Origin of the sequence: Chryseobacterium sp. MHB01, from assembly GCF_034651565.1 — a bacterium.
GTDB classification, from domain to species: domain Bacteria; phylum Bacteroidota; class Bacteroidia; order Flavobacteriales; family Weeksellaceae; genus Chryseobacterium; species Chryseobacterium nepalense.
On the sequence record NZ_JAYEDA010000002.1, the window covers coordinates 57,672 to 115,342 of the forward strand.

At 37.3% G+C, this 57,671-nt stretch carries 40 protein-coding genes (1 of these 40 only partly in view); 7 read left to right on the top strand and 33 right to left on the bottom strand.

Going from position 1 to position 57,671, the window contains the following annotated elements; genetic code table 11:
- The 16 genes from U9K52_RS03940 to U9K52_RS04015 form a co-directional block, all read right to left on the bottom strand.
- Positions 1–1,537 carry the 5' portion of a PKD domain-containing protein gene (locus tag U9K52_RS03940; protein WP_322925499.1) on the bottom strand. 1,088 nt of this gene lie to the left of the window's left edge, so only the first 1,537 of its 2,625 coding nucleotides appear in the window; it begins with the start codon at positions 1,535–1,537; the stop codon falls past the left edge of the window.
- A gap of 125 nt (positions 1,538–1,662) precedes the next feature.
- Positions 1,663–4,902 (bottom strand): Ig-like domain-containing protein, encoded by a 3,240-nt coding sequence (locus U9K52_RS03945; protein WP_322925500.1) that lies wholly within the window; start codon positions 4,900–4,902, stop codon positions 1,663–1,665.
- Between the two features lie 13 nt (positions 4,903–4,915).
- On the bottom strand, positions 4,916–7,705 hold the full coding sequence (locus U9K52_RS03950; protein WP_263602657.1) for a hypothetical protein: 2,790 nt from the start codon (positions 7,703–7,705) through the stop codon (positions 4,916–4,918).
- A gap of 24 nt (positions 7,706–7,729) precedes the next feature.
- Positions 7,730–10,780: a baseplate J/gp47 family protein gene (locus U9K52_RS03955; RefSeq protein WP_322925501.1), complete on the bottom strand. Its 3,051-nt coding sequence runs from the start codon at positions 10,778–10,780 to the stop codon at positions 7,730–7,732.
- Positions 10,781–10,868: 88 nt separating this feature from the next.
- A complete protein-coding gene (locus U9K52_RS03960; protein ID WP_072884160.1) occupies positions 10,869–11,279 on the bottom strand; it encodes a GPW/gp25 family protein in 411 nt (136 codons plus the stop codon).
- Between the two features lie 150 nt (positions 11,280–11,429).
- Positions 11,430–11,720, bottom strand: coding sequence for a PAAR domain-containing protein (locus tag U9K52_RS03965; protein WP_029297107.1), 291 nt, complete (start codon positions 11,718–11,720; stop codon positions 11,430–11,432).
- Positions 11,721–11,724: 4 nt separating this feature from the next.
- On the bottom strand, positions 11,725–13,470 hold the full coding sequence (vgrG, locus tag U9K52_RS03970) for a type VI secretion system tip protein VgrG (protein ID WP_322925502.1): 1,746 nt from the start codon (positions 13,468–13,470) through the stop codon (positions 11,725–11,727).
- Position 13,471: 1 nt separating this feature from the next.
- Positions 13,472–14,212: a CIS tube protein gene (locus U9K52_RS03975; RefSeq protein WP_248394057.1), complete on the bottom strand. Its 741-nt coding sequence runs from the start codon at positions 14,210–14,212 to the stop codon at positions 13,472–13,474.
- Positions 14,212–14,373, bottom strand: coding sequence for a DUF5908 family protein (locus tag U9K52_RS03980; RefSeq protein WP_248394059.1), 162 nt, complete (start codon positions 14,371–14,373; stop codon positions 14,212–14,214). Before U9K52_RS03980 ends, U9K52_RS03975 begins: the two co-directional genes overlap by 1 nt.
- A 200-nt stretch (positions 14,374–14,573) precedes the next feature.
- A complete protein-coding gene (locus U9K52_RS03985) occupies positions 14,574–15,041 on the bottom strand; it encodes a phage tail protein (RefSeq protein ID WP_248394061.1) in 468 nt (155 codons plus the stop codon).
- 2 nt (positions 15,042–15,043) lie between these two features.
- Positions 15,044–15,475: a phage tail protein gene (locus U9K52_RS03990; protein WP_248394063.1), complete on the bottom strand. Its 432-nt coding sequence runs from the start codon at positions 15,473–15,475 to the stop codon at positions 15,044–15,046.
- Between the two features lie 38 nt (positions 15,476–15,513).
- A complete protein-coding gene (locus U9K52_RS03995) occupies positions 15,514–16,845 on the bottom strand; it encodes a phage tail sheath family protein (protein ID WP_248394065.1) in 1,332 nt (443 codons plus the stop codon).
- A 19-nt stretch (positions 16,846–16,864) separates the two neighbouring features.
- On the bottom strand, positions 16,865–17,302 hold the full coding sequence (locus tag U9K52_RS04000; protein ID WP_248394067.1) for a phage tail protein: 438 nt from the start codon (positions 17,300–17,302) through the stop codon (positions 16,865–16,867).
- Positions 17,303–17,340: 38 nt separating this feature from the next.
- Positions 17,341–19,083, bottom strand: coding sequence for a phage tail sheath family protein (locus tag U9K52_RS04005; protein ID WP_248394068.1), 1,743 nt, complete (start codon positions 19,081–19,083; stop codon positions 17,341–17,343).
- An 85-nt stretch (positions 19,084–19,168) separates the two neighbouring features.
- Complete coding sequence (locus tag U9K52_RS04010) at positions 19,169–20,890, bottom strand: phage tail sheath family protein (RefSeq protein ID WP_322925503.1); 1,722 nt, start codon at positions 20,888–20,890, stop codon at positions 19,169–19,171.
- A 138-nt stretch (positions 20,891–21,028) separates the two neighbouring features.
- Entirely contained in the window at positions 21,029–21,616 is a 588-nt protein-coding gene (locus U9K52_RS04015) for a DUF4255 domain-containing protein (RefSeq protein WP_263602652.1), read from the bottom strand.
- Between the two features lie 436 nt (positions 21,617–22,052).
- On the opposite strand from U9K52_RS04015, the gene U9K52_RS04020 reads away from it, so the two are divergent.
- The 3 genes from U9K52_RS04020 to U9K52_RS04030 all read left to right on the top strand — a co-directional run bounded on the left by U9K52_RS04020 (position 22,053) and on the right by U9K52_RS04030 (position 24,773).
- Positions 22,053–22,373: a hypothetical protein gene (locus U9K52_RS04020; RefSeq protein WP_248394071.1), complete on the top strand. Its 321-nt coding sequence runs from the start codon at positions 22,053–22,055 to the stop codon at positions 22,371–22,373.
- Between the two features lie 41 nt (positions 22,374–22,414).
- The gene (locus U9K52_RS04025; protein ID WP_322925504.1) at positions 22,415–23,890 is read left to right on the top strand and encodes a contractile injection system tape measure protein; all 1,476 of its coding nucleotides are present in this window, start codon (positions 22,415–22,417) and stop codon (positions 23,888–23,890) included.
- Positions 23,891–24,326: 436 nt separating this feature from the next.
- Positions 24,327–24,773, top strand: coding sequence for a hypothetical protein (locus U9K52_RS04030; protein WP_322925505.1), 447 nt, complete (start codon positions 24,327–24,329; stop codon positions 24,771–24,773).
- A 69-nt stretch (positions 24,774–24,842) separates the two neighbouring features.
- Here the strand turns inward: U9K52_RS04030 and U9K52_RS04035 are convergent, their stop codons facing one another.
- Both U9K52_RS04035 and U9K52_RS04040 read right to left on the bottom strand, forming a co-directional pair.
- A complete protein-coding gene (locus U9K52_RS04035) occupies positions 24,843–25,157 on the bottom strand; it encodes a hypothetical protein (RefSeq protein ID WP_248394075.1) in 315 nt (104 codons plus the stop codon).
- Between the two features lie 77 nt (positions 25,158–25,234).
- A complete protein-coding gene (locus tag U9K52_RS04040; protein WP_263602649.1) occupies positions 25,235–26,671 on the bottom strand; it encodes an NADP-dependent isocitrate dehydrogenase in 1,437 nt (478 codons plus the stop codon).
- Between the two features lie 84 nt (positions 26,672–26,755).
- Here U9K52_RS04040 and U9K52_RS04045 point away from each other — a divergent pair, with 84 nt between their 5' ends.
- Entirely contained in the window at positions 26,756–27,673 is a 918-nt protein-coding gene (locus tag U9K52_RS04045; RefSeq protein ID WP_248394078.1) for a LysR family transcriptional regulator, read from the top strand.
- 109 nt (positions 27,674–27,782) lie between these two features.
- On the opposite strand, the gene U9K52_RS04050 is transcribed toward U9K52_RS04045, so the two are convergent.
- The 7 genes from U9K52_RS04050 to U9K52_RS04080 form a co-directional block, all read right to left on the bottom strand.
- Positions 27,783–28,211 (bottom strand): hypothetical protein, encoded by a 429-nt coding sequence (locus U9K52_RS04050; protein WP_322925506.1) that lies wholly within the window; start codon positions 28,209–28,211, stop codon positions 27,783–27,785.
- A 116-nt stretch (positions 28,212–28,327) separates the two neighbouring features.
- Positions 28,328–28,804 (bottom strand): hypothetical protein, encoded by a 477-nt coding sequence (locus U9K52_RS04055; RefSeq protein ID WP_248394082.1) that lies wholly within the window; start codon positions 28,802–28,804, stop codon positions 28,328–28,330.
- A 4-nt stretch (positions 28,805–28,808) separates the two neighbouring features.
- Positions 28,809–39,494 carry a polymorphic toxin-type HINT domain-containing protein gene (locus U9K52_RS04060; RefSeq protein WP_322925507.1) on the bottom strand — a complete coding sequence of 3,562 codons (10,686 nt, stop codon included), beginning with the start codon at positions 39,492–39,494 and terminating at the stop codon, positions 28,809–28,811.
- 10 nt (positions 39,495–39,504) lie between these two features.
- The gene (locus U9K52_RS04065) at positions 39,505–40,884 is read right to left on the bottom strand and encodes a T9SS type A sorting domain-containing protein (protein WP_263602646.1); all 1,380 of its coding nucleotides are present in this window, start codon (positions 40,882–40,884) and stop codon (positions 39,505–39,507) included.
- A 485-nt stretch (positions 40,885–41,369) separates the two neighbouring features.
- A complete protein-coding gene (locus tag U9K52_RS04070; protein ID WP_263602645.1) occupies positions 41,370–42,287 on the bottom strand; it encodes a helix-turn-helix domain-containing protein in 918 nt (305 codons plus the stop codon).
- A 9-nt stretch (positions 42,288–42,296) separates the two neighbouring features.
- Positions 42,297–43,190 (bottom strand): SDR family oxidoreductase, encoded by an 894-nt coding sequence (locus tag U9K52_RS04075; RefSeq protein ID WP_322925508.1) that lies wholly within the window; start codon positions 43,188–43,190, stop codon positions 42,297–42,299.
- A gap of 160 nt (positions 43,191–43,350) precedes the next feature.
- Positions 43,351–44,814 carry an OmpA family protein gene (locus U9K52_RS04080; protein WP_248394088.1) on the bottom strand — a complete coding sequence of 488 codons (1,464 nt, stop codon included), beginning with the start codon at positions 44,812–44,814 and terminating at the stop codon, positions 43,351–43,353.
- Between the two features lie 661 nt (positions 44,815–45,475).
- On the opposite strand from U9K52_RS04080, the gene U9K52_RS04085 reads away from it, so the two are divergent.
- From U9K52_RS04085 to U9K52_RS04095, 3 genes are all read left to right on the top strand, one after another.
- On the top strand, positions 45,476–46,033 hold the full coding sequence (locus U9K52_RS04085; RefSeq protein ID WP_263602642.1) for a hypothetical protein: 558 nt from the start codon (positions 45,476–45,478) through the stop codon (positions 46,031–46,033).
- Between the two features lie 82 nt (positions 46,034–46,115).
- A complete protein-coding gene (locus U9K52_RS04090) occupies positions 46,116–46,838 on the top strand; it encodes an ABC transporter ATP-binding protein (protein ID WP_322925509.1) in 723 nt (240 codons plus the stop codon).
- Positions 46,839–46,886: 48 nt separating this feature from the next.
- Complete coding sequence (locus U9K52_RS04095) at positions 46,887–47,324, top strand: hypothetical protein (protein WP_263602640.1); 438 nt, start codon at positions 46,887–46,889, stop codon at positions 47,322–47,324.
- A gap of 29 nt (positions 47,325–47,353) precedes the next feature.
- Here U9K52_RS04095 and U9K52_RS04100 read toward each other — a convergent pair whose 3' ends face one another.
- The 8 genes from U9K52_RS04100 to U9K52_RS04135 all read right to left on the bottom strand — a co-directional run bounded on the left by U9K52_RS04100 (position 47,354) and on the right by U9K52_RS04135 (position 57,281).
- Positions 47,354–48,151, bottom strand: a complete 798-nt coding sequence (locus U9K52_RS04100) for a patatin-like phospholipase family protein (RefSeq protein ID WP_322925510.1) — start codon at positions 48,149–48,151, stop codon at positions 47,354–47,356.
- 225 nt (positions 48,152–48,376) lie between these two features.
- Complete coding sequence (locus U9K52_RS04105; RefSeq protein WP_312175614.1) at positions 48,377–48,991, bottom strand: PH domain-containing protein; 615 nt, start codon at positions 48,989–48,991, stop codon at positions 48,377–48,379.
- Positions 48,992–49,386: 395 nt separating this feature from the next.
- Complete coding sequence (gene lpdA / locus U9K52_RS04110) at positions 49,387–50,775, bottom strand: dihydrolipoyl dehydrogenase (protein WP_322925511.1); 1,389 nt, start codon at positions 50,773–50,775, stop codon at positions 49,387–49,389.
- Positions 50,776–50,944: 169 nt separating this feature from the next.
- The gene (locus U9K52_RS04115) at positions 50,945–51,217 is read right to left on the bottom strand and encodes a hypothetical protein (protein WP_248394102.1); all 273 of its coding nucleotides are present in this window, start codon (positions 51,215–51,217) and stop codon (positions 50,945–50,947) included.
- A 98-nt stretch (positions 51,218–51,315) separates the two neighbouring features.
- On the bottom strand, positions 51,316–52,629 hold the full coding sequence (locus U9K52_RS04120) for a sorbosone dehydrogenase family protein (protein WP_322925512.1): 1,314 nt from the start codon (positions 52,627–52,629) through the stop codon (positions 51,316–51,318).
- Between the two features lie 335 nt (positions 52,630–52,964).
- Positions 52,965–53,303 (bottom strand): nuclear transport factor 2 family protein, encoded by a 339-nt coding sequence (locus U9K52_RS04125; RefSeq protein WP_322925513.1) that lies wholly within the window; start codon positions 53,301–53,303, stop codon positions 52,965–52,967.
- A 163-nt stretch (positions 53,304–53,466) separates the two neighbouring features.
- On the bottom strand, positions 53,467–54,558 hold the full coding sequence (locus U9K52_RS04130; protein WP_322925514.1) for a DUF5700 domain-containing putative Zn-dependent protease: 1,092 nt from the start codon (positions 54,556–54,558) through the stop codon (positions 53,467–53,469).
- 59 nt (positions 54,559–54,617) lie between these two features.
- Positions 54,618–57,281: a glycoside hydrolase family 3 N-terminal domain-containing protein gene (locus U9K52_RS04135; RefSeq protein WP_322925515.1), complete on the bottom strand. Its 2,664-nt coding sequence runs from the start codon at positions 57,279–57,281 to the stop codon at positions 54,618–54,620.
- Positions 57,282–57,671 lie beyond the last annotated feature (390 nt).

Genomic DNA, 57,671 nt, shown 5'->3' on the forward strand with positions numbered 1-57,671 from the left:
CATCCCTGATCTGGTTTAGCATATTGAAAGCTTTTTCATAATGCATTCCCTGATGTCCTTCTATATTATAAAATGAGTTTTTGTCTATATTAAACAGTAGAGGTTCCTGAATATGCACATCCGTCGACAACCAATTATTGAAGGCTAAATTATCTCTGTATGAACGATTGCCTGTTTTATCATAGTTCCAGGTTTTCAGGAATTCTTCACTGATTGTGTAGTAGAAAGGAACCGCTTTATTACTAAGGGGATTTAATTTTTGCGACGGAGTGATTTTAATCTGCGCACTGCCGTTATCAGCAACCGTAAAGTTTCTGAAATTCTGTACCTGCTGTGTAAAACGGCTGATCAGCAATTGTACTCTTGCAGAGTTTTTTTTATCATCCAAAACGGATGAATTGTAAAACCGGTGTCTTGAAAAATCCAGTTGCTTAACCGGAACCAGTTTTCCCAACATAATGTGTTTGGGAAAAGAATTCAGGTCCGGAAGATTTACCGTAAATGCTTTAGGCAGTAACTTTATAATTTCACTATAAGTATCTGATAAATCTTTGATAACATCATATGCATACTGAAAACCCGCATTTTGACCGAGAAAGCTTTCCAATGTATTTTTAAATCCCTGATAATTAACAGCAGGAAGCCCTATTAACTGAGCAATCGCATTGATTTTTTCGAAAATAACTTTACCATACTGATTGTTCTCCAAAACATCAGCATACAAACCTTTTATATCAGAAGATAAAAAAGATGCATTAACGTCCTGTTCTGCAATAAGTTTTTCTATAATAACACGCTCCTGCTTCCCATATTTAAGGATATCTTCTATAAATAATGGATGTGGCTGGATACGATCCATCGGAGCCGGTACAAGCGCGCCGCTATCCGGATCTTTTACAAGAACATTTTCTCCAAGAATATTGATAATACCTTCAGCGGTAGTAACCAATACTTTGAGATTCCGGATCTGCTGAACGCCGTGATTGTCACAATCTACTCCCCTGCAGGGCTTAATTTCCTTTTCGTAGCTTTCAAGATAAAGAAGGACATATTTATCCTCCAAACCGGCAAGATTACTGATGGGTTGAAAATCCGAATTTGCTTCCTTTGCCGTAGCCAGCTCCCAAAGTTCAATTTGATTGCCAAGTCCGTTATTTTTACGAAATGGCTTATATTTCACTTTGAAATCCTCGTATACTTTAAAATGTGTGAAGTCTTTGTTTTGTATATCAATGGTTTTCAGTTCACTTACATATAAATCTTCACTAATCTCATTGGTATTGCTTAAAGTCAGCAAATCACCATCTGTCGTTACCGCTATTCCTTGCGAAAGGCGTATGCTGCTCAGGAGTTTACCGGCATAAATAAGATCCGGTTTGAAACCGCAAACAATACCCACCCCCTGAAGCATCACTCTGGATAAACGGTCCTGATCTTCAAAAAAGTCTAAAAACTCATTGAATTGGGGATGCTTTACATACTGTCCTTTACTGAATTTACGGTACTGGGTTGATATATTACTTAATTGATTATTCATTATTATTAATTTTTTAATGATTTATGAAAAAGCTTTATAAGCTTCTCAGGCAGAAAATTTTCTGCCCAAGAAGTATATCATCACGATAGAATATGATATTCTGATCATGTGATGTCTTAATCATATTAACCTCCACAACCATTTATAATTGCAGTTTGAATAGCACTTGCATTGTAGCTGGTGTTCCATGAACCTCCGGTTCCGTTGGCAAGCTCTTTCCAGATGTATTTTCCTTCTATCTGCTGCTCTACGCCAGCTCCCAGCACAATCACCTTGATGGACTTGGAAAGGCAAACTGTTTTCAGCCTGTTAATTTCTGTTACATCCAGTCCGTTTGCAGTATCATCATTACCTCCAGGTACAATATCTGTTATAATGATCACATATTTAGCCACACCGGTTCTGAATGCACCGGCGAAATCATGCTCTACCACTCTGCTTAATGCCATATCGGTAGGTTCCGGACCTCCCTCTCCCCATCCGAGGCTAAGGCCTCCGGTAGGATTATTAATTTTACCAAGCTGACTGGTAAATGTGGAAACATTATTTTCTGACATAACCTCCATTGCCGTAATCCACTGGTATTTTGAACCAATTCCCGTATTAACAAATCTCTGGGCTGCCGGCAGGCTTGTGTATGCCGCTGCTGAGCTATAGCCCGAATTTGTTCTGGAATTTGTTTCATCCGCCAGTACGATACCCAATCTGTATGGATTAGGAGACGACTGATTCTGTATTGTTGTTATAATACTACCCGCTCCGGTTTTAGCAGCCTCAATCTGACCTCCCATACTCGCCGTATAATCAAATATGAAAACTACATCCATACCTGAATTACATGGTGGCGGACCAATTCTGACAGTTACTGTTGCTATGTTACTGTCTAATTCGCCATCATTTATATGATAGGTAAAGGAATCTAAAAGAGTGTTTGATCCGTTATGAGTATATCTGATTTTGCCATCAGGTCTCAGTGTTGCTGTTCCGTAAGCCGGCTGAGTGTCTATAATAACGGATAACGGTGTATTTCCTAAATCGTAATCATTATCTTTAACAGCAATGTCCACATGTTCATTATTTGCTACGGAAGCATGGTCGTTTACAGCTACCGGAGGAGATTTAACCGTAATAAATACCGTAGCAATATTACTATCATCTCTGCCGTCATTAACACAATACGTGAATGAGTCTTCAAGATTAGCAGAACCATCATGGGTATATTTGAATGTTCCATTGCTGTTCAATATTACTGATCCATGTGAAGGATTTGATTTTTTAATTACGGTGAGTGCATCATTATCCGCATCATAATCATTATCTAAAACAGGTATTGTTACAGATTGTCCGATCAGGCATGAAGCTTTGTCGTCTTTGGCAATTGGCGGAATATTCGGTTTTTCTTTTGAGCAGCACAGGTAAGGTAAAGAGAAATCTGCCAGAACCTGGTTGTTGGCTTCCGACCAGTACAGCAACACAAATGTACCTCCTCGTTCTACACCAGCAAGATGTTCCAAACCTGATTTTCGGTCTAAGAACTCACTTAAAAGTTCACTTACCACATCATCTTTTTTAGGATCCTGCCTTACTACAGTAACACCTTCTCCTTCTTTGGAAAACTCAGCTTTATTAAGCAGTTTTAATTTTTCATCCAGTTTTGAGATTGTGAGAAGGGTATTTCGCGAATCGCTTTTTTCCCTGCTGATATCGGAGGAAATTGATATTAGATGTTTTCTCAGGTCATCAATAGATACAGTTTCTTTATCCGGCTCAACGGGAGTTTCCCCTTTTTGCAAAAACAACGCGATTACATCAAAAGCCAATCCGTATTTTGTTTTGATATCACTGATGTTCTGCATCGCGGTTCTGTATGGCATTCCAATATGACCTTCGATCCTGTAGAAATCATTATCATCAATATTATAACTTAAAGGATCCTGAATAAAATCATCACCTGCAAGATTTCCCGTGTGGTAACTTAGGTTGTAAGTTTCCCTGTCGGTTTTAGTTTTTTCATAGTTCCATTTATTCAACAACAAGCTGTCGACATTATAATAGTACGGAATAGCTTTATCACCTAATCTGACATACTGATTGGAAGGAGTAATTTTAACCGGTCCGATATAAGACTGGAATCCATTGATTTTCTGTACAAAACGATTGGCAAGCATAACCACTCTTTCATAATTTTCATCCTCTGTTGTGGTTACCGGTGAGTGGTAGAAACTGTGACGGTAAAGGGTATCCTCCCCTAATTCCAGTGATGCTCCTACACGTCCCAGCAAAAGGTGTTTCGGAAATGAATTGATATCCGGGCAGCATTCTGCATCAAGATGCAAAATAAGGCCCTTTATTTCATTGTAAGTATCAATTAAATCTTTGAGCAAATCATAGCGGTACTGATAATCCTCCAGTCTTGGAGTTTCCGCAGGATATAATACGGAAGTCAGTTTATCAATAAGCGCCTGGCCACTGAAATTGAGATTTATATTGAAAACATCAGCAATTTTATTAAAACCGTCACTAAGCTGGGTAACGGTACTGAATGCGTTCTGGAACCTCATTTTAAGATCTGAAGGTCTTACAATGCTTTTATCAAGAATGACTCTTTTAGCCTCTAATTTAGGCAGTGTATCAAAAAGCAACTGATATGTATGATGAGCTTTATAAATAGTATCTTTTGCATCCCCCGAAGAGATCAGATTAAGCACCGCATCAGAGTCTGCCAAAAGCACTTTAAGATTAGAAACCTGCTCGGCACCGTTGTTATCGCAATCTGCGTCCTGACATGGCGTTTCATCATTAGAATAGCTTTCCAGATACAGGATAATAACTTTATTGTAAATGGTGTTGCCTAATTCTTTTACATTTCTGAAACCACCGCCATTAGGAATCAGATTATATTCTTCCTGTGTAATTAATTCTAAAAGAGGGATCTGGTTATTGCCGATACGGAAATGTTTATATTCCACTTCATCCGTATAACTTTTATAATATTTGTAGCTGTTAGCGTCAAAATTTATGGTAACCTCAGAAGAAGTGCTTCCTTTTTTACGCAGTGTAATAATATCCCCGTCTGTGGTAACTCCTGCTCCTTGAGAAATCACAACGCTATCATAATCCACCAGATCCAGTTTCTGCATCTGAGGAAGTTCCTCCATGAGAATTTCAGAACCTGAAAGCGAAAGAGGACTGAGGTAAATAGATTCAAAGCCGCAAGCCAATCCAACTCCGCTCAAACGGGTTCTGGACATCCTGTCCTGATCCTCAAAATAATCTATAAATTCGTTTAGTTGCCCTTCAGTTAACGCCTGATTTTCGTTGAACTTTCTATATTGGGTTGTTACGTTATTTAATTTGGTATTCATTATTTATCAATTTTTATATGTTTGATTGTCCTAATATGATTTTTCCGTCCAGGCTGTCATTATCATCTTTTGCACAGTCCAGAAGTCTTCCCGGTCTGTAAATATTATTCAGATTGGTAAGAGCAATCAATAGCTGATAGATGCTGTTTCCTAAATTCAGCAGATTATTTTTAGATTTATCCGACAGGTACTGTTTAAAAGCAACTTCAAATTCTGAGAGGTCACTTTTAGCGGTCTGCGTTTCTGTGAAGCGGTCTCCCACCCAGCAGATTTTTGCTAAAACATGCGCCGGAATTTCCTGCCTGATAACAGTTTCAGCATAGCGTCTGAAATCAGGATCCTGGAAGCGGTATGCATAGCCTGGAAGAACAATGCTCACACGGTAGGAATAAGGGTCAAAAACATCTGTTTCACAATCTTCTTCACAAGAATGCATGAAGGTTTCCGAATACTGCACAGGATCTGTGGCAGCCACATCTTCAAAGTCATACATTATTTTAAAAGTCTGCTCTATTTCCATGCATCCAATACCACCCATCTGCTTGTAATCTTTAACGGCGGGCTTCAATAACAGATGCTCTACCAGGAAAATACCTTCTTCTGTAAAATCATATTTGAAATACTTTACCGTTTCCCGGATTCCATTTTTCAATGCATTAAGATTCTGGTAAGGATTTGTTCTTTTATGAGTAGCAATCACATTCTTCTCCGGAGAATCATCAATTACATCAAAATAATAGTTACCACCACCGGAAAAGCGGATATTCATGTTTCCGATGAAACAATTATTGTCTTCGCACGGACCTAAATTCTCCAGTGCATTTTCAAGATCTTCTTCATCAATCTGGATAATCTGATAGATGGCTTCGTTCAGGATTTTAGTTGCGGCATATTCAATCTGATAATTTTTTATGGATGATAAAATAATATTGCCTGAAGCATCTTTTATTTTCCATGTAAAGTTGTCCTGGTTTCCATTTTGTGTTTTGGTGATTAACACCGGCGACTGGGATAAATTTCTTTGGCTATAATCCTTAATTCCCAATAAACGGGCGATCCTTTTTTGGGCACCGGAAATATTGTTGGTGTTCCAAAGGTCCGAATCTGCAAAAAGAGTATAGTTGTAGCCCAATCCGCGGTCTTTACTTATCGAAGCATATTCGCTAAGGAAATTTTGCTTGTTATTAAGGACAATTTCGTCTGCAGAGTTTCCATATAATGACTTCATCAGGAACGTATAGTCGCTGAAGGTTTCTGCAAAACGGGAAATCAAATGATCCAGGATTTCATTACGGCGTTCCACGCTGTTATCCAATTCTTCATACAAAGCATCAGTAAGTGCATCATCATTTCCGGTTGGATAATCAGAAACCAATTCGCCGAATCCTTTAATATTTTTCAGGGCCTGTGTGAAATAGGTTCTTTTCAGATTTCCGTTTACACTTAAAATTTCCTTTACTTTTTCAAGATGTTTAAAATAGCCCGCGAGAATCTGATCAAAAAACAACAGATAAGCTTTCATTTGTTTTGCGAGCGCTTCTCTTCGCGGGGTGTGGTTTCCTATAATTCCGGAAATTCCTACGCCGTAGGTATCGGGAAATTCATTGAGAATGGTAGCATATTCCGCTACATTATAGGATGTTCCCTGCGGTAAAGCCAGTTCTTTATTCTGCCTCGCATCCTCTCTCAGCACCTCTTCTTCTTTTTTAAGAGTCTGGAGGTATTCCTGAACTTTTTTATCGTTAATATTTAATGGAAGCGATCCTTTACTGTAGCTGAAAGAGCTCAGTTCGCAAAGCTCCGGTTTTCTGCCTTTTTCTATGCAGATCAGCCACTCGTTATTCTGTTTGATCACGCTATCACAGCCTGCGATAGAAATCTCATGAATTTCTTTTACACCGTCAATTTTCATGATTTCGCTTACGATATCCGAAAGGCGGACTTCTGTTCTCAGCTGGCTGTTTTTCAGTTCTTCAGTATCAATAAAACCATTTTCCAAAAGCGGGCCTTCAAAGATCTGATCCGTTGTTAAACCTTTTTCCAGCATTTGCTTTAACGAGTAAAAATGGATCTCCGGAGACAGGTAATTGTTAATAGCTTTTAATACTTTGGCATGTACGAGTTCTTCATCGGCTTTATTTACCAACCCGATACGCGCGCAGACTGCCACTTTCTGGATTTCAACTTCTTTAATTTCAGCAAGATCTTCACAAAGGCTTCTGTTGGCATGATAACGTTCCAATATCTGAAGGTTGACACCAATTTTTCCGCACCCGCTGTTTTCTTCAGTAACATCATCGGAGTAGTCTACGTAAAGATCATACATCCCTTTTACATCAAAGCTTTGTACTTTATCTCCGATAGGCTTAAAATCCATGTTTCCTGTTTTGCAGTCAACATATAGTTTTTCATTGTGGGGGACCAGCCAGCAGTTTCTTATCGGTCTTTTATGACCTGCCGTAAAGCTGATGTCTATGAAAAGTTTTCTGTAATCGAGCTCCGTTAAAGGTCTTGAAGGCAGAATTTCCGTTGCTTTTAAAAATTGGGCATGGATATTTTTATCTTCATCTTCAGAGGTGAGAAGGTCCTCCATATTGAGGTTCATTCTCATCCCGAGATCTGTTATGGCATAGCTCAGAACTTCCAGCGTGGTAATTCCCGGATCGTGAGAGTTATAATCTGTCCAAAGTTTTCCTCCCAATTTCTCTATGTATTCAATACCGGTTCTGCGCAGAAAGTGAAAATCGGACTGATCCCCGGTTTCTACATTTTTCGGTATGCTAATGTGCTTATTTTCTGACATGGTTATGTTTTATTCTTTTTATTATTAAATACATACTTGTTCTGCGATAGTAATTTGGTGCTGTTTTGCAGATACGAGAATGGATTTCGGATCTACTTCTATTAAAGATTTCTTTTGTATCACATCATTTACCAGTATTTTGATTTCATCAATATAATCTACGTAATACAGCTGCTCCAGGTAGTTGATGAGATGATTAACATTCAGTTCCACATTAAAATCAATGTCTTTAGAATCTGTGAAGGCCCATGGCGAAATGTATTTCTTTATGTCTTCGTCCAATTGTTTCATGTAGAATACTTCATCAAAATTTTCAAAGATCTTTACAGTAGCCTGTATTTTTGCTTCTTTATAATTAGGATTAATTACCTGAGCTTTAACGTGCATTGTATTTAATTCATTTACATATTTCTGAATTTTGTTGAGGCTGGCCCTGCTCACTCTTGGCTGGTAGACGTCGAAAGCATTTTTATTTCTGATATTCGGTACCACCATCAATGTAACATGTCCAGGAGCCATATATGATTTTTCAGAAGTATGGTTTAAACATTTCACTTTGAAAACTTCCGGAAACTCCTGCAATACAAGGTTTTCATAATCCCATTGTGTAATAGCCCTGTGTTTGTGTCTCAGACGCTCGCTTACTCTTCTGTAAAATTCAGAATCGGCTTCTTTGTACTTTCCGTCGAACGAATTGTATGGCTGGCTAACCGATTTTACCTGAGGAACCCTGGTAATTAGTTTCGAAATCGTGTCGGCTGGCAAACCATTGGCCAAATGCGCCACATCGTTACCCTGATCCTGGAATGTTGCTAAAACTGCCTGTGTGTATATTCCCTGAATTTTACAAACAGCATCATAGCTTCTTTTTGATCTAGCCCTGATCCACACCAGTCCGTCAGTAAGCATTGTATGGCTGGTGTTGTTGTCTTTCGGGATCTTAAACTTTACGATACCGGATTCCAGGAATTTTCTTGTTTCGTTTTTCAGCATATTTTGTGAAAGGTCGATCCATGTATTGCCGGACAGAATATGCCATTCGATAAACTCTTTTTCCTCGAAAGTATCCACTAAAGGATTTTCACTCCCTTCCAGCATCTGGATCAACAGGGAAACAGTGGTTTGTTTTGCAGCTTCAAGACCGATGTACAGCTCACCTCCATTTTCATGTACGGGGACGATGCTTTTCGTTTCAGTTTCTTTTTCATATTGCCCGAATACGTCTTCGTGGTACAACTGTACACCTTTGTTTTTGGCAGCTTTTCCGTTGAAATCTTTATCTAGATAAGAATAAGCAATTTCTCTTGCACTGTAATTCAGTTCGATATCTTCCGCAAAAGGAATGTATGGTTCGTTCGGAACAAGCTTATTTTTAGCAGGATCGCTGGATAGTGCCAAAGTATATAATTTAGGGTACACATCCTGTAATGCTGACTGGTTTATCGTTAATCTGATAGCCTCGCTCGTTCCGGGATCGGTATTGGTGTTTTGGATGGAAAATTGTGTTTTATATCCGTTTTCCATTTTCCTGAACAGTTCAATATTATTGCCTTTCTCTCGCCATACTTCTTTTTCAAATAGCGCAGTATCTGCCGTGAAATAAGCATCCGAACGGACAATTGACGGACCTTCTAACGACTCAAACTGTTTTACACTGATATTCTGATTCGGCTGAATTACATACCCGCTGTATAAATTAGTTATTGAATCCGGTGTGTTTTTCCAGTTGATGGTGATGTCTGCTTTTTCCCATTTTTTAGAAAACATTTCAGGACATTTGATGTAAAAATTAGATCCTTTAACAGGTTGTGCAGTGAACGGATAATAAGGTTTTTCAGCGTTCAGTGTATTGCTGTCGTTTTCGATCTGAAGAGATTTTACGCCTTTTACCTCTACCGCTACTTCAACATTTTTCACCAGCTTTTCCGAAAGTGCCTCATAAAGCATATAGTATTTTTCTCCTTCAATCACGAATCTTACCACAGGAAAGTCTGTCTGGAACGTTTGTAGCAAAACATCCTTATTGTATTTTACCACGGCTGGAAAATCTTTGGTTAATGTAAAGGAAAGCACCAGCTGATCTGCACTTTTCCTTACACATTTCAAAGCCATTCCGGAGATCCATTCTTTTTCTCCGCTGCACAATACTTTGATATTATTTTCGATATCTCCGGCTGATAAATCCTGAAACTTCTGAGCAGAATTTTTAGTAAAATCAATTTTCACGGTAATGATTCTCTCGCCTTCTTCCAGATCAAATAATGATGATGCGATTGCAAAACCGAGTTTCGCTTTCGGGAGTTCCTTGTAAATGGATTTTTCGGAAACAGTTTCATCAGCATTATAACCGAAAGGCCACCAGTAATTGCTTTCCTCCGGGAGTTTATCTCCTAAACCATCTACCGAATTGGCAACCGGCGCCATCTTCAGCTCTCTTTTTTTAACATCATTGAGAAAGCTTTTAATCTCCACAACTTTTGCCTGGTTGGCAACAAGCTCTTCGCCTGTTTTGTAAACGCGTTTTTTTCCGTTGGCGTCTTTATCACCATCCAGCAATGTTCCGCCGGGAATCCTTTCCTGGATTGCTTTTTTGGCTAATTCAAAAATCACATAGACTTTATCAGGTCTTGCCTCATTTTTTTCAATCTGAAGAATTTCGTTATAATAGAAATCCAGATGTCTTTTGGTTAAATTATTAAAAGCTTTTTTTGAGAAATCCAATAATTTTAAAAAGCAGACAAACAGGGTGAGGTGGGGAGTCAGGTTGCTGTCCTGTTCAAACTGGGAAATAAGATCTGTAACCTGTTTTTTCATACTTTTATATTCAATGCTTTCCCTTCTCGGTACAGCATTGTCATCATCACCCAGGAAAAAGTTTCCCCAGTTTCCTTTAGGTGTTGTATTATCATCTTTATCGAAATAGTTTACACGCTGAGCAAAATTATTTGCGAATAATAGCCAGTCAAACAAATCGAAATCGTGTAATTCAAGATTGCCCGGATCTAATTCTGCTAAAAAGCGCTGCATTTGTGATTTTCCTTCACGATAATGTGAAAATGTATCTGTTTTTTTCATTTGTTTATATTTATCTTTCTATGTTCAGATGCAATACTTATGTAGTGTTTGGTAGTATTTAAAATGGCTACAGACATCCCGTAATTCATTATATTTCGGTAGCTTCTTCTTTGTAAAAAGGAAAAACCATATTGCTTCTTGTATTCGTATTTCTTACTTCGTAGTTAATTTCTATTAAAATTTCCCCTTCAATTTCGTCCTGAGCATTAATTTCAATACTTAAAATATTGATTCGAGGTTCGTGATATAAAATAGCACGCTCAACGATTCCTTTCATTTGTGTAATGAGCGTTAAGTCCAGTGGCTTAAATAGCATTTCCTGCAGGTCACATCCGTAATTCGGGAACATGACGCGTTCACCGGGACGTGTAGACAGGAGAATCATAAGGCTGTTGTTGATGTCTTCCACATCTGATGTCATTGCCAGCTTTCCTTCAGTCTCATTAAATTCTGGCGGAAAGCTCCAGCCTGTTCCTAAAAAATCTGTATTTATTTTCATACGTTATTTATTATATTAATTGTAGATCTGCATCCGTAACATAGAGCTTTGGTTTTCATAACTGCTTGTTATTGATTTTTACGTTTCTATTGTAAGGAAGATACCATCTAAAAATGCAGTTTGTGATGAAGTGAAAACTGCAAAAAAATATTATCCGCCTATTAAAACAGTAGCTTCACCTGCGGAGATCACTCCTCCGTGTGCCGTAGAATCTCCCATTCTTGCGGCCGGTTTTCCACCGATCATTACGCTTGAAGATCCTGATGCAATGGTATCTAAAGGACCTGTGCATACGGCTTTATCCCCTACTCTTGCGGCCGGTTTCCCGCCGATAAGTACTGTAGGTTCTCCCGCCGGAATGATGGGTCCGCCTACATGCGGAACATTTCCTGTAACCATAGGACAGGTATGCATGTCTGTAATTCTTGCTGCCGGTTTCATACGATTAATTGATTTTAACCTGAGAGCCTTTTACCACAGTTACCGCTCCCGATTTAAGTTCCGAACCAGAGCTTCCTTCCGCTTTTAGCTGCGCACTGGCTTTTACATTGATATTGACTCCTTCCATACTGATGTCACCTTTCGCTTTGATCTTGATATCTTTTGAACTATCCATGCTGATCCCGTCTTTGTTAAGTATAAACGTATTCGCATGTTCGTCTTCAATCTTAATGATATCCGCATCTTCGTCTACGATTATCTTTTTGCCTTTCGGGGTTTCCAGGGTATAGGAAATTTTGTCGTCATTGAAGATCATTTTCATTTCGCTCCGGGTTACAAATCCTTTTTCATGATTGTCATCAGAAGCTACAATAGGAGCCGGTTTTGTACTGCTGTTCAGCATTCCGAGAACTACGGCATCATTAGGATCATCATTAATAAATCCGATAATAACCTCATCGCCGATTTCAGGTCTGAAGAAAGACCCTCTGTTTTCTCCGGCGTCCAGGGTGGCTATTCTTGCCCAGATTCCTTCTTCTTCATTATTAATGATAGGAATCTGTACTAAAATCCGGTCTTCTCCATCCGGGTCAGATTCCAGTTGTGAAACGATTCCTACGTGCAGTCCGCTTATGGCAGGAATAATTCCTGAACCGGGCATTTCGCTTACGTCATAGGTTTCTGAGAACCACGTTGGAGAAAGTCCGAACTGAGCATCTACCAGCCAGTTTCCATCAATAATTTCATGACGGATTCCTGTTACATATATTTTTCCGTTAAACCTGTCTCCAACTCCCTGAAGGGTTAATGTAACACCTGGTTTTACCGATGATATTCCCTGGAATTTTACTCTTCCCCTGGTTTTTGCCAATTGCTGGAAGGTGGCTTTAGCGTCTCCCCATTGCTGTAATTCATCCTGGGTAAGATTGCCGCCATGTTTCAGCTGCAGGTCTTCAATTCCAAAAACTTTGGCCAGATCACCGGAAGAAAGATTTCCGTTAAGACTGATGGCCGGATCCTGAGCTTCCACTTCCGTTAATTCCTGGTCTGTATAGCTCCATGTTTTAGCGGTAATTTTGCTGAACTGATCCCTTGCATCAATTTCACCGTCGAATTCGTGTACGGATGATCCAAAGACAACGGTTTCTACTGCTTCGCCGCTGAAATCAGGCTTGGCAACTTTTACGGTTCCGTCATCAACAAAACACAATTTTCCGTTGGTCTGCGCTCTGGTTAACATAAAATCCCAATCAGATGACTGAAACTGAACCAATTCCTTATGGGTATTTGAAGTAGCTTCCACATCGGCGGTAGTTCCGCTGTTGCCAATCAGTTCCTCGATGATATCACTGTCTTTGCTGTCGTAGAAATATTTGCTTTTTCTTCCCAGTGTCATTTTTACTGCCTTATCCCTGCATTCGATGATGAGATAAGAAGATCCGTTTCTGACTTTAATATTATGCTTTACAACCACTCCCTTAAAAATCGTTTCTTCTTTAGAATGGTATCCGGCAGTGATTTCAATTTCTTTTCCGGGAATCAGTAATTCTTCATTGCTGAGTTTGAAATCCTGTTCCGGTACACTACCATCTAAAATAACAATGCGGGCATAAGGAATTCTGTTGACTTCTTTTTCTACGATAATGCTTTTCACACCATATTTCCCAGGCAATTCGGTACCTCCGGACATTACTTTAAAAGTAGTCAGATCCGGATTTTTTGCTGTTTGTATATATCCGCTATTGTTCATATTATGATCTTTTTTCTATTGGCGGAAAGTAGAGTTCACTCCCTGGTTTTAATTGCCTGAAATTAACGAGGCCATTTGCTTTGGCAACTTCCAGATAGTATTTGGAGTCTCCGTAAATTCTTTCGGTCATTAAAGGAAGGGTATCTCCATCTTGTACTGTTCTTTTGTGGGTGAGATCCGGAGACTGTTTATTTTCTTCTTTCGCAGCAAGTTCTTTGCTGATTGATTCACTGAATTTTGCTTTTCCTATAGCTCTTAATGCTTTTCCTTCATTGGTAAACATTTTATAGTCTATTGTAAATTCTGAGAGTATTCCTTTAAAGTGAAGGTCTCCCCAGGTGATAACGACATTATAGGGCTTGTGAATAGTTCCGTCAAGCTTACCGGTAGCATTATAGAAGTCTGTTATCTGTTGCTCGACAGCTTTCTTTATAAAAGCATCTTTTTTTCCTAATTTTTCAGCAATTGTATTTATTAGTTTATTGCCGGGATTTGCCTGTGTTACCCCTGTACCATCAAAAAGAAATTCCAGCTGCAAGTCTGAAGGAGGTGATGCGATATAACCTAAACTGGCTTTAGAACTGCCTTCTGCCTGATCGGTGTTATGTTTGGTTTTGTAAGTCATTGAGAAGCTTGTAGGATTGATAAAAGCTTCAAAAGCATCAGTATTAATTTTGCTGCTGTTACTATAAGTATCATCCTTATAAGTGTCTATCTTTAATTTTGTAAGTGCTCCTCCCATTATCTTTCTTTTTTACGTTGTTGAATGTTTACTGCCTGCTCTACACTTTCACTCACGGCCCGCATGATCTTTGCCTCATCTACTGATGTAGCAGTGGTCTTAGCTGCTGTTTTCTCGTCCACATTTATTTTAATGTGAAGCTCTTTTATTTCTATTGGCATTTCGTTTGTTTTTAATTGATTTTTAATTTAAATATTTAAAAACCAATGATTTAACCTATATGTTTTAAAAAATCCAAGCACATAAAGAGTGCGTTCAGTCCTGTGATAGACTAATCTGTTGTTGTTTTCTGAAAAATAGTTGTGCTAAAAGTTATCCTTAGGCGAAGACACTTTCAGGTGCTCAGATTTGATTTTAGAAATTACAAGCCTAAGCTTGCTAACGATGAAGGTATCGTGAAATATCTGTATTTCAGTTCTATTGTTTCAATAGCCAATTTGCTTTCTTCCGCATTGAATTCCGAGACTTCCCATCTCACCGGGTAAGCTCCCACTACATTCCAGACCATCAAAGGTGCTGTAGACTGGAGTCCTCCTGAAAGGGTAACGATGAGGTTTCTGGGTTCAAATTCAAAGTTTTCCATCGCATTTCTGCACCAGCTTATCAATCCGGAACTTACCATTAAGCCACGCTTAAGAACTAAATTGGGATATTTTGGCCTTAAAGGAAGCTGATGGATAAATCTGTTTTCGCCTCCTTCGGCATATTCTTCGGCTTGAATGTCTGTGTATAAACCAGATATAGACTGAAATCTGGAGTCAATACCCTCTGTTGTTGAAATCCCGTTAACAATAAAAGAGAAACTGGTTGGAGGATATAAAAGAGCCATGATTAGTTATTTTCAATAGTTAATCCTTCGTGCGCAATTTCAAGGGTTTCGATAGCGACCTCATTCCCATCAGCTTTCAAATCGCTGGAAAGCATTTTTACAGGGAAAGCATTTTTAACCTTCCAGGTTACTGCTGGATTTCCGTTCTCATCTAAAAGAGAAATAGTAATTGATCTTCTCTCAACCGTATTGAGCTGTACAGACCGGAACCACTCGAAAAATTCATTGTCTCCCTGGAAAGTCCCTCTTTTTAGAGTGATATTACTGAACACTTTCAATCCCGGCATCTTTGTTTTACTGAAATCAGGGCTGGCTCCATGTCTGTATTCAACTACAGCCGTTTCTAAATTCATTCCCGATGCTTCAGTAAACCCTAATTTTGTTCCGCCCCAATCTACTTCAAAGGCAAACTTTACTAATGGATATGTACTCATAATTGTATGTATATTTTAATTGTTATTTACTTTAAGTTTTATGCTTCCTGCAGCTTGTGAGAAAAACGAAGCACGATAAATTCTGCAGGACGTACTGCTGCCATACCGATCTCAATATTCATTCTTCCTTCCAGAATATCCTGTGCAGACATGGTTTTATTTAAGCCTACGCTTACATAATAGGCTTCTTCAGGCTTGCTTCCTGCCAAAGCGCCGTCCTGCCACTGCTGGTTCAGGAAATTTTCGATCATCGTCTGTACGCGGATCCATGTATTGGCCGTATTGGCTTCAAAAACGAAACGCTCGGTCGATTTTTTTACAGATTCTTCCACCATATTGAAGAAACGGCGTACTGAGATGTATCTCCATTCGTTGCTGTTGCCGTCTAATGTTCTTGCTCCCCAAACCATAGGTCCTTTGCCTGTAAAGGTTCTGATCGCATTGATGGATTTACCGGATGTAGGATCTACGTTAAGACCTTCCTGATCTTCGTGAGAAATTTTTTGGATTGGAGCCACTACATAGTTCAGTCCCACGTTTGCAGGCGCTTTAAACACTCCTGAAGTACTGTCTACTTTAGCATACACTCCTGCCATTGCTGATGATGGAGCCAATACTACCCTATGAGATTCCATAGCATTTTTTGCAAGGTTGTACAGTTCTGTATCATTTGTTTTCCAATGCTCCAGGGTATTGTTTCCTACAGTAATCGCAGGGTCATAGCTGTACGTAAGAACCGTTTCCAATTTTGGATAATACGCCGCTCCGTATTTTAAACGTTCTCCACTTGGTCCGGATGTTACATTGCTTCTAAAATCAGAAACTGCAGTATTAGAGTCTCCAAGTACATCCATAATAACAAATCTGTCTTTCATAAGCTCTGCCTGATCTAAAGCTTTTTCGAATAAATCGTAAGCTGTGCTTAAATTAGCAGCATCCGGCAAAACGATAAGTGTTGGCTCATCTTCTTTTTCAAGCGTATCAAGCCCTGCAATCATATCATCAAAATCTACAGCAGCCGGAAAGCCTGTTGCCAAATCTCCTACTGAAACAATATAGCAAGGCCCGCCACCATTGGCGAAATACATTTGCATGGCATAATACATTTTGAAAGCACTTGGTGTTAAAGTAGCAGTTACTGTTCTTGGTGTATTTGCTGTTGCAGCGTTTACAACAATTGAGAATTCTTCATTTTTTGCTTTTCCGAAAAGTGTTTCATATTCCAGCAGGGAAGAAATTCTTGTTGGCTGGTTTTTCGGGCCTTTGGCAGTATATCCGATGAACGCCGGGATGGCTGTTTCTACTTGTGCTACAGACGGCGGGAATTTTGCAATTTCCTCTACGTAGACTCCTGGTGTTTTGTAATTCATTTTTTTTTAATTTTTAAAGTTAATATTCGTTATTTTCAATAGTTAATCCTTCGTGCGCAATTTCAAGGGTCTCGATAGCTACCTCATTCCCATCTGCTTTCAAATCGCTGGAAAGCATTTTTACAGGGAAAGCATTTTTAACCTTCCAGGTTACTGCTGGATTTCCGTTCTCATCTAAAAGAGAAATAGTAATTGATCTTCTCTCAACCGTATTGAGCTGTACAGACCGGAACCACTCGAAAAATTCATTGTCTCCCTGGAAAGTCCCTCTTTTTAAAGTGATATTACTGAACACTTTCAATCCCGGCATCTTTGTTTTACTGAAATCAGGGCTGGCTCCATGTCTGTATTCAACTACAGCCGTTTCTAAATTCATTCCCGATGCTTCAGTAAACCCTAATTTTGTTCCGCCCCAATCTACTTCAAAGGCAAACTTTACTAATGGATATGTACTCATAATTGTATGTATATTTTAATTGTTATTTACTTTAAGTTTTATGCTTCCTGCAGCTTGTGAGAAAAACGAAGCACGATAAATTCTGCAGGACGTACTGCTGCCATACCGATCTCAATATTCATTCTTCCTTCCAGAATATCCTGTGCAGACATGGTTTTATTTAAGCCTACGCTTACATAATAGGCTTCTTCAGGCTTGCTTCCTGCCAAAGCGCCGTCCTGCCACTGCTGGTTCAGGAAATTTTCGATCATCGTCTGTACGCGGATCCATGTATTGGCCGTATTGGCTTCAAAAACGAAACGCTCGGTCGATTTTTTTACAGATTCTTCCACCATATTGAAGAAACGGCGTACTGAGATGTATCTCCATTCGTTGCTGTTGCCGTCTAATGTTCTTGCTCCCCAAACCATAGGTCCTTTGCCTGTAAAGGTTCTGATCGCATTGATGGATTTACCGGATGTAGGATCTACGTTAAGACCTTCCTGCTGTCTATCAGAAATTTTTTCTGTTGGTGCTTCCACGAAATTCAAACCTACATTAGCCGGGGATTTCCATACTCCGGAAACGCTGTCTACTTTAGCATACACTCCCGCCATTGCTGATGATGGAGCCAATACAACCTGCTTAGATTCGATGGCTTTTTTAGCCTGATTATAGAAATCTGAGTTCGTTCCTTTTAATTGTTCTAAACTTGCAATCCCGAATGTACCTGTAACTAAAACATCAGCCTCATTATAATCGTAGCTTAATATTGTTTTCAGTTTTGGATGATAAGCAGCTCCGTATTTTAAACGTTCTCCACTTGGTCCTGATGTTACATTGCTTCTAAAATCGGAAACTGCAGTATCAGAGCCTCCAAGTACATCCATGATGACAAATCTGTCTTTCATAAGCTCTGCCTGATCTAAAGCACTGTTGTATACCGAGTAAGCAGCAGTAATATCCGCTGAATCTACACCTGCCAATTCAAGAGCATAAGCTTCTGCGTTCTGGGCAACAGTTGTAGCAGTAGTAAAGAAAGTATTATAAATACTTGCAGCAGCTTGCGCGGCCGTCTTCGCTCCTGCAGCATTAGCAGCATTCTGAACAGCTTTAGCAACAGCTTTCGCAGCCTCATTTTCGGTAATCTGACTAAGAGTACTTGAGCCAGAAACTGGATAAGTGGCAACTTTGGCATTGGCAGCTGTAATCGCAGCCTGAAGGTCTCCTCCACCATCAACCGCTGTAACAACAACGGCAACAACAGCACTGGCGGCAGCTTTGGCTTTCGAGGCTAATAACTCATTATCTTCTGCAACCTGAGCAGCAGCCTCAGCGGCATCAACTTCAGCAGCTACAGGAACCAAGCTTTGAATATCCGGGAATATGATAAGTGTTGGTTCGTCTTCTTTTTTAAGCAGTTCAAGACCGTATAATAAAGTTCCTGCGGCTGTAGAACTTCCAACGGTTACCTGATTTGTATAATCTCCTACGGAAACGATATAACAAGGCCCGCCGCCATTTGCGAAATACATCTGCATGGCATAATACATTTTAAAATTGCTTACTTTAGTCTGTGTTGCAGATGCAACGCCATCCTCAAAAGCTACTGCAAACGCTTCCGGATTTGCTTTTCCGAAAAGCTGCTCATACTCCAACATAGAGGTAATTCTTGTTGGCTTATTCTTCTGGCCTTCCGCAGTATATCCTATAAAAGCGGGAATAGCCGTTTCAACTTGCGCTACGGAAGGCGGAAATTTTTCATGCTCCTCCACGTAAACTCCAGGGGTTTTGTAATTCATTTGTTAAAAATTTTTAAATTAAGATTAATATACCTCGAAGTAAACTTCGAATGTTTTTATTGTGACTGATTCTATTTCAGATTTGTTATAATTGGTGTGAGAAATTCAATACGATAAATTCCGCAGGACGTACCAATGCTATTTTTACGGTTATATTCATTGTTCCTGCTTTAACGATATCACCTGAAACTTCAACATGATATGCTTCTTTTGCGGTACTTCCGGCTAATGCTCCATCCATCCATTGCTGGTTAAGGAAATTTTCGATCATTGTTTCAGCATGCAACCAGGTTTGGGAAATATTAGGTTCATTAATGAATTTTCCGTCTGTTAATGCTCTGTCTATTGAGAGTTTAATCATATCATAATAGCGACGTACGTTGATATATTTCCAGATATTTTCTTGGTCGTCTTCGGTTTTTTCTTTTGCATCCATCGTTCTTGCTCCCCAAACCAATGTTCCTTTTCCTGTGAAAGCTCTGATAGCATTTACTGATCCTGCATCATTGACATTCATATCTGATTGTTCATGATCCGAAACTTTTTCCGTGGGCCCCAGAATATAATTAAGGCTCACATTGGCCGGTGCCTTCCAGACCCCTCTGGTTGCGTCTATTCTGCCATAGACACCTGCCATTGCTGCGGACGGAGGCAGAACAACCTTTAACGATGAGATTTCTTTTTTAATCTGATGATAAAGTACCGAATTGGACGATTCTAAGTTTTTCAGGGTTTTCCCGTTTGCAGCGCCTACCTCATCTTTTACGGCAAGAATCGCGTCTATTAATGCATCAAACTCTCCACTGAAAACAGGAGTACCTGCTTCCAGATCATCCGGGATCACAAAATCATCTATTGTTCCGTCATAGATAGCTTCCAGAACGGCTTTTGCTTCTTCAATAGCTTCTATTAAATCTGCTTTTGCATCTAAAGGCTGGCCGGAAGTTTCATCTGCAGTTTCATTAATTTCCTCTGCGATAGCGATAGCCTGGCTTAATAAATCAGCCAATACTAAAGCGTCAACCGATACGCTTTCTATTTCTTCGCTTGCCATGGCTTTTAATTCCTCTAAAGCTGCGATTTCACCGGCATAAAAAACGGCACTGGCCTGTCCTTCACTTTGTAAACCCGTATGCACAATAGGCGTATCGGTTTCATCAAAAGTATAATTTAAAATCGTGGTTAAATGAGGGAAATAAGCTGCAGCATGAGTTGTAAGTACTATATTATTTCTAAGATTAGCAATGGTATTACGATTATTGGATTGAGTTACAGAATTTCCGTAGTAGGTATCTATTATGACAAACCAGTTTTTTGCAGTGGATGTAATTTTGGCAATCGTCTGATTATAGATCGTATAAAAATCGGCTTCGGGTAATGATACGGCATCAGGGAAAACAATAAGTCTGGGTTCGTCTGAATGATTAACCCTATTCAGGCCTGCAATCAAATCAGCAAGCTCAACTGTTCCGGATGTATAATTTCCTGCTGAAAGAATCTCACAAGGCCCGCCTCCGTTGGCAAAATACATCTGAAGGGAATAATACATTAAAAACTGTGCATCCGGTGTTATGATTTCTACACCTTTATCTTCTGTATCTCTAAGGAGGATACTTTCCTTTTTTGCTTTTCCAAAATGTTTTTCATATTCCAAAAGAGAACTGATATTCCTGGGACCGGTATGCTCTTCAGGAATCATTTCGGTATATCCAATAAATACCGGAATCGCTGTATCTATTAATGAAACCGAATTGGGAAGCCTGGTAATTTCTTCAACTGAAATACCTGGTGTGGTTGGATTTTGCATGTTTAAAAATTTAAGTTAAAGGTTATTAGTTTTTGGTTAGTTTTTTTTGCTGTGTTTATCGGTCATTATCCATATTATTTAGTTTAACATAGGTCACGCAATTTTTTTTAATTATAAACATTCCGGACAACCTATTGATTATTCTACTTTAATGCTTTTGATATTTACTTCGTCAATTAAATTAACATTCGTTTCTCCAATTGCTTCAATTTTTACAACGCTTACCTTGTACAATGCAGAGGGCATTACTTTTCCTCCCAGCAATCCCCAAATATAACTCAGCTGTTCAAAAGGAATAGAGTGCAGTTCAATTCTGAACCTGAAATTTTTATTCACATTGGAATCCGTATATTCCAGCACATTATTGGTTTGAAATATTTCGATAACTTTTGAGATATCCGATAAAGATTTGTCATAAGCATTACGGTTGGCGGCAACCATAAGATACAGGTTCAGATAAGCCGGCGGGTTTTGCTTTTTCATATCATACAAAAGAGGATCTTCACTTACAGTAGTTCTCGTATACCATGATCTGTTTTTCAATGTTGATTCTTCTTCAACATTCAGGAGTGTGATCACTACTTTATCATCAAGACCCGAGGTATCATCTTCATGTTTTGCTATATCATCTACTATGGCAATATCTCCGCTGTTCTGACCGTCTTTTAAACCATTTACCGGATCATTGAGCTTATTTTTTAAAATTGTCAATACTTCTTTAATCATAATTTTGCTCTTTATTATTACGCTGCAAACATACAATCCCACTCTGTTAAAAGACAAATATTTTGAGGGGTCAAACCTGTCTTTGCAGTAAATATTTTTTTGATTTTTTCATTATTTTTTTTAAAATAACAAATATAAAATATTAAAAATCAATATATTAAATATTTAAACTTAAAATAAAAAATGAAATAACAGATTGTCTAAATCCAGTTGCAGTGAAATTTTTTGATTTGATTTTCATCATTTCTTTGAAAGCAGAGTACACGAATTTCTATTAATCTTCTTTTAACGCAGAATACACGAAGTTTTTTTAAAAGAATATTTGTTTTTCAAGCTTTCCTTTTTACTGCAAAGACAGAACAGAGAGGTCCCAGAATTCGAAAAATGGGATTTCTTCTTCTAATTTTGACCCCAATAATCTAAAAACTTAAATCATATGAATATCAGAAAAATCTTTGGCAAGCGCAATGAAATCATTGGCGGCCATTTTAATGAATTGCGTGCAAAAATAGGCATGGCGAATCAGGATGAGGAAGCAATTTTTTCTTTACGGGAAGAAATATGCAATGCCTGCCCCTTAAAAAACGGCAACAACTGCAATGCCATGAAATGGATGAATCCAGAAACCCTTGAAGTTGCAGATGCTCCGAAAGACCATTTCATAAGAGGCTGCGGATGCAGGCTGAGCGCAAAACAAAGATCAAAGCTGAGCCTTTGCCCGGCAGGCTTCTGGGGTGGAGAATTTGACAGGAAATAAAGCGTTGAAAATTAAAACATGGCCTAATTAAATCTATCGAAGTGAATCATAATCATATTATTCAGAAAGTTTTTATTGAAATTACCGTGAGCAATAAAGAAAAAGCACATCATATAAAAGATGATATCAACAGCTTTTTGTCTATTGATGTTTTCCCGGAAATAGAAAAATACATCAATAATTTAGAGGCTCAACTGCACGGTCATACAGTGCAGATTCCCCGGCTGAAACTGGATCTTGATGTAAAAAACAGTTCGCTTGATTCTGAATTAAAGAATAAAATTACAGAACTTTTTAAAGAGCAACTTTCAGAAATAATTCGGCCAGGTGATGTATCTGATGAAAAAACAGAACATCAGTCCAAGCCATATTGGGTTAATAATGAAGGTAAAATGCTGCAAACTTTTATCTATTTTTTAGAGAATGGATTGATGCCATGGTGGAATTCTGGGAAAGAAGGTATGGACTTACTGGAAACAACTGTTTTTGCCGATCTTATTGCTACTCCGGGTTTTCAAAAAAATATAATTTCCGTTTTGCCTAAACAATATGTACAGGAACGGATCATCAATCAGCTTTCGGATGAACAGATTGCTCAATTATGTTTAACCATTTTAGAAAACAAAGATTTACAGATTAATCTAGATGTTGTGAAGAGCCATTATCTATCAAGTCTGAATCCCGCTGAAAGAACTTTTATATGGCGCCTGGTTTTCCTTGCATTGATAAAATATCTGCACTCCTCAGAGGCTTATCTCCGGGAATATCTTTCAGAGCATGTTTCAAAAGAAAATCCGGAATTGTTCAGGAAAAAAATAAGCCATAAGACCCGTAAAACTTTAGCCCAAATCTTTCTTTTTATCGAAGAAAATAAAATTTTTGAAGGGGGTCAAAATCAGGAAGACAACAAAAACACTGAAATTATTTCAAATATCCTTAAAGATGATGAGGAAAATATCTTAAAAACACCCAGAACAAAAGATCAGAAGCCTAAAGAAATTGGTAATGACGGAATTCCAGATGACGGACAGTATGTGCAGAATGCAGGACTTGTCCTGATACACCCTTTCATTAAAACTTTCTTTGAACATTGTGATCTTCTGAACAAAGAAACCCAGGAACTCACTGATCCTGAACTGTGTGCACATTTGCTTCATTATGTTGCTACCGGAAATATCAACGCTCCTGAATACGAAATGATATTTGAAAAATTTTTATGCAATATACCGATGCATCAAAGTATCAACAGGCATATCAAACTTTCCAGGAAGCATAAAAATGAGGCCAGAAATGTTATAGAAAGTGTGCTTCACAACTGGAGTCCGATGAAAAAATCATCCCCGGCACTATTACAAAATGAGTTTTTTCAACGGCCGGGCAAAATTGTTGTTACCGACTATGATTATACGCTTACGGTAGAACGAAAAACTCAGGATATTTTGATGGACAAACTTAGCTGGGGAATTGGTTTTGTAAAATTAACGTGGAAGGAAAAATTTATGCTGGTAAATTGGTAATTTTTAAGTTCAAAAAGCTTTGACCTTTGGAGTTAAATTTTCCCACGGATCGCAAGGATCTTCACAGGGAAAATAACACATGAGTCACAGAGAATTTTTTGATAATCTTGAAAATATTTCAGAACATATTAGAAAAATCAAAGATTTTAAACTTTGTATACTTTTTTTAATATCAACCATTTAAGACCTTTACACAGCATAAATGTCTTTTGCTGCTTTTGTGGTTAAAAAATTAAACCACGGATTGACGCAGATTTTCACAGAAACGTTAACATATGAGTTACAGAGATTTTTTTTGATAATCTTCTGTGGCTCATGTGTTCAAAACTTTGACCTTTTTGCGGTTACATCCAAATTGGCCGAATAAACTTTTATATAAAACAGAATAGATTAAAAGAAAATAGCGAATATTCCGTTTAATTCTTAAATTAGTCTCATGAAAAGGAATCTTTATCTCATCATCATATCATTTTCTCTTGTCAGCTGCTATACCTATCAGGTAAAAAAACAACCTGATCCGATGGCAGCAAGTAAAGATGCGTCTAAAAACAACGGAAAGCAGGGAAACATGCCTCCTCAGAATATGACCTCGCAGCAACCGGTACCTCCGGCACCTGTAAATGTTCAGGAGAAACTGGCAGCCGGCAAAAATGTAAAAATAGATGTTGACGGCAAAAAATACAAAGTAATTGTGGACAAATGGGAAAGAGACAGTCTTGTCGCGCATCCTGTTCATAATGCAAAAAAGACACTGAAATTCCATAAGAATCAGATCAACGCAGAAAAGATTGCAGAAAAACGTTTTTCACAACCGATCGCGGATATCATTACCGTAGTTGCTTATGCCGGAATTGGAGTTGCAATCTACTCTCTTCTGCAATAATGCAAAATATAATAATAACAACAGACCCATATTTTAATGGGTCTGTGTTGTTTTAAGGCTTATATAAAATTATGTTTTTTCGCAGAATGATATTGTGATCTCTGCATTGATACGAATCTTTCGGTTTTTGGCTTTACCTGCATCAATTAATTCTTCAATTTTTGCTTTGTCATTTTTTAATTTCGGGATTCGTTTCTGAGAATTTTCATCATCGACTCCAAATCTTTCCAAAGAACGCCAGTTGTTTAAATTGTGGTAATTTATTTTGAAACTGTAAATCTTGGAAAGTATTTCTTTAGCATCTTCTGGAGAAAATACGCCCTTGATCAGAAAAAATGTATTGTCTGTTTTGATGTTTGTATTTTTAATCGTGTTTGTTTTCATCTTATTTAGAAATGAAATTGTAATAAAAATTTTTAAATCAACAATAAAATCCTCAACTATCTCTGAGATGTTCTATATTACTGCCCCTGCGCTAAAGAATAAGCCACTTTCCCGTCAAAAGAATATAGATTTTCGGTTTTTATGACATCAATATCTTCCTCTATAGCTCTGGTGAGTAACGTGGCAATATCAATTTTACTGATTTCCAGGCTTTGCTGAGGCCTGAATCTGCAGCGCCAGTGATCGGTACAGAAAGTCTCTTTGAAACCATCCGGCCAGACTTTGATTCCCCTGTTAGTAATTACATTAAGTTTTATGCCTCCTATTTCCAGGCGCTGTAATTTACCGGCCAGCTCATTGGCATCCGTACCGTTCCAGTGTACAAAAAGATCCACTCCGTCCAGTACTTTTTTAGCTTTGGCTCTGCGTCTGTACTTCGGAAGGTTAAGGGTATAATTATTCAGGTGCTGAACGGATTTTAACACTGATGGTTTTTTACCAAGATTAAGCACAACCGCTTGTGCAAACTCCTGTGTTCCTACTTTTTTTATACTTATCCCTTCTTTAAATATATCAGCGGTATGAATTCCGTCTTCCAATGTTTTCAGCCATGCGTTATGCACTTTTTCAGCCACCTGGTTTTGTCCGATGTGATTCAGCATCATAATCGCTGCCTGAATAAGTCCGGAAGGATTCGCTACATTCTGTCCGGCTATAGCAGGAGCAGACCCGTGAATCGCTTCAAACATGGCACATTCTTCTCCTATATTTGCTGAGCCTGCAAGACCGACTGAACCTGTAAGCTGTGCTGCAATATCACTTAAAACATCACCATACAGATTAGGCATTACCACCACATCAAACAGTTCCGGTGTATCTGCCATTTTCGCAGCTCCGATATCAATAATCCAATGTTCATTTTCTATTTCAGGGTATTCAGCCGCGATTTCATTAAAAACCTGGTGGAACAATCCGTCGGTCTGCTTCATAATATTATCTTTGGTGAAGCATGTTACTTTTTTTCTGTTCTGCTGTTTGGCATATTCAAAAGCATAACGGATGATTTTTTCGCATCCCGGTCTGCTTATCAGTTTTAAACATTGTACTACCTCATCCGTCTGCTGATGCTCAATTCCTGCATATAAATCTTCTTCGTTCTCTCTTACGATCACAATATCCATTACGGGATGTTTGGTTTGTATAAAGGGATAAAAGCTTGCACAAGGCCTTACATTGGCATACAAGCCCAGAAATTTTCTGGTGCTGACGTTAAGGCTCTTGTATCCGCCACCCTGAGGGGTTGTGATGGGTGCTTTCAGGAATATTTTATTACGCCTGATTATTTCCCAGGATTCATCGCTGATACCTGATGTGTGTCCTTCAAGGTAAATTTTTTCTCCGATTTCAATTTCATTAATTTCAATTCTCGCACCTGCTGCTAAAATGATCTTTAGCGTTGCATTCATAATTTCGGGACCGATGCCGTCACCTTTGGCTACTGTAATTGTTGTCATAATACTTTTTTTACATGACAAAGTTGTGCATTTTAATTCATTTATTTTTATTTATATTTGTAATTGATAACATAAAATAATTTTATGAATTATACGCTTAATCAGCTTCAGATTTTTTTAAAAGTTGTACAAACAGGAAGCGTAACCAAAGCGGCGGAAGCGTTATTTCTGACACAGCCTGCAGTTTCAATCCAGCTGAAAAATTTCCAGGATCAGTTTAATATTCCCTTAACGGAAGTTGTCGGCAGAAAGCTTTATGTAACCGACTTCGGTAAAGAGATTGCGCATGCAGCGGAAGAAATTGTGAACCAGATTCATTCCATCAACTATAAAACGTTGGCATATCAGGGACAGGTAACCGGAAGGCTGAAAATTTCGGTTGTTTCCACCGGAAAATATGTAATGCCTTATTTTCTTTCGGGTTTTATTCGTCAGCATCCCGGAATTGAACTTGTAATGGATGTTACCAATAAGGAAAAAGTGATTGAGAGCCTGGAAAACAATGAGGTAGATTTTGCCCTTGTATCAATCTTGCCAAGTGCATTAAATATTGAACGGATGGATCTCCTTCAGAATAAACTTTACCTTGTAGGGAATTCCCAAAACAGCGAGCAAACCATCACGCTGGAAGATTTTGAGAGCATTCCTTTAATTTTCAGGGAAAAAGGATCCGGAACGCGAACAACTATGGAAGGCTTTATCAAACATAAAAACATCTCTGTTTTAAAAAAAATGGAACTCACATCCAACGAGGCCGTAAAACAGGCATTACTTGCAGGATTGGGCTATTCTATCATGCCGCTTATCGGAATCAGAAATGAACTGTACAATCAGGAGCTGAAAATCATTCCCATCAAGGGACTTCCCATAAAGACCATGTGGAGTCTGATCTGGATGCGTGGTAAAAAACATTCCCCGGTTTCTGAACTGTATTTACAGTATCTTCAAAAAGCCAAGGCAGAGATTATTGAGGAAAGGTTTAGCTGGTGTGAGCAGTATTAGGATGTTTGCAAGTTTCTTGAAAAAATACAAATCGGGCTGCCTTGAAAAGGCAGCCCGATTGTTTAATGTTGAATTGGTGTAACCTTTTCAGTATTACGATAATTTATTATTAATTCATTTCCTGAACATAAAAACTAATTGTATCCAGTTTAATATTAAATGCTCTTGATTCACCGGTTGTTGTAACAGCATTTTTTGCATTTGGAAAATATATACTGTCGTTTTTAATGATAAAAACTCGTTGGAGAATTTCCCATGAAATTTCAGATTCTTTTCCGCAAGAGGTTATTACAAAATACGGATTCGTTATTACACCACCTTTTGATTCTACATTGCATTTACAATCTTTTTTCAAATTATAGCATTCTGCAAGAGGTGGTGAATACCAGTCAACAGTATCACCTTCTGCATTTACAACAGGTGGTGTTTTATAATGGTAAACATTCTCGAATTTATTTCTAACATCTAACGGAAGATCTTTATAGGTTATTCCTTTTTTTTCGGCTGCGAGCAGCTGTAAAGAAAAAATAGCAAACATATTGTGAATAGTGGCTTCATACTTCTGTAAGTTTTTTTAACAATCAATGCTATATAAAAACTCCCTTACAAATGCAAGGGAGAAATATTTAATAAAAATTATTTTTAATATAATTTCTATTTGTTAACTTTTTTCGTTGCTTGTATAGCATCTCTTTCAAGTTCTTTTTTGTAAATAAATTTTTGAGAAAAATCATCTTTCATAACAAGATAATGTGACTGGAGTTCCCAAATATCTATTTCATTTTTATAGAAATCAAGGCTTTCAATATAAAAGTTATGCTCCGAATCAATTTTAAACCATTCAGTTACTGTTTTATCAGAATCATCATAGATATATAAAATATCAGAATTATTTTTAGAATTATTCCAAAATTTAATTATTCTTCGATAAATACTTTTGTCACTTTCTATAGTAAGCATAATCTTTTCTATTAATAATTTATCAAGATTAAGATATTCGTATGGATGTATATATCTTGGTGTAGATCCAAATAAGAAATCTTCATTATCATCAAAATAAAAATCGGGATCAAGTTCTACTGTAAAGGTAGTAGAATCACCATATAATGTATATTCTATATTAATTCGCATATCTCTATTGTTTTTTACCTAAATTTCCTCCAGTAGATCTGGTTTCAAATGCTTTATTAAATGATTTCATGAATTTTTGGGCAGTTGCTTTATTCACTGTACCTTTTTCAACTAATCCTCCCAAATGTTCAGTTAATTCACCTTTATTCCACGAAGGTAATGAACTTAGGTCAATTCCAGGAATTTTAGCATTAGCTAAGCCTGGATTTTTTGTAATATTTGATACAGGATTTCCAATCTTTTTTAATTGTGCAGAAAAAGTTTCTATATCATTTATATTATTAGCAAATAATTTTCTAATGAAATCACAATTATTATGTACTAAAACAGCCTGATCTGAAACAAAATAGTTATGATTATCTTTTACCTCAAAATTATACACTTCTTCATCCCTTACATATAATTCTGTTGATAGTATCTTTAATTTAGAACCATCTTTTAAAAATAAATGATCACCCTTTTTTATTTTGCTTGCTGCCACCCAATTTTTATTAATATAAAATGGATGAGTAGGTGTACATTCAATAATTACTCCATCTGCAGTAATCTTGATTATTTCAGATGTGTTATTATTAAATAGTGTTACAACTTCTTTTAGTTCATTTAATTGTTTAGTTTCATTATATGACCATACCCTATCTCCAACAACTACTTCTTCAATTGGTTTAAATCCTTTCTCAGTAGATATTAATGTACCTTTAACAAAACAAAAACTCTCTAAAGTTTTCATGCCCTTTACAATGCTTGAATAGTTAGTTCCTATTTTTGGAACAATTTCTTCTTCCATTTTTGATGCCATTTTCATTTCTCCTTGAGGTGCATGTATCGCAGCAACCGGATCCCATATCATAGATTGGTCAAATATAAAGAACTCTATATTTCCTAAAAATTTGTCCGAAGCTTTACCATTATTTAGAACTCTTGCGCCCATGGTGTAAGGAGCAGCTTTACGGGTAACATTATCGACAGCAATCAATACTTTTGCAAATTGCATTGCTAATTTTTCTTTATAGCTACTTTGGCTTCCCTTACTTTGTTTACCATTTGGATCTATATAAACGATAGGGTTTTGATACGTATAAATATAAGGATTCAAATTTCCCAAGTAGAAAACTCCACCGTTATGCTGACCATCTCCATAAAATTCACTTTCCATAGAAGGATTATAAACAGCCAAAGGATCAACACCATACCAAACACTTACTCTTGGATTATAATATCTTGCACCATAATAATAAAGTCCAGTTTCTGAATCTAATTCTTTAGCATTGAATTTATATGGATTATCATATACGCCGGACTGCTGCTCCATCATAGTCTCTCCGAATGGCAAATTCAGGAAAAATTGTGTTGTTTCAGAGTTATCATCTGTAACAAAGCTTGCTGTCCCCAAATGATCGGTATGAAGATAATATAATCCCGGCTGTCCTCCCATTCCTGGAGGCGCCTTTGCAGTTCCTAATTCGGACGAAACCGCTCCATCAATTTCCATTTTCTGTAAATAATTCCTGAAATCTTTCGCAGGATCAATTTCCTTCACATCTTTATTCGGAGCCTTTATGGTTGTTGGAATAAAGATATCATTATGAGGTTCGATACGGCTTGCAAAACGGGTTGTACCTTCAAAATAATTTTTGGTGTACTGTCCATCGGAAGTTACCACTACATAAGGGTTGGGATACAATTTGTAATGATCAATACCTATACTTCCCGGATCTACCAAGGCTCCGTTCTGATACAATTGTGAACCTCCGGTTAGACTGTATTTAATCGTTCTTTCCCCTTTATCGTCATACATATAATACTGGTAAAGCCCATTATCTGGATCTGATAAAGCTTTCAATCGGTCCTGCTCATCCCATGACATTTCATGTATTCTGTACTCATCCTTATGCATGATGGTATTTCCATTACTATCATACTTAAAATCCTGTGTATTGCCAAAATAGCTGTCACCGATCTTTTGAATCATGTGAGTACCATCAATATACTTATATTGGTTATAGTATGTATTTCTCTGGTTTACTACCTGGTCCACTGAATGTTCCTGGTTCTTTTCCAAAATACCTCCGGCATCATTATACTCCATATGCAGTTTGAATCCTGAATTACTTTGTGCATATGGTGAAGTACCTGGTGTGATTGGGTTTCCTGCCTTATCGACCAATCTGGAACTTCCTTCTGTCCCAATAAGCCGGTTTAAGGTATCATAATTATAATTGAATACATACTGTCCTCCCATTCCGTTTGGCGAAACGTCTGAATGATTTTCCAGCTTGGCAATATTACCTCTGTAATCATATCGGTAGCTATTGGACAAAAATCCAATTCCCGAAGCATTTGCAAGAGTAGAAAAATTTAATCTTCTGTTTGTAGGTACGTATCCAAATCTGTTCACCACTCCATTTCCGTACGTCACTTTTGTTTTCTGCTCATACAAATCGTAGGTGATTTCTTTAATATAATCCTGATAATCATTTCTGACAGATTTTAAATTTCCTCCCATGTTATATCCATAGTATACATTTTCACCATCAGGATACGTAATTTGTTTAATACGGTTCCAGCTGTCATAATTAAAGAATGTCTGGAAGTTCATCGTTGGGATATTATACCCAAAAACAGTCCTATTTTCAGAAACGATCTCACCCATCTTTCCATAGCTATAAACGGTATATCCTGTACCATCACTCTTTGTATACATTCTTCCTGAGTTGTTTCCATAACCTCCATTTAAATATCCGTAATGAACATTATTTGGATTTGCAGAACCGTCAGGAAGATTTGGTAATTCAATATCCGTAATTCTGTTGTAATCATATACATAATGAATATAATGCGTACTGATATTAGGATCATTGGAAAGGTTAGGCGTTGAAAGTATGATAAGGTTACCAGCCTGATCATATTGATATTCGGTTTGCCCTTTATCTGGGTGATTCATTCCAATTCTTCTCCCTGCCATATCATAATCATAATAGGTAGATATATCTTGCGGATCTGTTACCGTTACAAGCTCTCCTGAAGGGCTGTACTTGTATGATGTAGTTAGTGGAACATTACCCAAATAATCTATTTTATTAATAATTTGTCCTTCAATATTAGCAAGGGTTTCAGACTTCATTGTATCAAATTCTTCTATCGTTCTAAAGAAGCTTCCATATATTTGATAGCTTGTATATTGAACCTGATTATCTTCATCAATTACCTGAATTACTCTATCCTGATTATCATAAACACTCGTAGAAGAATACATTGCCAATGATAAATTGATATTGTTGTTGGTAGAACTGATGTTTTCCACAACAGGCTGGTATTGCCTGATCGTTCTTCCGAATTTGTCAAAAATAGGGCGTCCTGATACCGACCTCATTTCAACTCCATCTATTTCCACATCCTTTTTAACCTGAATAATTCTTCCCAACATATCTGCATAGGTTTCCGTTTTAATAGGATTGGTTGGTGTTTCTGCTACATAATGAGAAGTAGATGCTCTAAAAATCTTAACATTAGTATTGGTATTCGGAATACCAAAATTTTCATAATAATAATTGTAGTTAATCGTCGCATGATTTGTCCCATAATCGTACGGACTGGTCACACTGATTGCTCGTCCACAGCCATCATAAGCATAAGTCATTGTATTACCCGTCATATCAATGCTCTTTTTAACAACATCAAACTGTGGAATGTATTCTGCAGTAGAAGTCAATCCAAAATTATTGGTAACGCTTGTTACATATTTTGCTGTCGCACTATAGTCATACTGATAATTTAAAGTGTATCGTTGTCCAAATTCATTGGGAGGGTATTGTACACTCAAGATATTTCCGTAAGAATCATACGCATAATCCGTCTGAATGTCATTCGTTCCGTCAAAAACAGAAACCGTACCTATCTTACCCGTATTAGCATTGATGTTTGAAGTCTTTCTTTGTCTTAATAAAGTGGAATTTCCTGTTCCTTCATAAACTAAAATTTCCTTAGGTATTTTCATAAGATTATTATTCAGCCCACTCCAATAATCTATTACAGAATTATACGCTCTTGTAGGGCTCGTGTACTGAAACTTCTTAAGATGCCCTTTTGTACTGTAGAACATTTCTTCAGTAGTCTGAATACTACCTCCTGTTTCGTATGCTATTTTATCTTTTTTAGCAAGAAGTACGGTTGCCATTCTTCTTCCTTCTTTTCCGCCCGTATCATACACGCTTGGATTCAAAATCGCATTATTAATATCAATCTCCGAAACACCGTTGATAAACTTGTAAAGCTTGTATGTATTGAAATGTTCAGAAAGTAAATTTCCTGATCCATCAAACTTTTGACTGCTTCTTAACAAACCGTTGAAAAAATAGCTGCTGTTGTAATACGTATCCACAGTTTTTCTGTACGCATTATTGGCATCAAGCATTTCTTCGGAAATTACCGTCTCAAACCCAAAATTATCTCTTTCACGTCTGTCATATCTGGAATTCTCAAAGGTGTACCTTGTCACCATGTCTTTAGATGCATCTGTATTGGTATAATTGGTGTCAAAAAGATCCGGATTCAGCACTTTTACCTCTTTTACTACCAGTTTTGCACGAGAATCCTGGTAATTCGGTGCGGTAAACTGATAATCTATTGTGTATTTTCCCTGCGTAATTTTGCTGGTTACCTGCTTCAGTTTATTGGTTCTTCCAATTCTTGAATAGTTTACCGTGAAAGCATTTCCGCCATTATCCATTACCAGATCGGCATAGCCGTCACCGTTCATATCTTTGAAGATCTTTTTCACCTCGGAAACATTGATCCCGAAATTGGCATTGGCCCCCGCTCCTGCTTTGATGTACAAGATCAGGATCGGAAGGATCGGAACAATGGTAATCGGCCCGATATTCACCATCAGATTCCCTCCGAAAGACAATGATCCGTTGTAAGACTGGTTCTCTTCTGTAAAGTCTATTGCGGAATTGGATCTTAACAAAGGTCTCGCAATATCAAATTTATTTCCTAAGTTATAACGTACTGCAGTCGTTTTATTTGTACTGTTAATTTCCAGGATATCAATAAGGCCGTCGCCGTTGATATCTTCATACAATACATCAGAAGATCCTTTCGATGCAGATGCTCCCGCACTTGCACTGATCCCGAATCCAAAACTTGACAAAGATTGCAGATTGGCAGAAAGTCCTCCTCCAATGGATACATTGACTCCACCTATAGGGTGAGATCTGTAAGAAATAAGATTTTCGAATTTATCATTTCCGGAGAAATTTTTACCTAAGTTCAGACTGTAAGTTATCCCGGAAGTCCCCCCGTTTCTTACTCTGTCCGGCAATCCGTCACCGTTGATATCCAGATAATATTCCTTGGCATAATCCGTAGAATTAAAATATTTATTAACTCCGGCACTTACTGAAATCCCCGCAGACCATGTCAATGACATATCCGGTTTCGCAGATGAGGTTGATGGTCCGAAAGCATCGATTCTTCCACCTACGGAATAGGCATTATAAGAGAATCCTACGGAATTCATTTCCTGTAAGCTGTAAGAATCTGTCGGATATCCGAAAACAGGGTTGCTTTCCGTATCTTTCAGTCCTCCCGTACTGTTGGTCATCTGTCTTGATTCCGCGTACACCATATCGGGATATCCATCACCATTCATATCCATAAAGTCCTGTGTAACCACACTTCCCGGATAAAGAAGCTCCGTGATAGAGTTCGCTGCATTTGTATTGATTTGAGAAATAGCAACTCCGTCCGTAGTATTTCTTGACGTACTGCGTGTTTTCTTATCAATCGCCTTCATCGTAGTGTCCACAGAAATCTGTGCCGAACCCATTGATTGAATTGGCGCAGGTGAAGGATCCGGGTTAGGATTATTAAAATAAGCAGGCTGTGTATCGTCATCTCTAAAAGACGTTTTACTGGCAAGCTGGTTTGGCCCCGTACCGATCCATTTGTATAGAAAACTGTTTCTCTGTCTTGTCACAGATGGCTTCATCGGGGAAATAACTACTGCTGTAGCATTTCCGTTACTTGGATTCTGCATGCTATTCGCAATACACTCTGCCAAAAGCTGCTGTTGATTCTGATTCGGATACTGCTGTGAGCAGGTACTGTATAAAGGCTGCAAAGGCGGATTATCCGAAAGTGCTTCCGGAGTAATCATAGCACCGTAGTTATCTATTGTTCCCTGGATGGCAGGATAAGCCTGATCCTGATTGTATAAAAACTGGCCCCAGTTATTGAAAAATTTAACTTTCGAGCTGTACATCGCCGTGTTGATTGATGTATGCGGCGTATCGGTAAGTAAAATATCATTATCATAATAGATATTAAACGGTTTATTCTGGAAATAAGCCGAATATTTCTTATATAATGCATATTCAGCATCCGTCTTACAATATACCTGAATCGTAACTAACCATGGGCTTAAAAATGTACTTGTTGTGCTTCCCGTATAGAACGTTGCCGGGGAAATTCCTGAAATAGGCTGATTTAAGATCATATCCTGCTCTTCAACAGAATTATTGGTATTGTCTACAATAACCTTTCTTTTGGCAACTATCGTATTTCCTCTTTTAATAATGTAATAAAAAGAACCTACTCCTAACGTAGAAAAATTGGTAATGTTCTTTTTAATCTGTGCCTTATAATCATGAATTCCGCTGAGGGCTATGTAATTCTTTACATTGAATTTCTCAGAAAACTGAGTAATTGCATAAGAAGGATATTGAGGTACTGTCAAAAATTCTACAAATGTTGTCGCCAAAGGATTGGCTGCTGTAGGTGTATTTGCTGTGTACGTAACCCCAATTTTACCTTGCCAGTTGCTGCTGACGTTTCCTATATAAGAATCTGATTCTACAACGAATCTTAGATATACAGGCTCACCGGCATTTACTGTGAGAGATTGTGATATTGCACTCGTAACGAGACCGACATCACTTTGGTTGTAAGATGCAGAATAAATTTCATCCGTAGTATTGGCATTAATATTATCCTTATAGATTTTAAATTTAAAATCACTTACAGTATAAGGGAAACTCACAGATGCCACATCAATTTGAGCTGTACCCGGTGTATCCAGGTAAATCGGTGCTGTTTCGTTATTAAGTAAAAAGTTGTCAGAATAGCTTCCGTTATTTAAATAGAACAAATCCTGGGCAAGTTCAAAGGCATTAGGCACCTCATTTCCATTGGTATCTACATATGTAATCTTCGGATTTGAAGTAACTTCTGCATTAAAATCCTTATTTTTATGAAGCCTTACATATACTTTTTCGCCACTTTTTACATACAGACGGTTCGGATTATTGATTCCAAAGTGATCTGCATTGTTAGGCAGCATGCCCTGGATTTGGGAATAGTAATCATTATACCTTTCAATACTAACTGTTGCAGTAGAAGGGCCATTCGGATCCAGCTCTGTCATATAGATTCTTCCGTGTTTTGTCACACCTGTAACATATGGATTAAGAATCTCAACAGAATATAATGTTTTAAATGGTGTTCCCAATGGGACTAATCCCAAACCTATCTGATCGGTAAATTTAATATATCCGTCTTTAGGTGCCACCCATACTTTTACTAAATCCACAACAGGGGTCATTGGTTCCTGTAACGGTGGATCGGTTTTAGGATTAAACGGAGGATCAATGGCTTTCGCCTTTACGATCATGTTTTCCGTGTACTCACTATGCTTGGTCATTTCCGGTTTCCCCGTAGACGTATTAAACTTGTTAAACCAGACTTCACCGTTGTGAACAATATCCATCAAACCATCAGAATTTCCATCTGTAAGGTAAGTAGATGTTGTACTGGAAGCCTTAGAGGTGATCATACTTCTGCTCTTGATAAAAAGTCCCATGTCCCATCCGGAACTGCTTGTTTTACTTTTTGTAAAAGAGAAGTTGCTGTTGAAGTTCAATAACTCTGTAGGCTGTCCGAAAGATAATGCACCGTTGGAAAGTGATCCCTGGCTGAAATACAGTCCGGAATTGTTCTTATAGATCATATCCTGGATTCCGTCGCCATTGAAATCAATCAGCTGCTGCATGGTTTTAGCTTCCGTATCTGAAAATCCGAAAGGAAGACCGAACATGATATGTCCGTAAGCATCATTGGAAGGATAATATAAATTTAATCCCGCCGCAGCCCTGAAATTGAATCCTGTTTCCGTTGCACTGTTTCCACTGATTCTTGAAGGGGTTAATAATCCCTGAACCAAACCACCAAAAACATTGATTGAATTGTTAACAGGTACCGTTACGTTTCCTCCGAAGATAGAACCGTCTGCAACATCGTCATAATACTGGAAATCGTAATCTCCTAAAAGACTGTATTTACCCGGCGAATCTCCCCCGTCAAGATATAATCTTTTCAACCTTGTTTTAGAAAACTGTCCGGTTTCGTATTCCATACCATAAGTACGGATTAGCTGTCCCTGATAATTTACAGTAATATTTCTTAATAAATAAGGTTCTACTCTTTTTACGCCCTGCTTTGCATTGATGTTCAGATCAGTTCTGCTAAGTCCCGTTTCCGCATTAAAATTAACGGTATAGTCACCATTCTTCCCATAAGAAATCTGTCTGATATGAAAATAAACACCTCCATTCAGGTTACTGTTATTATTATTGGTTCCGAAATTTACCTGAGAATAATAATAGGTGAAATTCATAGAATTCCCATGAACATCTTCAATTCTTCTCAAAGCCCAATGCACAATCTGATTGGCAGAGTTTTTAATCACGAACTGATCTCCACCTCCGTAATAGCTCTTCGTACCATCTGTTGAGGTAACTTTCCATGAATAATTGGTAGGATTATCTCCTATTCTTTCTATGATAGAAAAGTCATGGTTTTTTCTTAAGTAAAACTTCTTTACACCTGTAGTTCCCGGCGTTGCATAAGAAGTTCTCGGCTGTTTATCTGTTGTAAAAGCCGTATTGGTTTCGCTTACATCATTATGCCTGTGAGGAAGATAATTGTTAGGATACACCAACATTTCGCCATCCATTGAGTACAGTTCGGTTTCGGTAGTGCCGTCAAACTGCGGAGCTCCCCATCTTGTATCAATGCTGATGGCAGAAAGTCCCTGCACATCCCATCCTTCACCCATCCAGCCATTGCTGCCTCCACTGCTGTAACCAATCGACAAAGAGGGCTGGAGACCGCCCAATCCTGATGGTACCGTGATCGGATAGTTCATATTGGCATCTCCTTTCTGACTAGCTGTCGGAGGACTCATCAGCTGAATGGCAGCCATAGGATCTCCTGCCTTTAGCCCGCTGATACTTGTTGGAGTAAAAGCATTCAGCTGCGGGGATTCCGGAGTGGAAATAACCCCGTTGATATAATCCGTATCTCCGTCCCCTTCTACGGTAACCGTTTTGGCTTTGGTATCCACCACCGCAGATTTGTCCATCGCCCATTGCTTTTTAGCATAATCGAAATGGAAAATTTTGATGTCTTTCGGTGAGATCAGTCCTAAACGTTTTTCGTCGTAAGGAATCGTAATCTTTATTTTTTTGTTTAATTTCCCTGAGATTAAAGATATTCTGTACGCAGAATTATTTGCCGTAACATTTTTCAGTCCCTGTGAAGTTGAAGGAAAATCTTTAGCTCTCAGTTTTAAAACCTCAAAATAGGCTGATTCCGAAGTTTCTTTTTCAATCTTGATATTGATTCCCTCATAATCTACACTAAATTCCTGATCTTTTGAAACAGAAATTCCTTTGGCATTATAATAGGAATTATTTACTATTCTGAAAGATGTAGTTTCTGCAGGAATTTTATAACTTCCGGTAGTTCCGTTTGCCGTAATTAAAAAGCTTCCTTTTGCTTTATCAGTTTCTGTTAGCTGAATTACTTTTTCAAATTCTCCGTTTTTAACAGAAACAGATTCATTATTAATCGTGGCAGATGCTCCGGTAACGTTATTTCCTTTTACATATAATTTATCTCCTGAAAGAACAGAACTTACCACCACATGGTCATAAGATCTCTTTTCTTTATCGAAAACGATTTTCAGGTTTTTAATTTTATATTTCACTCCGTCAGACGGCGAAGTAAATAAAATCGTATTCTGTCCGTTTTTAATAAGCGCAGCGCTCAGTACTTCTTTTTGATGGCTCCATTTTGCACTTGGCACAACAATGTCTCCCCCTATGGCTACGTTATTATTAATTGATCTTGATACAGACTGATGAGAAGCAAGTCCGAAAAGATCATATTCCAGATAAGCAATCGCACTTTTGCTGTTGCCGGCAGGCACATCAATGGTGAAAAAGTTGTCTGAAATCCGGTCTTCCTCTTCTTCAGAAAAAGTACCGATGGTTCCTTCCCTTTCTTTTGAAGGATAAGAAATGACATCAGCCGAAACATTATTCATTTCAGATAATTCAGCATCTCTTGTTCCTGTAGTGAAAGGATTATTTTTTGATAAAATATCCGGAGAAATATTCTTCTCACGGTTTGTGGCTAAAGATTTTTCCGAAGATTTCTCACTGGAACCTTCTTTGAGTGAATCGACGTCTTTTTTATCGGTCAGCTTACTCATCAAATCTTTTTTAAACGCCCGCACCTTCTGCCTGTCTTCCCTTGTAAAGCTTGCAAAAACAAACATACAAGCAAAAAAGAACACCAGAAGGCATGACTTCTTCGTAAGAGGAAGCCGTTTCATGTCTATTTTCATGGGTGTGGTTTTAATCGACGATTAGTTTAAAAGTTTTAATAATTTTTCCGTTCTGTGTAAGATTGATCAGATATGAACTCTGAACAGGCAGGTGATTGACATAAGATTTTGCCTTTTCATCTACTTTATCTAACGTTACCAATCTGCCGCCGCCGTCATAAATAGAGATGATAAGATTCTCCATAGGCGGGAAGACAATGGTAAAGTTTTGATCTTTTTTCACCGGATTAGGGTACAATGAAATCTTTGTAAGGTCCAGAGAAATATCTTTTTCACTGATTGTATTTGATCTCGGGTCCTGATTTCCGGTTTCAGGTTTCGTATTCTTCAAAGGGCTTACGGCAAACGTGAAATGCGTGGTATTTCCCGTATCGAAAGGATCGATGAAATCAACTTTACTGAAAGTAACATAATTTCCGTTTTCAACCCCTGCAATCTTTTGAATTTCCCCGTTGTCTTTTTTCAGAAGCATCCAGTAAGAAAGCGGTAAAGCCTTTGGATTCACAGTTTCTTTAATAATTCTCACTTGGTAACCGGTCTTAGGAATTTTATTTCCGATAAAACCAATTTCCCAGTTTCTATCAAGCACATCCAGAATTCTGTCATTTTTTAAAGACATATCTTTGTTGTCATCAGACCACATGACAAAATTATTATTGTCCAGAACGGTTGCATTTTCAGAATTTGTTCTGAAGATATTGTTCATTCCGATAGCTAAAAAAGGATCTGCCTGGTTGGAAGACTGTTTCTGATACAGTTCATTTCCATCATCTCTTCCCAGACCCGTTGGCCTGTAACTGTAATCTTTGTGTTGTTCAGGATCCCAGATTACTTTTCCGTCGCTTCCGTAATATTTACCTTTTTCTAAAGATATTCCGTATTTAATAGAAAGATAGGAATGAATTTTATTAAGATCCGTTGTTTTTGCTTTTCTCGGCAGGAAAATCATTTCATAAAGATTCTGATCTTCAAATCTGATCTTTAAGCTGTCAGTTTTCTGCTTGTCCGGATCTGCAGTTCCGGTAAAGGAAAAAATACTCGGCTTTTTACCGATTTCTTTTGCCTCTTTACCTTTGTTATAGACTGTATTTCCTAAAGAAACTTCTTTGTCCGGATTCATCCAGATCATTTCATCTTCTTTTGAAGCATGAACCAGACTGAGCGTATGGCTCTTGTTTTTACTGTACTTGATGTACTTTTTGAGAGACTTGTCCTTGATACCGCAATGGAAATTCAGCAGATTTTCATCCCGGCACCTGGTCGCTTCCCGCAGAGTAGGATTGGTTTTTTCCCAAAGCTGGACATCGGAGCCTACCAATTGGGCATAAGCCGAGAATGAGCACGACAGCATAAGCATCGTAACAATCCTCGATTGTCGAAGGTGTAGCATAAGTGGATTTTGTTTGTGAAAATTGAAAGTGTGTTATTAGTTTTTACCCTAAATTCGGTTGACGTATTTTAGATAAAATTGTATGTATAGTATTTCTGATGTTTCAAAAAAATTGAAAACGTATGAGTTGTCATGGTCATTAGTTTTTATAATTCACAAAACTAAGAAAAATATCATATCAATTATTAAATTTTCTAAACTTTAACATTTAAATGAAAATTTGTAACTTAATTTTAATATTAGACGAATAAATTATATAAATCACAATATCTTTCTTTAATCTGTGCAGCAAAGATCACACGGAGAAACGACAAAACATGACGTTTGAAAAAATAATTTTTAATGAATTATCTTGAAGTAAATAAAAACCGGTTTTAAAGGCATCAATTTTTTCAGTTTTAATTATAACAAAATTGTTCCCGAAGCCTAATTCCGGGAACAATTGTCATGTTTATATTAACTAATAATTTAAATTGCCTGTCAAACTAATCAAAAGAAGCACGAAATTCCAGAGGCGAAAGATCAGTCTTTGTTTTGAACAGTTTGCTGAAAGACTGCGAATGTTCGAAACCCAGCTCGTAAGCAATTTCACTTATCGAAAGATTGGTAGTTGATAATTTTTCTTTGGCTTTTTCAATTAATTTCCCGTGAATATGTTGCTGTGTCCCCTGCCCGGTTAATGTTTTAAGCAAACCGCTGAGATACTTGGGAGAAATATTTAAAGCATCTGCAACGTATTGTACGGTAGGCAGTTTTTTGGAGATTAAATCATCTGCAAAATATTCATTAAGCAAATTTTCCACCTTATCCAGAATCTGGTGATTCGCTTTTTCCCGGGTTATGAACTGGCGGCTGTAAAATCTCTCAGCATAACTTAGTAACGTTTCGATATGAGAAATGATGATTTTCCTGCTGTATTTATCAATGTTTGAATGATACTCTTCCCGGATGTTTTCCACTATTTCGTTAAGTATGTTTTCTTCTTTTTCAGAAAGAAATAAGGCTTCATTTACCGAATAATCAAAATATTCATAACGGCTGATGGTTTTTGCAAGTGATGTATTCCAGAAAAAATCTGGATGTATAAGCAACATCCATCCTGAACGCTCCATCTTTGAATGATGATTGACGCGTATATTAAAAATCTGGTTCGGAGCAATAAAAAACATCACCCCATCATCAAAATCATAGTCCAGCTGTCCGTACTTAAATTTTCCATCAATTCCTTTTTTAACGGAAATCTGATAAAAATCAAACATCCAGCTTGTTTCTTCCATTTCAGGCTGGTGTTTTATAGAAGCATAATCTACAATACTAATGAGCGGATGTGCAGGTTTTGGCAAACCTCTGAACTGATGAAATTCGCTGATTGATTTTATCCTGATTATTTTTTTCTGCTCCATTAGACAAATTTAAAAATAATTCTTTTCAATATCTTTCAATAAGCTGATATGCATTGGCTCCCAGTCTAATTGTCTTTTTGTTTTAAGATTACTTACGGGACAATCCATAGTAATAAAGTGGGCCAGCCATTCAAAATGTTTGTTTAAGTCTTCTCCGGACACAGCTTTCAGAGGGACATGTAATTTCTCACCGATCAGTGCTGCCAATTCTTTCAGTTCAATACTTTCATCCTCCACACCGTTATATAAAGCACCGCGCGCACCTTTTTCCAACGCGAGACGGAATAATCGTGCGGCATCCAGTCGGTGTATTCCTGTCCATCGGTTATTTCCATTTCCGGGATATGCAGAAACACCATTTTCCTTTGCCTGCGAGATCATAAAGGGGACAAAACCATAATCACCCACGTCGTGAACAGAAGGGGCTAACCTGATTACCGAAGTATTGATCCCTCTTTCTGCAAGCTTCAGTGCTGTTGTTTCAGAAGCCCGTAAAGAATTTTCGGCAACACTTTCTTCCGTTATCTTTCCGTTAATAAGGGGTAAACCCAGAAGTCCGGCAGTGACAATAAGTGGTTTATCAGTAGCTATTAACACTTCACCCATTGTTTCAATAGCTATACGATCCATTTCTGCTGCTTTAGGAAACTGCGAAATATCCTTTGAAATCATAAAGTCATGAGAAAAGGCCGTGTGAATAATACCATCTGCATACAAAGCATGTTGTTTCAATATTTCCAGATCCGCAAGACTGCCTTCCACAGCTTCTGCCCCTGCCTGCCTGATTTTTTCTGCTGATTTTTCCGAACGTGCCAAACCGGTCACCTGGTGTCCCGCATCAATTAATTCTCTTACAATTGCGGAACCTATAAATCCTGAAGCTCCTGTTACAAATACTTTCATTATCTTTTATTTTGTTGATACAAAGTTGCGTACATTCGGAAATATTAATGTATCCTAAAGTAAGATTATTGTAGCCAAAAAGAACCGAAAATATTTGTGCTGTCAACTAAAAAAAGGCTGCCGTTACAACGGCAGCCCTCCAATTAGAAGTTATTATAATTTATTTTGCTTTAAAATACACTCTTCTATTCGCTCTGTTTTTCCATTCAGGACATTTTGAAGCAGGATCACATTCAGGATATTTCAGGTCTGTTTTACCATTTCCCTGAGCATCAAGTTTTCCTGACTGCACACCATTCTGCATCAAATAATTTTTTACATTATTAGCTCTTCTTTCAGACAACATTTTGTTGTAAGCTTCAGTTCCTCTTGTATCAGTAGCCCCAACAACAGTATATGAACCGTCTGATGAATTGATATAGCTTACTGCGTTATTTAAGATCGGCGTGTTTGAAGGTAAGATTCTGTCTGAATTAAGGTCAAATTCAATACCTTCAAGTTTTGTTTCTGTTTCAGCAACAGCACCCTGTCCCTGAGTCTGATCTGGACACCCGTTATTTTCCACACTTCCCGGAACGGTTACACATTTGTCGTACAGGTCGATTACTCCGTCAAGATCTACGTCTAAAGCAACTCCTGATCCGTCTACTCTTGCACCTGCAGGAGTATCAAGTTGTCTGTCCCAATCGTCACAAACACCGTCATTATCAGCATCTCCATTTTTACAAACTACTAAATCTGTAACTTTAGATTCCAAAACGCTAATTTTGTAATAAGCTTCCTGCAAAGGATCATGCCACATCAGGTGAGATTCATGCTTTCCTAAATTAACAGTAAGCCCTAAAGTTGTGTTGATGAAATTATCAGAACTTTTATTATTTCTTCTGTTGATTGCACTGTACTGCTGGCCCCCACCATCAAATGCATCATCTGTCGTTACAACATACATTACTCTTCCTTCCAGATCAAGGCGGTTACTGATTTTATATTTCAAACCGGCACCAGCCTGTCCAAAAAATGAATCAAATCTAAATGGTTTGATCTCAGTCATTAACCTTTGTCCTGTTTCATCTTTTAGGTAAGCTCTGTATGCTAAAGTACCAATACCTGCATAACCGTGTAATGCCCATCTGAATGGTGATTTGTTATCAACTCTTCTTAAAAGATTAGAGAAATTAATATCTCCTAAAATAGAGATCGCATCATATTGTGTTCTTGCTCCATACTGATTATTAGCAGCAGCGTTTGCAGGTGCAGCATCTTTGGTATTAAAATACCCCTGTCTTGTTTCACCTCGGTCATATTGTAGTTTTAATCCGAAAGCATGTGTAATGGCTTTATCTACACTCACATATGCAGAATAACCAAATAAATCTTTTCCGTAACCGTCTTTTGTTTTATAAGATACAAGATCAGCACTTTGTAGCCAAGGCACACCAGCACCAAAAGAGATTGACCAGTCATTGAATCTCTTTGCAGAGTTTGTAAATGGTTGTACATCTGCAGATCCTGAAGAGAAAGTATTCGGATACTGTGTGTTATTCATAACCTGTAATGAATCCTGAGCAAAAAGGCATGTGGGTAATGCTATTGCCAACGATAAGATTGATAGTTTTGATTTCATATGATTTTTTTTAATGTTTATTAACAAATAACCTGTCCTGTTTTTAAAAACAGAACAAATTAAAATCAGAGGTTTCAGCTCGTGCTCTTCATTATTCAATTATTATACCATTTACACCAATAAAATGTTTGACAACGCGCTTCAGAAACAATAATTTAAAAATATGTGGTACCTAAACAAAGTTGCTTATCAGCTATTTAAGGTGTTTTATATGCATAGCATATATGTTTTTTATACGCTTTAATTTTTATAAAATTTAACATTAAAATTTAACTATGTCATACTTTATTTTAAAATTATTATCAACCAAAAAAACATTTATGAATTAAAAAATTACTTATCAGATAAGTAGTTTTTAGGGATAAACAGCAACTTATTACGCCGACGTTTTTTTTCCAATATAATATTGATTCTTATTATAAAAATTTACAGTTTCCTGAAATTCAATATCAAACATTGAAGAATTAAACTTCATATCTGAATTTTTATATTAACTATATCTTAAATTTAATTGCAATAACACAGATACAGCATGTATTGCCATTTTTACCGAGAAGCCGATATGGATTTTTTTTTTTACATTTGCTTATATAATATCAAACTGCTTCTGCATTCGATATTTAAATAATACCAAGTTTATAAAGCATTAAAAAATCAAGTAATGAGAAAAATTATTCTACTATTTGCATGTTTGTTAGGTTTTTCGGCTTTCTCACAAATCAAAGTGCTGAAAAATGAAACTGTGGTAGAAATCGGTAAAGATAATTCTGTTGGTTTATATAAAAAGGACAATAAATTTACCATAAATTATCAGGATCTGAATACTGCTAACCTAAATACATTCCGCTCTTTTTCCTTTGAAAATCTCAATAAAGATGTTTCAGGTTTATATGAGCTTATCAGCAATGGATTTATTGATATACCTGTTAGCAACATTGTCCTGGAACTTCCTAATGATATCATTGAACTTCATTTTGAGAAGAATTTCGGGCAGCCTACGGTTCAGTTTATTCAGTATATTAATAAAAACAGAAAGTACGTAGGAAAATCGCAATTTCTGAACAAAAAACAGATTGATAAAATTTTCGGAAGACAAAACGGAAAATCTTCTCTTTATGAAAAGCCGGCTGCGGCTGCAATAGGAAATACCGGAAACAGGCCTGCGAATAATGTTACAGCATCAGAATCCGGAAATAAAGATAAGAAAACTAAGAAATAATCAATTATAGAAAATATTAACCAGGCTCATTCACCGGAATGAGCTTTTTTATTTTTATTTTTGCAAAAAGATCATTACGAATATGTCTCTTCAGATAAATAATTTAACTAAGAAATTCGGTGAACAAACTGCACTGAACAACATCAATATTTCCATAGACAAAAATGAGATTATAGGGCTTTTAGGACCAAACGGCGCAGGGAAATCCACGTTAATGAAATCTATTGTAGGAGCTTTAAAAATTGATGAAGGAGAAATCATTTTCAAGGGTAAAAATATTACCGAAAATGAGATAGAAAGCAAAAAAAAGATTGGCTTCCTTCCTGAAAACAATCCGCTTTATCTTGAAATGTTTGTAAAAGAATACCTTCAGTTTGTAGCTAATATTCACCACATCCCCTCTTCCAGAGTAGATGAGGTTATAGAACTTGTAGGGATTACTCCTGAAAAGACAAAGAAAATCGGGCAACTTTCCAAAGGATATAAACAGAGGGTAGGTCTTGCCCAGGCCATTATCCATCAGCCGGATCTTTTAATCCTGGACGAGCCGACTAACGGACTTGATCCAAACCAGATTATTGAAATCAGAAACGTGGTGAAAGAAATCGGACAGCAAAAGACTGTATTGCTTTCCACCCACATCATGCAGGAAGTGGAAGCGCTATGTTCCCGCGTAATTCTTATTCATAAAGGTAATATTCTTCAGGATTGTCCTATTAATGAATTTAAAGGTAAATTCGGAAGTCTGGAGGAGGCTTTTGCAAGTTATACCCAGGCATCCGTTGTCTCTGAAATGAATCCTTAATTGGCTTTAAATTTGATAATTTTAAGACACTGACAAAATATTAAAATTATGATTAAATCAATTGTATGGGGAGCATTATGCATGATGAACATTAGCATATTTTCAGCTAAAGATCTGCAACAGCCTGTAATTCCGCAAAATGTTACGAAGCAGGTTTCACAGAAAATTCCAAAATCCGTGATCCTAAAAACGAAAAAATTTAAAATTAAAATTGATCAGCAGCCGGATGGAAAATATCTTTACCAATCATGGCCTGCCAATGGAAAAATCACTTCCAAGCCGAGCATGATTATCAGTGGCGGAGAATTGATTCCTGACGGAACCGGAGGAAATTATTATTTTGAATTTGGTAATGAAGGATACACCTATCAGGTTTGGAGGAACTACCTCACCGATTCTCCTAAAAAAGCTCCTTATACACTCACCGTAGAAGATCAGGACGGAAAGACGATTGTAAAGCAGGATGCAGTAGTTGTAAAAAATTAAGAAAAAAAGCTCGCTTCAGTGAGCTTTTTTTATGTTCCGGCTTTTTTTAACAGATAAAAATTACTTTCATTAAAGCTTTCCTTTGCGGCCTGGTACCCAATTTGAAATATTTTTTCGAGGCGGTCTTTTCTTCTTTCAAAAGTTCCGTATGTTGAGAGTTCCTGTGAGGAAATAAACCAGTCGCAATAATCAAATTTTATTTTCTCGATTCTGTAAGATAGAAGATCGTATGATCTTGAGACAATTGCTTTGATTGATTTAAGATCATTAATTTTAATATCATGAGGCGGGGAAACAAAAACCCCGATCAGTTTATCACATTCACCTCTGATGATATCTGCAGGGAAATTATTCAGCACTCCTCCATCGCAGTACATTTCTTCGTTAATAATGTAAGGCGTTGTAATCCCCGGTATGGAACATGAAGCGATAATGGCGTCCACAACTTTAAAATTTTCATCAAAAATTTTTTCCGTTCCGCTTACCAGTTCTGTAGCTACAATTTTCACCTCTTTTCCGAGATCTTTCAGTTTCATATCTCCGAAAATAGGGTTCAGATAATTCCTGAAAATCACCGAAGAGACCAACCCCGGCTGATTGAATGCAAAATGTTTCCAGTTGAAAAAATATACCGAATTAAAGAATTCCAGAATTTCTTCCGGACTTTTTCCTACGGCATACATACATCCTACAATAGAGCCTGCACTACAGCAAGACAGAACATGAATATCAATATCTTTTTCTCTCAGGAATTTTAAAACTCCTGCGTGTGCAATTCCTTTTGTACCGCCGCCTGATAAAACAAGACCTACTTTTTCAATATTCATTGAATAAATGTAAGAAAATACCACAAAATAGAATGTCTGTTTTTACTAATTTTTTGTTAAATAGTAGTAGATAACATAGATGACCGGTGGGTAACAATTGATAAATACTTTTAATATTTCTCAATAACAGATTATCTCTATAAAACTTTAATTTAAATATATAATTACTAAAAAAAGTGTCATTTAAAAAAACCCGACATTACGGGCTTTTAAAGTTTTATCGTATTAATTATTAATATATTTTTCGAAGATCTTTGAAAAGTCTTTCTGATTATACTTATCAAAGCTGGTAGTATTCCAGGCAAAAATGTATTCGTTAATAGTTCTTAATTCCTGACTTTTCGATACATTTTCCTGTTTTCCTGATGCTACGGTAGTGATCGCTTTTTGCAGACTGTCATTCGAAAAATTAAGCAATGACTGATTATGATGCACTGCCTGCTGAATCGCCAGAAGCGCTTTATAAAGATCTTTTAACTGATCAATCTGACTTTTTGTGACACTGATCATAAACGGAACATTCCCGATATTAAATGAAATTTCAACATCCAGGTCGATGGTTCCTGCCGTCTGCAAAGCAATATTTGAGAAAGGAAACTGATAATATTCATATCTTCTCAATACTCTTTTTTTATCCAGGGCACTTGCGCCGTCAATATGGATCAATGCTCTGTTGGTAAAGCAATATTCATCTCTTTTGGATTTGATGAGGAAGAAAATCTTTTCATTATCTTCCGATAAAATGTAATCATCAGAATCTACTTTATCATAATCGTGAGAAGGAATAATTTTACCAATATCTCCAAGTCCTAATGCTTCTGCAGCTAATTTTTTGAACATAATTTATTTTAATTTGTATTTTGTTTAGTGAATAAAATTAAGAAAATAACTGAGATAAAATCAAAAAAAATTATCCTAAAGCTCGTTTAAATTTGATTAATTATTCAAAAATTTCATTCATTTTTTGACGCAAAGATCTAATTTAAAGACTTAGTTATTTAAGTAAGCAAAGCAGAATCAACAAGTTGATTTGATAAAGCTATTTCTTCAAGCTTTGTGAAGCAAATTTTATTTGCCTTTGCTTTCTAAAAGTAATGTGTAAAGTTGAATTAAATCTTCGCGTTTAAAAATAATAGAATTTAAAAACTTTAAATGTCAATTTAAACAGGCTCTTTCAAAAAGAAAAACCACAGACAAAATCTGTGGTTTACTATATTTATAATTTAATTATCAAATTAAATATGGATCACTTCTCCATAAGCAGCAGCAGCAGCTTCCATAATCGCTTCGGATACTGTTGGATGCGGATGGATCGATTTGATGATCTCATGACCGGTAGTTTCCAGTTTTCTGGCAACAACCGCTTCTGCAACCATATCCGTAACACCTTCTCCGATCATGTGACAACCTAGCCATTCCCCATATTTAGCATCGAAAATCACTTTGATGAAACCATCCGTATTTCCATTGGCAGTTGCTTTTCCACTTGCAGAAAGAGGGAATTTTCCAACTTTAATTTCATATCCTTTCTCTTTAGCCTGCTTTTCGGTAAGCCCCACAGAAGCAACTTCAGGATGGCAGTATGTACAACCTGGAATATTGCCGTAATCGATTTTCTCTACGTGCATTCCTTTGATTTTTTCAACGCAGGTAATTCCTTCCGCAGAAGCAACGTGTGCTAAAGCCTGAGTTGGAATGATATCACCAATCGCATAATATCCCGGAACTGAAGTTTCGTACCATTCGTTTACCAGCACTCTTCCTTTATCTGTCTGGATTCCTACTTCTTCAAGTCCGATATTTTCAATATTGGCAGCAATACCAACAGCAGACAATAAAATATCAGCTTCAAGCGTGATATTTCCCTTTGCTGTTTTTACATTAGCTTTTACACCTTCTCCGGTGGTGTCTACACTTTCAACAGAAGCGTTGGTCATGATCTCAATCCCTGATTTTTTCAAAGATTTTTCTAAGTGTTTAGAGATTTCTTCGTCCTCTACAGGAACGATATTCGGCATAAATTCTACAACCGTTACTTTGGTTCCCATGGTATTATAGAAGTCGGCAAATTCTACCCCGATCGCTCCTGAACCTACTACGATCATCGATTTCGGCTGCTCAAGAAGAGACAATGCCTGTCTGTATCCGATTACTTTTTTACCATCCTGCGGCAGGTTTGGCAATTCTCTTGAACGAGCACCTGTGGCGATGATGATATGTGTTCCTGTATATTCAGTTGATTTTCCGTCTTTATCAGTAACGGAAACTTTTTTACCTTTCTGAATTTTGGCAGTTCCCAGAATAACATCGATCTTGTTCTTTTTCATTAAGAATTCGATTCCTTTGCTCATTTTATTGGCAACACCGCGGCTTCTCTGAATTACGTTCGGAAATTCAAAACTACCTTCCACTTTATTCAAGCCATAATCTTCAGCGTGATTGATATAATGAAAAACCTGAGCAGATTTAAGCAAAGCTTTCGTAGGAATACATCCCCAGTTAAGGCAGATACCTCCTAAGCTTTCTTTCTCGATAATTGCAGTTTTGAAACCCAATTGTGCCGCTCTGATTGCAGTAACATATCCACCGGGACCACTTCCGATGACAATAATATCGTAATTCATTAGTTTAAAATTTTATGCGAATTTAAGGAAAAATATTGGATGTTCAGTGTTTCTTGCTTTAACATAGAGGGGAATAAAACAGATTATTTGTCAATTAAAAACATAAAAAGGAAAACACTCAAGTGTTCTCCTTTTTTGATCCGGAAGGTAATTCCTTATTGTATTTAATTTATCTGGTAGCCCTTAACAGTCGTTTTTCATTTTGATATCGCAGATTCAGGGCTTTCAGCTGATCGCTTTTCATTTTTTTGGTAGCAAGCGGATGATTGAGAATCAATCTTTTTTCGGTATTGTATTTTTTATCCAGCTCTCTCGCCTTATTGTTGTACATCTCACTTCTTGAAGGGTGAGGCGGCGCAGGAGGACGTGGCGGATGTTTCTGTGCAAAAGCTTCTGCAGATAAACCCAAAAACAAAAGTGTGGTAATTAAAAACTTTTTCATGACTTTTTATTTTTGAATGATTGAACTTTAGCTCGCATATCATTCTGGTTTATCAAATATTTGCATATATCATACCACAATTAAATAGCAATTCCAAATTACTTTTTATTGTAAGAAACTCTCCATACAATTCCGCTTACATCATCGGCAACAAGTAAGGAACCATCGGCAATCTGCAGTACGCCTACCGGTCTTCCGTATACATCGCCTTTGGCTTCATTGGCAATAAATCCGGTAAGAAATGGCTGATACGGAGCTGAAGCTTTACCATTAGCAAAAGGAACGAATGCCACCTGATAACCTACAAGTGAAGACCGGTTCCATGATCCGTGCTGCCCGATAAAAGCTCCGTTTTTATATTTCTCCGGAAACTGATTTGCTGTATAGAACGTAAGACCCAACGATGCAGTATGACTTCCCAGCGGAACTTCCGGAACAATAGTTTTTGCAACCAGATCAGGCTTTTCTCTTTTTCTCCTCGGGTCTTCATTTTTACCGAAATAAGCATAAGGCCAACCATAAAAGGCATTCTGCTTTACACTGGTAAGATAATCCGGAACCAACTCGTCCCCAAGCTCATCTCTTTCATTCACCACCGTCCATAGTTCACCTGTTACAGGATTCCAGCTCATGCCTACAGGATTTCTTAAACCCGCAGCATAAATCTTTTCCCCCGTTCCATCAGGATTTACTTCAAGAATGTTGGCTCTCCGTACTTCATTTTCCATTCCGTTTTCGCCGACGTTACTTCCTGAACCTACGCTGATGTAAATTTTAGACTGATCTTTATTGGCAATTAAATTCCTGGTCCAGTGATTATTGTATCCTCCTGCAGGAAGGTTGACGATCTTTTTCCCGGGCTCAGTAATTTTTGTCTGCCCTGCTTTATAAGGATATACCCAAAGTCCGTCGGTATTGGCTACGTAAAATTTATCTTTTATGATGAGCATTCCGTAGGGTTGATTGAGCTTATCGAGAAATACGGAAGACGATTCGGGAATGCCATCCTTATTGGCATCACGATACAGGATGATCCTGTTGGCCGATTTGCCTCCTACCTCAGCATCACTTTTCCCGCTGATATCATTTTTAATTTTTTCCGTTGTGGAACGTTCTGAATTGGAAAGGACAACAAAAATATCCCCGTTTTCAGCCTGAATCATATTTCTTGGGCTTTTTATATTATCAGCAAAACGCGTCACAGTAAATCCTTCCGGTGCAACAGGAGTTTTTCCCTGCGGCCACCCAATGACATTGCTGAATTTATTTTTGGAGTTTTTCTCGTCGGGAGCGGGTAACTTCAATGTATCTGTTTCCGTGACAACCTCTTTTCCGGTTGTTGTGCTCTCCTTTTTATTTTCTTTGCAGCTGAAAAAGATCAGCGCAAAAGCTGGTAGAAGATAATTTTTCATAGATTTTAGTGATTATGGTTGGTAACAGACTTGCAAAAACTATTCCTTAAGAATCTGCAGTGTTTCTGACGTTTAAGAATTTATTTTATAAAATGTTTAGACTTATAATGTATTTTTAACATTAAAGCTGTTTAAACTATTTTAAATTTAACCACAAAAGAAGCAAAAGGCTATTTTAAATTTGTTATCAGAGAAACAAAGTTCTCAAAAGAATAAAATCAAAGATTTTTAAAAACTATTGCATTCTTCATGTTTATTAACTTTAATTAAAGTATCTAAATCTTTTGCTTCTTTTGCGGTTAACAGAAAGTTTAAACAAGTAAATTAAGTTAAATTCAGCTGACTACAAAAGCCTTCAATTCAGCTAACTTTCCGTCTTCAAATCTCCAGACGTCACAGTATTCATAATCGACCCATTCCCAATTCTCGTTTAGTAAACTGATGGTTCCTATAGCGGTCAGATAATTACCTTCTTCAATCATTAATGCAACTTCAAATTTTGGAGGTTCCTTGTATGCTTCATGCATATAGGCTCTTACCTCATCAATTCCTTTAAGCGTACGGTCACCAATAAAAGTCCAATAAGTATCTTTTGTACAAAATTTTAAAAATCCTTCGTGGTCGCCTGCTGCAATACAGGCATTAGCTTCCTTTAATATCGACTTTAAATTCATAATGTTTATTTTTCATGTAAAGTTGATTCTACTGCTGCTAAAAATGTGCCGACGTATGTGATGTCTGCGATACACTTATGGCTTTAATTATCCGGAAATAACTCCACCTCAATATACTTATTAAAAATATTTTGAAGCTTGGGAAATTAAAATTGCTTATATTCTACTGATGTCGCACAATATGCGATTTAGGCCTGTATTTTTTATCAAGATCTTCTATTACCGTAATAGTCTGGTCAGAAATTACATAGGCATCTTTAGTCCTCTTTGCTGACTTATTATACAGATATACAAAATTAAACGGATCCTCAATATGTTTGATCAATTGTTTCTTATACCCTGCCTTTTCAATAATATTAGCCATATAATATCCCGGGATGTGCCCGCTTGTATTCCATCCTTTAAACAGCTTATTTAATTTTAACTGTGATTTCTCCAAAGGTTTTACAGAAAGTAAAGAATCAATATTTTTTAACGTTTTGTAACCGTCAGATAGAAAACTCTCGGGATATCCGCGCTGAAATTCCAGCAAATTTTTAGCATCCTCTCCCTGATACCTTTTGTCTATAAGGTCAGCCGAACCTTCATTCAGAATTCTTTGCAGCATACTTACGATGACAAGATCATTTTGGTCAACATCAAAATCCATTCTTGGCCGCAACACATGCTGAAACTCATGGCCACCCAATACCCCCATTTTATTATAGTCATTGAAATAAGCAGCCAGTAAAGTGTAAATCATCCAGCCATTTTCAACATGCGCATCATTATGAATAGGGATAATCGTAATTTTATATTCCGGAGCTTTTTTATGATCTTTTTTAGGCAGCATCTGATAACTGTACTGATAAGAAAGATCAAGATATTTTTCCGGCTGTTGTTCAATGTTCTTAAGATAAGCTTTCATCTTATCTTCATTAACCTTGTATTCGTTGATGATATAGGTCCACCAGTTGTTATAGGGATCTTTGAGCCTTTGTTGGAGTTTTGCTTCATTTTTTGGCATGTAGACTGTTTCCATGATTTTCCTGTAATTATCGATATAAATACTGTCTACTCCCTGATCTTTAAGGTAAACCTGTATGGCTTCATTTTTCATGAGATGCTTCCATTCCAAAGGATCAACCGGCTGGTCTTTTTTTAATTTATCCGTAATCCTGAAATACTCCCAACATGCAGAATCATCAAATTTTTGTGAATATAAGAATTGAGATGCCTGTAAAATACAAATTATTAAAAGTAATCGTTTTATCATTATTTATAACCCTTATTAATGCAGCAAATATAATTAAATAAGCAAATACAATCATATTATTACTCCACCTCGATATTCTGTTTCAGCGGAAGGTTTTTTGAAGAATTCCCGACAAAAATCCGGTAGGTTCCCTTTTCAACAATCCAGTTCATTTTCTCGTCTAAAAACTGTAATTCTTTCACCGGAACTTCAATCGAAACTTGTTTTGATTCTCCAGGTTTTAAATATATTTTTTGAAATCCTTTCAGTTCAATAATCGGTCTTGAAACCGAGGCTAGTAAATCTTTCACATAAAGCTGTATAACCTCACTGCCCGCTTTTGAACCTGTATTCTTTACATTGACTGTAGCAGTAATCGTATCTTTTGTTGTAAACTGTAGTTTATTTAACTGTAAATCCGAAATTTCAAAAGTCGTATAGCTTAATCCGAAACCAAAAGGATACAGCGGTTCGCCACTCAGATCATAATAGTCATTTCCCCTTCCTGTAGGATGATGATTGTAAGACAACGGGAGTTGCCCCTCTTCTACCGGAAAAGTAATTGGTAATTTCCCGGAAGGATTTTCTGCCCCGAAAAGAACCTTGGCCACAGCATTTCCACCTTCTTCTCCCGGATACCAGATATCTAAAATAGCACCTACTTTATCTTTCCAATCCGTAGTTTTTATCGCAGAACCACCCACCAGCACAACCGTTACCGGTTTATTTAATTTTGAAATTTCATGAATAAATGATTCCTGGTTTCCGGGAAGACTGAGCGAAGACCGGTCCTGAAATTCCCCTTCGTGAATTCCTGCAGTTACGATAATATAATCTGCCTTTTGAGCTTCCTTTACAGCTTCATTAAAATCCTTTTGGTAGTCTGGCAAACCATAATTCCAGATCAGCTCAATATTCGCTTCTCCTCTGTTTTCATGAAATTCCACGACAATGTCATATTGTTTTTCTTTCACCAAATCGAGCTCAACCGTTTTGGTTGAATAGCTCAACTTTTCCCAATTGTCGATAAGCAGTTTTCCATTTAAAAATAATCTGAAACCATCATTTCCACGCAGTCCCAATTGGTATTTCCCTGAATTGGGTGCTTTCAGTTTTCCTGTCCAGCGCACGCTGTAGTTATCAGGCTGCAACTTTTCAGGATTTGGGGAATACAGGGTCCATTTAAAATTCAACTCTTCGTCTTGTTTTTCAAAAGCGGGAGTCCCTTTTAAATCGGAATTGGAAAAATACATTCCTTTTAATCCTTTTTGATTTTCAAAAGATAAAAAATCAGCAGGAACGGTGACAAACTTCTTCAGATTCCAGTCGATTCCTTTAGAATAATTAACTTCGATATTTTTATTTTTAACGAAATATTTAATTCCTTCTACAATACTGACCTTCTTATTTCCGGGACCTGAATATCCGCCCAATCTTGCATCAACAGCATCGGTTCCCACCACTAAAATCTTTTTAACATTTTCCGGAACGGGAAGTGTTTTATTATTGTTCTGAAGCAAAACAAACGATTCAAGAGCTGCTTTCTCGGCTAAAGGTTTATGGTTAATTTTCTTTAATTCTTCAATATCTTTACCGGAAACATAAGGATGTTCAAATAGACCTAACTCAAACTTCGCCCGTAAAATCCTTGCCACAGCATCATCAATTCTCTCTTTTGAAATTCTTCCATCCAGAAACGGTGGAATGAAAAGTTTGTAATGCTTATATTCAGTCTGAAAGATAACATCTAAGCCTGCATTCATCGCCTGTGCAGAAGCGTCATCATAATCTTTTGCCGTAAAATGCAGTACGTTCGCTCCTCCGACCGCACTGGCGTCGCTGATGACGAAGCCCGTAAAATTCCATTCTTTTTTTAATTTTTCTGTCAACAACCAGTGATTGGCTGTCGAAGGTCTTCCATCCAGTAAATTGTAAGAAGTCATTACCGACCGGCTTTTTCCCTGATGAAAAGCTTTTTCAAATGGAATTAAATGAGTTTCCTCCAGATATCTTTTGTTCCAGTGGATCGGATACGAATCTCTTCCTCCTTCTCCTACATTGGCCAGAAAATGTTTGGGAGTCGTAATAATTCCGTTGTTTTCAAAAGAGCTGACAAAATTGACACCCATCACAGAAGTCAGAAAAGGATCTTCGCCGTAGGTTTCCTCGGTTCTTCCCCAACGGACATCGCTTGCCAGGTTCACAACCGGTGTTAAAATCTGGCGGATTCCTCTCAATTTTGATTCTTTGGCAATCGCCGTGGAAACATCTTTCATCAGTTCCGGATTAAATGTGGCCGATAAACCGATCGCTTGTGGAAAAGCCGTAGCACCTTCCCGCATCAATCCGTGCAAAGCTTCATCAAAAGGGATGATCGGGATTCCCAATCTTGATTCTTGAACAAAATATTTCTGGATAGCATTGATTTTCCTGGCCAGTTTTTCTGCATCTTCATTGGCATTATACGTTAACAACTGACCTGCCGCTCCGCCTCCCTGATTTCCCGCGCTGACCTGCAGCCCAAAAATTCCGTGTGCATATTGATCTTTAGGAACATGATCCAAATCTCCGGGAATCATAAAGCACTGCCAGAATTTTTCTTCGGGTGTCATTCTTTTTAATAAGTCCTGTACCCTCGCTTCAACAGGTTGTTTTGGGTCTTTGTATAATGGTTTTTGAGCAAAAGTAATTACAGTACCCAATAAGAATATTCCTATAATTTTAAAACGAAGTTTACAACGCATCACGAAAATAATTTAGTTTAAATAAGTTCTTTTGTTTTAAGACAAAAGAACCAAAAGTTCAAGACCTGGAACTCTTCGCTAAAAATAAATCTGTTCTCTAAAAATTCTAAAACTCGCGCGAATTTAATATTTGTTCTTCGGTTCAATATTATTAACGCGTTCAAACAGTAGAATTTTCTTAACGTTCACATATTTCATTTTCTTAAAGCTCCGATTTCCTAGGTCGTTTTAATAACAATAAACTTGTTTAAACTAATTTCAGAATTAACCGCAAAAGTCACAAAAGATAATCTTAACGTATTGATTAGAATATTCAAAGTTCTCAAAAGAATAAAAATCGAAGATTTTTAAAGCTATTGTGATCCTTCATTTGTAGTTATTAACTTTGAA

What these genes read in the sequence shown, in the direction of transcription:
- U9K52_RS03945 (WP_322925500.1), bottom strand. Translation starts at nt 4,902, where the DNA reads ATGAATACCAAATTAAATAACGTAACAACCCAATATAGAAAGTTCAAC.
- U9K52_RS03950 (WP_263602657.1), bottom strand. Translation starts at nt 7,705, where the DNA reads ATGTCAGAAAATAAGCACATTAGCATACCGAAAAATGTAGAAACCGGG.
- U9K52_RS03955 (WP_322925501.1), bottom strand. Translation starts at nt 10,780, where the DNA reads ATGAAAAAAACAGATACATTTTCACATTATCGTGAAGGAAAATCACAA.
- U9K52_RS03960 (WP_072884160.1), bottom strand. Translation starts at nt 11,279, where the DNA reads ATGAAAATAAATACAGATTTTTTAGGAACAGGCTGGAGCTTTCCGCCA.
- U9K52_RS03965 (WP_029297107.1), bottom strand. Translation starts at nt 11,720, where the DNA reads ATGAAACCGGCAGCAAGAATTACAGACATGCATACCTGTCCTATGGTT.
- vgrG (WP_322925502.1), bottom strand. Translation starts at nt 13,470, where the DNA reads ATGAACAATAGCGGATATATACAAACAGCAAAAAATCCGGATCTGACT.
- U9K52_RS03975 (WP_248394057.1), bottom strand. Translation starts at nt 14,212, where the DNA reads ATGGGAGGAGCACTTACAAAATTAAAGATAGACACTTATAAGGATGAT.
- U9K52_RS03980 (WP_248394059.1), bottom strand. Translation starts at nt 14,373, where the DNA reads ATGCCAATAGAAATAAAAGAGCTTCACATTAAAATAAATGTGGACGAG.
- U9K52_RS03985 (WP_248394061.1), bottom strand. Translation starts at nt 15,041, where the DNA reads ATGGCTCTTTTATATCCTCCAACCAGTTTCTCTTTTATTGTTAACGGG.
- U9K52_RS03990 (WP_248394063.1), bottom strand. Translation starts at nt 15,475, where the DNA reads ATGAGTACATATCCATTAGTAAAGTTTGCCTTTGAAGTAGATTGGGGC.
- U9K52_RS03995 (WP_248394065.1), bottom strand. Translation starts at nt 16,845, where the DNA reads ATGAATTACAAAACACCAGGAGTCTACGTAGAGGAAATTGCAAAATTC.
- U9K52_RS04000 (WP_248394067.1), bottom strand. Translation starts at nt 17,302, where the DNA reads ATGAGTACATATCCATTAGTAAAGTTTGCCTTTGAAGTAGATTGGGGC.
- U9K52_RS04005 (WP_248394068.1), bottom strand. Translation starts at nt 19,083, where the DNA reads ATGAATTACAAAACCCCTGGAGTTTACGTGGAGGAGCATGAAAAATTT.
- U9K52_RS04010 (WP_322925503.1), bottom strand. Translation starts at nt 20,890, where the DNA reads ATGCAAAATCCAACCACACCAGGTATTTCAGTTGAAGAAATTACCAGG.
- U9K52_RS04015 (WP_263602652.1), bottom strand. Translation starts at nt 21,616, where the DNA reads ATGATTAAAGAAGTATTGACAATTTTAAAAAATAAGCTCAATGATCCG.
- U9K52_RS04020 (WP_248394071.1), top strand. Translation starts at nt 22,053, where the DNA reads ATGAATATCAGAAAAATCTTTGGCAAGCGCAATGAAATCATTGGCGGC.
- U9K52_RS04030 (WP_322925505.1), top strand. Translation starts at nt 24,327, where the DNA reads ATGAAAAGGAATCTTTATCTCATCATCATATCATTTTCTCTTGTCAGC.
- U9K52_RS04035 (WP_248394075.1), bottom strand. Translation starts at nt 25,157, where the DNA reads ATGAAAACAAACACGATTAAAAATACAAACATCAAAACAGACAATACA.
- U9K52_RS04040 (WP_263602649.1), bottom strand. Translation starts at nt 26,671, where the DNA reads ATGACAACAATTACAGTAGCCAAAGGTGACGGCATCGGTCCCGAAATT.
- U9K52_RS04045 (WP_248394078.1), top strand. Translation starts at nt 26,756, where the DNA reads ATGAATTATACGCTTAATCAGCTTCAGATTTTTTTAAAAGTTGTACAA.
- U9K52_RS04050 (WP_322925506.1), bottom strand. Translation starts at nt 28,211, where the DNA reads ATGTTTGCTATTTTTTCTTTACAGCTGCTCGCAGCCGAAAAAAAAGGA.
- U9K52_RS04055 (WP_248394082.1), bottom strand. Translation starts at nt 28,804, where the DNA reads ATGCGAATTAATATAGAATATACATTATATGGTGATTCTACTACCTTT.
- U9K52_RS04060 (WP_322925507.1), bottom strand. Translation starts at nt 39,494, where the DNA reads ATGAAAATAGACATGAAACGGCTTCCTCTTACGAAGAAGTCATGCCTT.
- U9K52_RS04065 (WP_263602646.1), bottom strand. Translation starts at nt 40,884, where the DNA reads ATGCTACACCTTCGACAATCGAGGATTGTTACGATGCTTATGCTGTCG.
- U9K52_RS04070 (WP_263602645.1), bottom strand. Translation starts at nt 42,287, where the DNA reads ATGGAGCAGAAAAAAATAATCAGGATAAAATCAATCAGCGAATTTCAT.
- U9K52_RS04075 (WP_322925508.1), bottom strand. Translation starts at nt 43,190, where the DNA reads ATGAAAGTATTTGTAACAGGAGCTTCAGGATTTATAGGTTCCGCAATT.
- U9K52_RS04080 (WP_248394088.1), bottom strand. Translation starts at nt 44,814, where the DNA reads ATGAAATCAAAACTATCAATCTTATCGTTGGCAATAGCATTACCCACA.
- U9K52_RS04085 (WP_263602642.1), top strand. Translation starts at nt 45,476, where the DNA reads ATGAGAAAAATTATTCTACTATTTGCATGTTTGTTAGGTTTTTCGGCT.
- U9K52_RS04090 (WP_322925509.1), top strand. Translation starts at nt 46,116, where the DNA reads ATGTCTCTTCAGATAAATAATTTAACTAAGAAATTCGGTGAACAAACT.
- U9K52_RS04095 (WP_263602640.1), top strand. Translation starts at nt 46,887, where the DNA reads ATGATTAAATCAATTGTATGGGGAGCATTATGCATGATGAACATTAGC.
- U9K52_RS04100 (WP_322925510.1), bottom strand. Translation starts at nt 48,151, where the DNA reads ATGAATATTGAAAAAGTAGGTCTTGTTTTATCAGGCGGCGGTACAAAA.
- U9K52_RS04105 (WP_312175614.1), bottom strand. Translation starts at nt 48,991, where the DNA reads ATGTTCAAAAAATTAGCTGCAGAAGCATTAGGACTTGGAGATATTGGT.
- lpdA (WP_322925511.1), bottom strand. Translation starts at nt 50,775, where the DNA reads ATGAATTACGATATTATTGTCATCGGAAGTGGTCCCGGTGGATATGTT.
- U9K52_RS04115 (WP_248394102.1), bottom strand. Translation starts at nt 51,217, where the DNA reads ATGAAAAAGTTTTTAATTACCACACTTTTGTTTTTGGGTTTATCTGCA.
- U9K52_RS04120 (WP_322925512.1), bottom strand. Translation starts at nt 52,629, where the DNA reads ATGAAAAATTATCTTCTACCAGCTTTTGCGCTGATCTTTTTCAGCTGC.
- U9K52_RS04125 (WP_322925513.1), bottom strand. Translation starts at nt 53,303, where the DNA reads ATGAATTTAAAGTCGATATTAAAGGAAGCTAATGCCTGTATTGCAGCA.
- U9K52_RS04130 (WP_322925514.1), bottom strand. Translation starts at nt 54,558, where the DNA reads ATGATAAAACGATTACTTTTAATAATTTGTATTTTACAGGCATCTCAA.
- U9K52_RS04135 (WP_322925515.1), bottom strand. Translation starts at nt 57,281, where the DNA reads ATGCGTTGTAAACTTCGTTTTAAAATTATAGGAATATTCTTATTGGGT.